Source organism: Corynebacterium sp. HMSC062E11, assembly GCF_001811845.1.
Taxonomy (GTDB): Bacteria; Actinomycetota; Actinomycetes; order Mycobacteriales; family Mycobacteriaceae; genus Corynebacterium; species Corynebacterium hesseae.
The window spans coordinates 1-42,228 of the sequence record NZ_KV806821.1 but is presented as its reverse complement, the minus strand read 5'-3'; the positions used below and the strand labels follow the sequence as shown (position 1 = coordinate 42,228).

42 protein-coding genes and 1 pseudogene are annotated in these 42,228 nt (G+C 60.2%); 23 read left to right on the top strand and 20 right to left on the bottom strand.

What is annotated here, in order from left to right:
• From HMPREF2822_RS13520 to HMPREF2822_RS09250, 4 genes and pseudogenes are all read right to left on the bottom strand, one after another.
• Positions 1–446, bottom strand: a pseudogene (locus HMPREF2822_RS13520) (HNH endonuclease); the annotation flags it as partial.
• 187 nt (positions 447–633) lie between these two features.
• Positions 634–1,824, bottom strand: coding sequence for an MFS transporter (locus HMPREF2822_RS09260; RefSeq protein ID WP_070524013.1), 1,191 nt, complete (start codon positions 1,822–1,824; stop codon positions 634–636).
• Between the two features lie 102 nt (positions 1,825–1,926).
• Positions 1,927–3,210, bottom strand: a complete 1,284-nt coding sequence (locus HMPREF2822_RS09255) for a D-arabinono-1,4-lactone oxidase (RefSeq protein WP_070524011.1) — start codon at positions 3,208–3,210, stop codon at positions 1,927–1,929.
• On the bottom strand, positions 3,207–4,379 hold the full coding sequence (locus HMPREF2822_RS09250) for an alanine racemase (RefSeq protein ID WP_070524009.1): 1,173 nt from the start codon (positions 4,377–4,379) through the stop codon (positions 3,207–3,209). The genes HMPREF2822_RS09255 and HMPREF2822_RS09250 overlap by 4 nt, the downstream gene beginning before the upstream one ends.
• Positions 4,380–4,469: 90 nt before the next feature.
• Here HMPREF2822_RS09250 and HMPREF2822_RS09245 point away from each other — a divergent pair, with 90 nt between their 5' ends.
• The gene (locus tag HMPREF2822_RS09245; RefSeq protein ID WP_070524007.1) at positions 4,470–6,017 is read left to right on the top strand and encodes a succinic semialdehyde dehydrogenase; all 1,548 of its coding nucleotides are present in this window, start codon (positions 4,470–4,472) and stop codon (positions 6,015–6,017) included.
• An 11-nt stretch (positions 6,018–6,028) separates the two neighbouring features.
• Positions 6,029–6,991: a winged helix DNA-binding domain-containing protein gene (locus HMPREF2822_RS09240; protein WP_070524005.1), complete on the top strand. Its 963-nt coding sequence runs from the start codon at positions 6,029–6,031 to the stop codon at positions 6,989–6,991.
• On the opposite strand, the gene HMPREF2822_RS09235 is transcribed toward HMPREF2822_RS09240, so the two are convergent.
• Positions 6,977–7,885 (bottom strand): cation diffusion facilitator family transporter, encoded by a 909-nt coding sequence (locus HMPREF2822_RS09235; protein ID WP_070524003.1) that lies wholly within the window; start codon positions 7,883–7,885, stop codon positions 6,977–6,979. The genes HMPREF2822_RS09240 and HMPREF2822_RS09235 overlap by 15 nt on opposite strands.
• A gap of 144 nt (positions 7,886–8,029) precedes the next feature.
• Here HMPREF2822_RS09235 and HMPREF2822_RS09230 point away from each other — a divergent pair, with 144 nt between their 5' ends.
• The 6 genes from HMPREF2822_RS09230 to HMPREF2822_RS09205 are packed head-to-tail and all read left to right on the top strand — an operon-like array spanning position 8,030 to position 12,976.
• The gene (locus HMPREF2822_RS09230; RefSeq protein WP_070524001.1) at positions 8,030–8,683 is read left to right on the top strand and encodes an HAD family hydrolase; all 654 of its coding nucleotides are present in this window, start codon (positions 8,030–8,032) and stop codon (positions 8,681–8,683) included.
• A 32-nt stretch (positions 8,684–8,715) separates the two neighbouring features.
• Positions 8,716–9,702: a phosphate/phosphite/phosphonate ABC transporter substrate-binding protein gene (locus HMPREF2822_RS09225; protein WP_070523999.1), complete on the top strand. Its 987-nt coding sequence runs from the start codon at positions 8,716–8,718 to the stop codon at positions 9,700–9,702.
• A gap of 31 nt (positions 9,703–9,733) precedes the next feature.
• A complete protein-coding gene (gene phnC, locus HMPREF2822_RS09220) occupies positions 9,734–10,534 on the top strand; it encodes a phosphonate ABC transporter ATP-binding protein (protein WP_049155476.1) in 801 nt (266 codons plus the stop codon).
• Entirely contained in the window at positions 10,531–11,325 is a 795-nt protein-coding gene (phnE, locus tag HMPREF2822_RS09215; RefSeq protein WP_070523997.1) for a phosphonate ABC transporter, permease protein PhnE, read from the top strand. Before phnC ends, phnE (HMPREF2822_RS09215) begins: the two co-directional genes overlap by 4 nt.
• On the top strand, positions 11,322–12,122 hold the full coding sequence (gene phnE, locus HMPREF2822_RS09210; protein WP_070523995.1) for a phosphonate ABC transporter, permease protein PhnE: 801 nt from the start codon (positions 11,322–11,324) through the stop codon (positions 12,120–12,122). The genes phnE (HMPREF2822_RS09215) and phnE (HMPREF2822_RS09210) overlap by 4 nt, the downstream gene beginning before the upstream one ends.
• An 11-nt stretch (positions 12,123–12,133) precedes the next feature.
• A complete protein-coding gene (locus tag HMPREF2822_RS09205) occupies positions 12,134–12,976 on the top strand; it encodes a MurR/RpiR family transcriptional regulator (RefSeq protein ID WP_070523993.1) in 843 nt (280 codons plus the stop codon).
• Here HMPREF2822_RS09205 and HMPREF2822_RS09200 read toward each other — a convergent pair.
• Both HMPREF2822_RS09200 and ychF read right to left on the bottom strand, forming a co-directional pair.
• Positions 12,973–14,163: an amidohydrolase gene (locus HMPREF2822_RS09200; RefSeq protein ID WP_070523991.1), complete on the bottom strand. Its 1,191-nt coding sequence runs from the start codon at positions 14,161–14,163 to the stop codon at positions 12,973–12,975. The genes HMPREF2822_RS09205 and HMPREF2822_RS09200 overlap by 4 nt on opposite strands.
• A gap of 31 nt (positions 14,164–14,194) precedes the next feature.
• Positions 14,195–15,280 (bottom strand): redox-regulated ATPase YchF, encoded by a 1,086-nt coding sequence (gene ychF, locus HMPREF2822_RS09195; protein ID WP_070523989.1) that lies wholly within the window; start codon positions 15,278–15,280, stop codon positions 14,195–14,197.
• Positions 15,281–15,327: 47 nt separating this feature from the next.
• Between ychF and HMPREF2822_RS09190 the strand changes: the two genes are divergently transcribed.
• From HMPREF2822_RS09190 to HMPREF2822_RS09180, 3 genes are read left to right on the top strand one after another with little or no spacing between them, the layout of a single operon-like run.
• The gene (locus tag HMPREF2822_RS09190; RefSeq protein ID WP_070523987.1) at positions 15,328–16,815 is read left to right on the top strand and encodes an AI-2E family transporter; all 1,488 of its coding nucleotides are present in this window, start codon (positions 15,328–15,330) and stop codon (positions 16,813–16,815) included.
• A 36-nt stretch (positions 16,816–16,851) separates the two neighbouring features.
• Complete coding sequence (locus HMPREF2822_RS09185) at positions 16,852–17,922, top strand: DNA recombination protein RmuC (RefSeq protein WP_070524019.1); 1,071 nt, start codon at positions 16,852–16,854, stop codon at positions 17,920–17,922.
• A 35-nt stretch (positions 17,923–17,957) separates the two neighbouring features.
• A complete protein-coding gene (locus tag HMPREF2822_RS09180; protein WP_232755659.1) occupies positions 17,958–18,701 on the top strand; it encodes a DUF6542 domain-containing protein in 744 nt (247 codons plus the stop codon).
• Here HMPREF2822_RS09180 and HMPREF2822_RS09175 read toward each other — a convergent pair.
• Entirely contained in the window at positions 18,698–19,657 is a 960-nt protein-coding gene (locus HMPREF2822_RS09175) for a 4-hydroxy-3-methylbut-2-enyl diphosphate reductase (protein WP_180952102.1), read from the bottom strand. The two genes, HMPREF2822_RS09180 and HMPREF2822_RS09175, sit on opposite strands and share 4 nt — an antisense overlap.
• Before the next feature lie 142 nt (positions 19,658–19,799).
• On the opposite strand from HMPREF2822_RS09175, the gene xseA reads away from it, so the two are divergent.
• From xseA to HMPREF2822_RS09160, 3 genes are read left to right on the top strand one after another with little or no spacing between them, the layout of a single operon-like run.
• Positions 19,800–21,041 carry an exodeoxyribonuclease VII large subunit gene (xseA, locus tag HMPREF2822_RS09170; protein WP_070523981.1) on the top strand — a complete coding sequence of 414 codons (1,242 nt, stop codon included), beginning with the start codon at positions 19,800–19,802 and terminating at the stop codon, positions 21,039–21,041.
• A 39-nt stretch (positions 21,042–21,080) separates the two neighbouring features.
• On the top strand, positions 21,081–21,368 hold the full coding sequence (locus HMPREF2822_RS09165) for an exodeoxyribonuclease VII small subunit (protein ID WP_070523979.1): 288 nt from the start codon (positions 21,081–21,083) through the stop codon (positions 21,366–21,368).
• The gene (locus HMPREF2822_RS09160; RefSeq protein WP_070523977.1) at positions 21,369–21,722 is read left to right on the top strand and encodes a hypothetical protein; all 354 of its coding nucleotides are present in this window, start codon (positions 21,369–21,371) and stop codon (positions 21,720–21,722) included. It begins immediately after the preceding gene.
• Between the two features lie 4 nt (positions 21,723–21,726).
• Here HMPREF2822_RS09160 and HMPREF2822_RS09155 read toward each other — a convergent pair whose 3' ends face one another.
• Positions 21,727–22,317 carry a DUF4245 domain-containing protein gene (locus HMPREF2822_RS09155; RefSeq protein WP_070523975.1) on the bottom strand — a complete coding sequence of 197 codons (591 nt, stop codon included), beginning with the start codon at positions 22,315–22,317 and terminating at the stop codon, positions 21,727–21,729.
• Positions 22,318–22,518: 201 nt separating this feature from the next.
• On the opposite strand from HMPREF2822_RS09155, the gene glpX reads away from it, so the two are divergent.
• The 4 genes from glpX (at position 22,519) to HMPREF2822_RS09135 (ending at position 27,397) form a co-directional block, all read left to right on the top strand.
• A complete protein-coding gene (gene glpX, locus HMPREF2822_RS09150; protein WP_070523973.1) occupies positions 22,519–23,538 on the top strand; it encodes a class II fructose-bisphosphatase in 1,020 nt (339 codons plus the stop codon).
• Positions 23,539–23,636: 98 nt separating this feature from the next.
• Positions 23,637–25,037, top strand: coding sequence for a class II fumarate hydratase (locus tag HMPREF2822_RS09145; protein WP_070523971.1), 1,401 nt, complete (start codon positions 23,637–23,639; stop codon positions 25,035–25,037).
• A 180-nt stretch (positions 25,038–25,217) separates the two neighbouring features.
• Complete coding sequence (locus tag HMPREF2822_RS09140) at positions 25,218–25,829, top strand: TetR/AcrR family transcriptional regulator (protein WP_154762179.1); 612 nt, start codon at positions 25,218–25,220, stop codon at positions 25,827–25,829.
• On the top strand, positions 25,823–27,397 hold the full coding sequence (locus HMPREF2822_RS09135) for an MDR family MFS transporter (protein ID WP_070523967.1): 1,575 nt from the start codon (positions 25,823–25,825) through the stop codon (positions 27,395–27,397). Before HMPREF2822_RS09140 ends, HMPREF2822_RS09135 begins: the two co-directional genes overlap by 7 nt.
• Before the next feature lie 150 nt (positions 27,398–27,547).
• On the opposite strand, the gene HMPREF2822_RS09130 is transcribed toward HMPREF2822_RS09135, so the two are convergent.
• The 5 genes from HMPREF2822_RS09130 to HMPREF2822_RS09110 all read right to left on the bottom strand — a co-directional run bounded on the left by HMPREF2822_RS09130 (position 27,548) and on the right by HMPREF2822_RS09110 (position 32,634).
• A complete protein-coding gene (locus HMPREF2822_RS09130) occupies positions 27,548–28,684 on the bottom strand; it encodes a hypothetical protein (protein ID WP_070523965.1) in 1,137 nt (378 codons plus the stop codon).
• 82 nt (positions 28,685–28,766) lie between these two features.
• The gene (locus HMPREF2822_RS09125; RefSeq protein ID WP_070523963.1) at positions 28,767–29,342 is read right to left on the bottom strand and encodes a GNAT family N-acetyltransferase; all 576 of its coding nucleotides are present in this window, start codon (positions 29,340–29,342) and stop codon (positions 28,767–28,769) included.
• 71 nt (positions 29,343–29,413) lie between these two features.
• Positions 29,414–30,772 (bottom strand): PhoH family protein, encoded by a 1,359-nt coding sequence (locus tag HMPREF2822_RS09120; protein WP_070523961.1) that lies wholly within the window; start codon positions 30,770–30,772, stop codon positions 29,414–29,416.
• Between the two features lie 370 nt (positions 30,773–31,142).
• Positions 31,143–31,805 carry an LGFP repeat-containing protein gene (locus tag HMPREF2822_RS09115; protein WP_070523959.1) on the bottom strand — a complete coding sequence of 221 codons (663 nt, stop codon included), beginning with the start codon at positions 31,803–31,805 and terminating at the stop codon, positions 31,143–31,145.
• A 127-nt stretch (positions 31,806–31,932) separates the two neighbouring features.
• Positions 31,933–32,634 carry a LysR family transcriptional regulator substrate-binding protein gene (locus HMPREF2822_RS09110; protein WP_070523957.1) on the bottom strand — a complete coding sequence of 234 codons (702 nt, stop codon included), beginning with the start codon at positions 32,632–32,634 and terminating at the stop codon, positions 31,933–31,935.
• 98 nt (positions 32,635–32,732) lie between these two features.
• Between HMPREF2822_RS09110 and HMPREF2822_RS09105 the strand changes: the two genes are divergently transcribed.
• Positions 32,733–33,053, top strand: coding sequence for a DUF5997 family protein (locus HMPREF2822_RS09105; protein WP_083299207.1), 321 nt, complete (start codon positions 32,733–32,735; stop codon positions 33,051–33,053).
• Here the strand turns inward: HMPREF2822_RS09105 and glyA are convergent.
• A complete protein-coding gene (gene glyA / locus HMPREF2822_RS09100; protein ID WP_070523952.1) occupies positions 33,050–34,351 on the bottom strand; it encodes a serine hydroxymethyltransferase in 1,302 nt (433 codons plus the stop codon). The two genes, HMPREF2822_RS09105 and glyA, sit on opposite strands and share 4 nt — an antisense overlap.
• Before the next feature lie 195 nt (positions 34,352–34,546).
• On the opposite strand from glyA, the gene coaA reads away from it, so the two are divergent.
• Complete coding sequence (coaA, locus tag HMPREF2822_RS09095; RefSeq protein WP_070523949.1) at positions 34,547–35,473, top strand: type I pantothenate kinase; 927 nt, start codon at positions 34,547–34,549, stop codon at positions 35,471–35,473.
• Positions 35,474–35,487: 14 nt separating this feature from the next.
• On the opposite strand, the gene HMPREF2822_RS09090 is transcribed toward coaA, so the two are convergent.
• The 3 genes from HMPREF2822_RS09090 to mca are packed head-to-tail and all read right to left on the bottom strand — an operon-like array spanning position 35,488 to position 37,466.
• Positions 35,488–36,258, bottom strand: a complete 771-nt coding sequence (locus HMPREF2822_RS09090; RefSeq protein ID WP_070523948.1) for an isoprenyl transferase — start codon at positions 36,256–36,258, stop codon at positions 35,488–35,490.
• Positions 36,259–36,278: 20 nt separating this feature from the next.
• Positions 36,279–36,572 carry a hypothetical protein gene (locus HMPREF2822_RS09085; protein ID WP_070523946.1) on the bottom strand — a complete coding sequence of 98 codons (294 nt, stop codon included), beginning with the start codon at positions 36,570–36,572 and terminating at the stop codon, positions 36,279–36,281.
• Between the two features lie 3 nt (positions 36,573–36,575).
• Positions 36,576–37,466, bottom strand: coding sequence for a mycothiol conjugate amidase Mca (mca, locus tag HMPREF2822_RS09080; protein WP_070524017.1), 891 nt, complete (start codon positions 37,464–37,466; stop codon positions 36,576–36,578).
• A 117-nt stretch (positions 37,467–37,583) separates the two neighbouring features.
• Between mca and HMPREF2822_RS09075 the strand changes: the two genes are divergently transcribed.
• From HMPREF2822_RS09075 to HMPREF2822_RS09065, 3 genes are all read left to right on the top strand, one after another.
• Positions 37,584–38,075, top strand: a complete 492-nt coding sequence (locus HMPREF2822_RS09075) for a DUF4307 domain-containing protein (RefSeq protein WP_070523944.1) — start codon at positions 37,584–37,586, stop codon at positions 38,073–38,075.
• A 117-nt stretch (positions 38,076–38,192) separates the two neighbouring features.
• The gene (gene greA / locus HMPREF2822_RS09070; protein WP_010187368.1) at positions 38,193–38,714 is read left to right on the top strand and encodes a transcription elongation factor GreA; all 522 of its coding nucleotides are present in this window, start codon (positions 38,193–38,195) and stop codon (positions 38,712–38,714) included.
• Between the two features lie 48 nt (positions 38,715–38,762).
• Positions 38,763–39,023 (top strand): hypothetical protein, encoded by a 261-nt coding sequence (locus HMPREF2822_RS09065; RefSeq protein ID WP_070523942.1) that lies wholly within the window; start codon positions 38,763–38,765, stop codon positions 39,021–39,023.
• An 80-nt stretch (positions 39,024–39,103) separates the two neighbouring features.
• On the opposite strand, the gene HMPREF2822_RS09060 is transcribed toward HMPREF2822_RS09065, so the two are convergent.
• Both HMPREF2822_RS09060 and HMPREF2822_RS13355 read right to left on the bottom strand, forming a co-directional pair.
• Positions 39,104–40,609: a hypothetical protein gene (locus tag HMPREF2822_RS09060; RefSeq protein ID WP_070524015.1), complete on the bottom strand. Its 1,506-nt coding sequence runs from the start codon at positions 40,607–40,609 to the stop codon at positions 39,104–39,106.
• A gap of 347 nt (positions 40,610–40,956) precedes the next feature.
• Positions 40,957–41,628 carry a hypothetical protein gene (locus HMPREF2822_RS13355; protein ID WP_141746443.1) on the bottom strand — a complete coding sequence of 224 codons (672 nt, stop codon included), beginning with the start codon at positions 41,626–41,628 and terminating at the stop codon, positions 40,957–40,959.
• Positions 41,629–42,228 lie beyond the last annotated feature (600 nt).

The window sequence follows — 42,228 nt, the reverse complement described above, 5'->3', positions numbered from 1 at the left end:
CAGATGTCGCGGACTTTACGCCTGATTTGGCTGCGGGTAGGAAAAGCCTGATTGGGTTTCGAAGGGGTGAAAAAGTCAGCCAGGATGGTGTCGATAAAATCCAGGGTTTCCGTAGTCAAGGCGGTTAGTGCCGACATGGGCTGGTCAATAGCGATGAGGGACTCGATGTCGAGCAGGCAGTAGGTGTCTTGTATGGCTTTGACTTTCGGCAGGCTATCAAGCCGGTGGATGGCACGCAGTCCGGATTTGATGTGACCTTCCGGAAGTGACCAGGCCGCCACTAAAGATAGGGCGGTGGTGTTGATATCGGCTTGTAGGCTGGGCATGGCAGCCTGCCAAGTGTCATAGATGGCACGGCGGGCTTTAGCGCGAGCAACCGCGTGTGGGTTATTAGGGTTGGTCGTTGAGAAGAAAAAGGTAGGCGGGCGTGTAGCGGTGGTGGTCATGGGTATCTCCCCCGAGATAAACCTGCATTAGAAGAAATGTTCTAAACATAATCCTAGCGGCCACCGCCACACATCGCTATAGCCAGTGGTAAATTCCCGTCAAATCATTACTATAAACGGGGGTAGACACCATGGGTTAGCCAGGACATTCGACGCCAACCAACGAAAAATCCCACCAACGTGGAATCTATTCGTAGCGCACGTCACCACGTGCAACGTCCTTGCGCCCATGAACAATGAAGTAGACCACCGAGGCCACCAGCATCAAGGCAGCCAACATCCAGTACATGACGGAATAGCCCGCCGCGGAGATGATCTGCCCCAGCAGAATCGGTCCAAAGCCAATACCTAGGTCCAGCAGCAAAAAGAAGGTCGAGATTCCCGCCCCCATCTCATGCATGGGAACCAAGCGCACGGCGATAGCCTGGCCCGCCGGCAAAATTGAGCCGTAACCAAAGCCCACCAAGGCACCCGCAACAATGATCTGCCAATCAGCTGCAGCCAAAGCAAGGACTACCAGGCCAGCAATAAAGAAGACGAGCGAGGAATAGATGATGATGTTGTCACCGCGACGATCTTGCAGCTTGCCCAGCACAAAGCGCAGAATGAGGCTCACCACCGCATAGGCCAGGAAGAAGTAGCTAGCGCCCTTCTCCAGGCCCGCATGGGAGGAGTAGCCGTTAAGAAACGTAATAATGCCCGTGTACGCAACGCCAACCAAAAGGATAAAGACGCCAAAAGGCGCCACCGCTGGGTGCACGATATTCCCCAAAGAGAACGACACGCTGGGCCGCTCCTGTGTCGGGGCCTTCACAACGAGACCCAGCCCCAACGCCACCACCGTCAGCGTCAGCGCCACCATAAACACGGTGTTATAGCCAGCTTGGTGGACAATCGCCAAACCAGCCGCTGGACCAAAGGCAGTGGCTAGGGTCGTCCCCAAGGCGAAGTAGCCGGTCCCCTCGGCACGACGGTGGTCCGGAATCACCGATTGCGCCACTGCCATCACAGCAGTCGAGGCCACCGCATAACCGAAGCCGTGCAAAATACGGACGGCAAAAAGCATCGGCAACGAGTGCGCTGGCATGTACAGCGCCATGGCTACAGCCACCACAATGAGCGAGGCCACCAACGAGCGTTTTCGCCCAGCCGCGTCAACGATGTAACCGGAGAAGAGACGAGCAATCGTCGCCCCCACCACAAAGGCACTGGACGCAAACCCGCCCGCCGTATCCGAAGCCTGAAACTGCTCCACGGCATAGAGCGCCATGATGGTCACAAGCAGATAGAAGACCGTAAACTGGGCGAAATTTACCAACCACGCAAACACGAATGTCGGCGTAATGAGGGACTGGGATTCAGAGGACGTTTGAGACACCTTCTTCGATAGCGTTATGGAATTAAGACTTCCACACGCTACCAAAGATCAGAGATACTTTCGAATCCAATTCACGGATTGCACTGCGCTTGACGACGCCCTCTACCCGAACAGTTTCCGCAGGTAGGGCGAACCGAACTTCCACTCCGGATCCATCTTTTCGCGCAGTTCGCAGAACTCATCAAATCTTGTATAAAGTTGAGCAAAGTCATTCCGGGACAGGGAGTTCATCTTGCCCCAGTGCGGGCGCCCACCTGCTGCACGGAAAATAGGTTCCAGCTTCGGCATGTAGTCCTGCGGATTCAGCGCACGCGGAATGTGGAAGGCAATGTACATCGATTCACGGCCCGACGCCGTCGAAAGAGCAACGTCATCCGCGGCCGTCGTACGCAGCTCCATCGGGAATCCGATGCGCCAGTCCTGTTCATCGATGAAGCGACGGATTTCGCGGACGGTGGCGGGGCCGTCGGCAAGCGGCACGGCGTACTCCATCTCGTGGAAACGAACCCGGCGCGGGCTGACAAACACGTCGTGGGCGGCGGAACGGTAGCGATTATGAGAAATGACCGAGGTGGCGAACTTATTAAGGGTCGGAATCGTTCCCGGAATCAGGCGCCCCAACGCCAAGGCGGCGGCAAAGGCGCCGTTGCCGATGAGCTCGTCGTCGATAAGCTGCTTAAGCCGTGAGCGGCGCTCCCCATTCGGTTCGAGGCGCGTGTTGGCCTTGACCATGGCGCGGTCGGTATGCGGGAACCAATAGGACTCGAAGTGATCGACGCTGCGGGAGAGCTCCTCCCAATTATCCATCAGCTCATCGAAGTCAATGCCAGACTCCTCAGCCAGCAGGTCGAAGGCATCCACGCACTGCATTTCAACTTCGACGACCACGCCGAGCGCGCCCACGCTGACGACTACGAGGCGCAGGAGCTCCGGGTCCTCGTCGATGGAATAGGTGCGGACGTTGCCGTCGGCGTCGATGAGCGTCAGGCCCGTGACCGTCCCCGCAAATCCCGTGTAATTGATGCCGGTGCCGTGGGTCGAGGTCGAAATCGCGCCCGCCAGCGATTGCGGGTCCACATCGCCTTGATTCGCCAGGGCAAGCCCGAATGGGCGCAGCAGTTTGGGTACGTCTCGCAGGCGAGTGCCGGCTAGGAACCGGACGCGTTTGCGCTGCTTATCGACGCTCACCAGCCCACTCACGTGGTCTAGGTTGAGCATCGTCTCCTCCCCTGCCGCGATGGGAGTGAAGGAGTGGCCGGCGCCCACCGCACGCACGCTGCGGGAGCGGCTAATAATTCCGGGGATCTCGTCTATGCGGGAGGGCTGTACAAACTCCTGCGGTTTCGTGGTGACCGATCCTGCCCAATTGCTAAATGTGGTTGTCATCGGAGTGTCCATCCTTGTCCTCTATAGGTGTCCCATACATCAACGCCGTCGTGCCCGACGGCGAGGAGGCGGTCGACGTTTTCCGTCATTTCGCCGGCCTTGGCGTGGCGGAACCACACCAGGTCCTCGACTTCTAAGTCAGCCCCGCGCAGCGGGGTCTGCACCTCACCGGCGCCCTCCGTACTGGAGTAGCTCAGCCCTGCTGGCCACACCGGAACCGGAACGCGATCCTTCGCGGGAGGGCCGGAGGCGATCCAGCCGCCGGAGTTGACCGTGGCCCAGCCCGGCGCGGGCACACGGGATACTTGGCAGACGAAGAACGCTGCCGCCTTGTGGTTGATGCCAGTGAAATCATCGAAGATCGCTGGCGTATAGAAGCCGGAGCCAGCGGCGAGCTCGGTCAAGGTTCCCTCGGCCGCGGATTCCTGGAGGCTGCCCGTGCCGCCACCGTTGACGAACTCGATGTCCGCTACCTCCCGCGCAGCCGCCACGCAGGCTCGGCGCCGCGGGGCAAGGTCGGCCATGGACTTCGAACGCAACCAACGCTTGACCGCTCCCACTGGACCTGGCAGGCCATCCGCTACGGACGCCACCTGCCCCTCATAGGCCATGAGCCCCACCAACCGGTGACCGCGCCGAAGAATTTCACGCGCCAGCGCTGAGACCTGTTCCGGAGTGCGCACGGGCGAGCGCCGCGGGCCGATGACCGCACCCGGCAAGTGGAGGGTGCAGTCAATATCGATGGCCACGCGTACAGAACCCTCGAGCAGGCTCAACAGCTCCACGCTATCCACCATGACGGTGATGGACTCGCGCGCCGTGTCATCTGCGGCGATCTCACGCAGGGCCTTCCGATTAACACTCGGGTAGGCCACCACGATGTCGCGGAAACCCTCCCCGACCAGATGCAGCGCCTCCGGAACGGAATACGAGAGGATGCCTCGGTAGCCCTCATGCTCGAGGGCACGGCGTAGTGCCGCCACGCTGCGTATTGACTTCGAGGCCACGCGGATGGGCAGACCCCCGGCGCGGGTGGGCATCTGTGCAGCGTTGTAGTCGAATGCATCGAGGTCGATAACGCCGACGGGCGCTGGGCTTTCACCAGACCTGACGAGCGGCTCAACGGCCGAACGCACCTGGGCCTGTGGAGTGGTCGCGAGGATTGGCATAGCGTCATCCTAACCACAACTAGTTTAGTTTGTGAGACAAATCTCGAAAAACTCATAGCGGCATCCCATATTTTTGGGACAATAGACCGCATGAAAACCTTCACTCAGACACGCCTGCCCCAGCGAGTGCACAATTTCTTGGATACGGACCCCGCCCGCGATGTTCGCGGCACGGGTGAGCAGAACCAAGCTCACGCGCCGTTTAGCGGTGACAAGCTCTTTAGCTTCCCCGTCGCCACCGCCGGGGACGTCGAGAAGGCAGTCACCTATGCGCGCACCGGCGTCGGGCAAGGTGACCGCGCCGCTATCCTGCTGCGCCTGCACGACCTCGTTCACGAGAACGAGGAGCTCATCCTCGACCTGATCCAAGCCGAAAACGGCAAGTCCCGCTCCCACGCCTATGACGAGCTGATGGATCTGTATAACTGTGCTCGGTTCTATGCCGTCAACATCCGCAAAGCTTTCGGAAACGACCGCCGCCCCGGCGCGCTTCCCGTGCTGACCAAGACACGCACGCAGTACTACCCACTCGGCGTGGTGGGGCTCATCTCCCCGTGGAATTACCCACTGTCCTTGGGCGTGGGCGACGTCCTGGCAGCACTCTCCGCCGGCAATGCCGTGGTACACAAGCCGGACTCCCAGACCACGTTGACGGCAATTCTGCTGCGACGCCTAGCCATTGAGGCGGGCCTTCCGGAGGCCGCCTGGCAGCTGGTTCCCGGCCTGGGTGCCGAGGTGGGTGACGCCCTGGTTCCTCTGGTGGATGGGCTCTCCTTTACCGGTTCCACCCAGGCTGGCAAGTCGATTGCCACCCAGGCCGCGGGGCGCCTCATCCCCACCATGCTGGAGTTGGGCGGCAAGAACCCGATGCTCGTGCTTGACGACGCCCCCCTTAAACCCACCGCCCAAGGTGCCGTACGCACCGCCTTCTCCTCCTCCGGGCAGCTGTGCATGTCCGCCGAGCGCGCCTATGTCCACGAGAGCGTCTTTGAGGAGTTCCTCGCAGAACTCAAGAACGCCCTGGACCAGCAAGTGCTCGGGGCAGCATTCTCCGATGCTGCCACCATCGGCTCGCTGACCTCGCAGCGCCAGCTCGATGCAGTAGTTTCCCACGTCGAGGACGCCCTGTCCAAGGGCGCCACCGTGGTATATGGCGGAAAGGCTCGGCCGGATCTTGGGCCCTTCTTCTATGAGCCCACCGTGCTCACCGGCGTGACCCCAAAGATGGATCTCTATGCCACCGAGACTTTCGGCCCAGTGTTGGCGGTATACCCGGTGAGCTCCGATGCCGAGGCCATCCAGCGCGCCAATGACACCACCTACGGTCTTTCTGCCTCAGTATGGTCCGGAAATTCCCGCCGCGCGTGGAAGGTTGCCTCCCAGCTAGAGGCCGGCATGGTCAACATCAACGAAGGCTTCGCCGCCGCCTACGGTTCTATCGCCGCGCCAGGTGGAGGCGTCAAGGAATCTGGCCTGAACCACCGCCACGGTATTACCGGCATGCGCCTGTGGGCCAACGAGCGCACCGTGGCCGAGCAGCGCCTGCACCCGCTTGCGCCGTCGGAGTACGTCTCACCGGAACGCTTCCGCCAGCTGGTTTCGACGGGCATGCAGCTGATGAAGACCTTCCGGCTCTAATGTAGACAGCCATGAAGGAACTTAACCGCGACGAACTTCTAGCCCGCCGGCTCATTGCTCAAGGCCTCGCCCCATCGGCCGCGAGGCCATCGCTCGCCTCGGCGCTGGACGTCGCTGAGCATCTCCTCGCTCTGCAGGGGCAGACCTACGATGCCGGCATCACAGCACTAGCCCTTCGCGCCGGCTGCACTGATCAAGAGGTGCTCGGTGAAGTTGGACACTATCGCGTGGTGCGCTGTTGGCCACAGCGCGGCACGCTGCACTTCATGCCGGCTGCCGACGTCCGCTGGATGTCCCGCTTGCTCTATCCGCGCGTGGCCTCCAGCCAGAAATCCCGGCGACCGAGCTTGGGGCTCAGCGAAGACATGATGGCAGCAGCTTCGGAAGCACTACATGGCGCAGCCACCGAGCCTCTCACTCGCACGGAGGTCTACGAGATTTTCGCTGAGGTTGGAGTGGACCCCACAGAAGGCAGGGGCTCCCACCTACTCCGCGCATTCGGCGGTGCCGGTGACTTGGTACAGGGCCCAAAAGCTGGCAACCAAGAGACCTTCCTCCATGTCGATGCGCTACCTACCGTCCAGCGTGAACCGGACCAACCGCTCTCAGAGCTAGCCCAGCGCTATGTCGAAGGCCACGGCCCCGTATCCGTAGCCGACCTCCAAACATGGTCCAAGCTCAGCAAATCCCAGGCTGCCAAGGCTCTTGCGAGCACGGAGGCCACGATCGTTAGCCATGATGGGCAGACACTGTGGATGGCGGGCTGGCAGGAGGATGTCACCGCGAGCGAAATCGACGGTGCCTTAAAAATCCGGCTCGAACTCCCCGCCTTCGACGAATACCTGCTGGGCTATGCCAACAAGGATTGGATCGTGCCCGATGAGATCCGAGCAAACGTCCTCACTCGAAATGGCCTCAGTTGGCCGTGGGTCATGGAAGGCGGGCGCGGCGTAGCCAGCCTACGGCATCCGTAGGATGCGGCGATGAACCGTTCCTTCGGGCTCGACATGGATAAACACTTCCGCACCGGGAAAAAGCTCATCGATGGCGTCTTCGATGCGGTCGGCGATTGTGTGCGAGTGCAGCACCGTCCACTCGCCGGGAACATCCATGGTGAGGTAAACAAGGCGCTGGCGCCCTGCCGCGACCGTGCGGCGTGAGGTGAAGGAAACATCGTGACGGCCCTCCAGCTCATTGAGAAGCGCGTCCAGCTGGGCGTGCTCTTCCTTCGGTAGAGACTCCGACAACAGGGAGCTCAAGGATTCCTTGAGCAGCTTGTACCCAGTCCACAAGATGTTAATGCCCACTGCCAGCGCGATGACGGGATCCAACCACAGCCAGCCAGTCAGTGCGACCGCACCAATGCCGAGGAGGACGCCGACGGACGTCCAGACGTCGGTAAGCAAGTGCTTTCCGTCCGCCTGCAAGGTAGCTGAGCGGTGTTGCTTGCCTGCACGCACAAGCAGGAGGCCCACGCCCAAGTTCAGCAAAGAGGCGATGAGTGACAGTAAGAGGCCGAGCCCAGGTTGCTCCAGCGGCTGCGGAACCAGAAATCGGCGGATGGCCGTGTAGATGATCATCGCGGCGGCCACGAAAATCATCGCGCCCTCTACCAACGCGGAAACATACTCGGCCTTGCCGTGGCCGAACTGGTGGTTTGCGTCTGCCGGCTTCGCCGCAATTTTGATAGCCACAAACCCCACGACGGCGGCTACGAGGTTCACACCGGATTCGAGGGCGTCGGAAAGAAAGCCCACCGATCCCGTCGCCGCAGCAGCGACGACTTTGAGCGCGATCGTGGCCACTGCGGTGGCAATGGAGAGCTTCATGAAGCGTTCGAGCAGCAGTTGCTCGGTTGGAAGAGACATGTGCGTCTTTCTATATGTCCTTCGCTGAGGAAAATTTCTATTTACCGTGAGTCAGGGTACCAAGGGCGAGTGTGCACGTACTGTTCACGCATTGTTTACCGCGTGTGGTCGTAAAGTACATACACCGTCGTTAGTTTGTACTTCATGTCCAAAGACATATCTCCCCCAGTTCTCCTCTTCGATTTCGACGGCACCGTTAGCCTGGGCCACGGGCCCGTGCTGGCCTATGCCCGCCACATCGGGGAGGCAACCGGAAACCACTCCATCCCCCACACCGCCGAACGCATGCTCTCAACGAACGACGCCTCCCTAGTGCACTATTGCGACGGCTACGACCTCGTCCGCAGCCTCGCCGCGGATTGCGATGTCCCGGAGGACTCCTGCCAACAGGCCTACATGGCCTCCCGACTAAACCTTGCGGACACCGGAATCAAAGCGCCCGAAGGCCTCGCCGAGTTTCTAGGCTCGTATCCCGGCCGCGCGGTTCTCGCCACCAACTCCCCCGAAACTGGCCTCGCAGAGGCGCTAAAGGTTTTGGGGCTGAGCAACTCCTTCGACGCCATCTACACGAGGGTGGGCAAGCCCGACGGCTTGACTCGAATCCTCGAATCTGATTTCCCCGATAGCCCCATCATCGCTTTCGGCGATATCTGGGATTTCGATCTCGCTCCCGTGACTGCCCGTGGCGGGCGCACCGTTTTATTGGAAACACCGTTCGCCACCCCCGCAGACGCCAACCCCACGTGGCGCGCTCAGCGCGTCACCGACATCTTTTCTGAACTATCTTCCGCCTTCTAGCACTCCACCCCTCGACACAGAAAGACATTCTCATGCGCCGTTTCACCGCCCTCGCTGCCTCCGCCCTTGCACTGTCGCTCTCCCTGACCGCTTGCTCCTCTGATTCCTCCTCAACCGATGACTCGAACTCCCCCGACAAGCTCACCCTCGCGCTCATCCCGAACGAGAAGGTCAACGATCTCGTCACCACCGCAAAGCCGCTGACTGACTACCTTTCCGAGGAGCTCGGCATCGAGGTCGAGGGAGTCGTGACCAAGGACTACCAGGCCGCCGTCGAGGCCATCGGCTCCGGCCAGGCAGATATCGCCATCGCCTCCGCCGCGCAGCTGGCCTCTGCAGAAGACATGTACGGCGCTCACGCCGTACTGCAGGACGAGCGCTTCGGCGCGGATTCCTACGCCGGCCAGTTCGTCACCAACAACCCCGACAAGTACTGCGAGGACGAGCCGGTGGCCTCCACCTATGCTGCCAGCGGTGCCGACTACCTGTACTGCAACGGCACCGCCACCCCGGAGGAGAACAAGGGCCAGGGTCCGAAGGGCCTCGAGGCGCTCAAGAAGATCGATGGGGAGACCACCGTCGCCATGCTGGGTGCTACCTCCCCCGCCGGATACCAGCTGCCGGTCATGGCCATGGAATCCCAGGGCATCGACGTCGACAGCCTCAAAAAGGTGCCAGTGACCTCCAACGATGCCTCCATCATGGCGGTCTACAACGGCGATGCCGAGGTGGGCTTCAGCTTCTGGGATGCGCGTTCCACCATCGACGCGTCGGAGGCCCCAGGTCTGGCCGAGAAGCTCGTGGTCTTCGGCTACACCGACATGTACCCCAACGGTGGCGTCGTGATTTCTGATGAGGTGCCGGAGGATCTGCGCGGCCAGATCACCGACCTCATGGACGGCTTCTCCGAGGTTGATCCGGACACCATGTCCGCCATCTTCGACATCACCGACTGGGTTCCCGCCAAGCAGGAATCCATCGATATGGCGCGCAAGGTCAACGAGCGCTTCGCCCAGTAGCCTGACGCCCCTACTCAGAAAGGCTTCACCCATGACGGAGGAGAAAGCGTGGGGAATCCGCTTCGAGAATGTCTCGGTGCGCTACCCCAACGGAACGCTGGCGCTCGACGACGTCTCCGTGGACATCGCTCCCGGCGAATTCGTCGCCATCGTCGGCCTGTCCGGCTCTGGCAAATCCACGTTCATCCGCAGCATCAACGGCCTCGTGCAACCGACATCCGGCAAGATTTTCGTCGGCGACCACGAGATTTCCGCAGCGAAAGGAGCACAGCTGCGGAAGCTACGCGGCCGCATCGGCATGATCTTCCAGGAGTTCAACCTAGCCGACCGCGCGAGCGTCTTCTCCAATGTCCTCGTCGGGCGCTTTTCTCACAATCCCAGCTGGCGCACCCTGTTGGGAATCTCTACCGCCGAGGACAAAGCAATCATCGCCGAGGCCCTCGACTCCGTAGGGATCCTCGACAAGGCGTGGAATAAGGCCGGCGCCTTGTCGGGCGGCCAGAAGCAGCGCGTGGCCATCGCCCGCGCCCTGTCCCAGAAGCCGGCGATCATGCTGGCCGATGAACCCGTCGCCTCCCTCGACCCGCCCACTGCCCACTCCGTGATGAAGGATCTGCGCCGCATCAATACCGAGCGGGACCTGACCACCCTGGTGAACTTGCACCTGGTGGATCTGGCGCAAGACTACGCCACGCGCATCATCGGCATTCGCCACGGCAAGATAGTTTTCGATGGGCCCGCCGCAGGCTCCACCGTGGAGGATTTCGAAGCCATCTACGGCCGCCGCATCCGCGAGGAAGACCAGCTGGGAAGTCAGGAGAGCCGGGCATGACGGCGGTACTTCCCCCACGGCAGCGCAACTGGCCCGGCATCCTTGGCGGGCTGGCTGCTTTTCTCGCGCTCACCATCGCCACCTGCGTCCCCGCCTGGGGCGGAATCGAGATCGACTTTGGGCAGATCGCTCGCAACTGGCGCAACGGCGCCGACCGCTTGGCCCTGATGTTCAGCCCCGACTGGTCCATCCTCCCGCGCACGTGGGAGCCGATGCTTGAAACCCTCGCCATGGCTGTCGTCGGTGCCGCCATCTCCGCGGTCATCGCTCTGCCCTTATCCCTGTGGGCGGCGCGGCCCACCAACCCATCGACACCGTGGCGCTCGCTAGTGCGCGGCATCGTCAACGTTGTCCGCGCGGAGCCCGACTTGGTCTACGCCACCATCCTCGTGGCCATGCTCGGAGTCGGTGCCCTGCCCGGCATCATCACGCTGGTGCTTTTCGACGTCGGCATCGTGGTCAAGCTCGTCTCCGAAGCCATCGACTCCGCGGATGATTCTTACATGGAGGTCGGCCGGGCCGCCGGCGGCACGCAAACCCAGATCAACCGGGTTACTGCCCTGCCGCAGACCTGGCCGGTATTTGCCAGCCAGGTGATCTACTCCCTCGAGCTCAACGTCCGCATCTCCGCGGTCCTCGGCCTCGTGGGCGCTGGTGGCATTGGCCTGCTGATCGACGAAGTCCGTGGCTTCTACCGCTATGACGCGCTCTCCGCCATCGTGCTCGAGCTGCTCGTCGTGGTCATCGCCCTAGAGATCGTGTCCGTCAACCTGCGAAAGAGGCTGCGATGAGCACTGCACATGTACTTCCCTCCCGCTCCCGCAGCTGGGGAGTCTTCGCTGCGTGGGCCGGATTCCTTATTATTTTGGCGCTGTCCTTTGGCTACATTCGCGTTGATCTGACGGCTCTTAAAGATTTGCCCTCGAACATCTGGCACTACCTCGTGCTCATGTTCTCCAACCCGGACTGGTCCAAGCTGGGTGAGGCCCTCCTGCAGACCTGGCGCTCCGTGGCCATGGCCTGGATCGGCGCGCTGCTCGGCGTGTTCCTCTCCACCATCCTCGGTGTCCTAGCTGCCAATACGGTCTCCCCGGGGTGGGTATGCCTACCACTGCGCGCGCTGTTTGCCATCATCCGCGCGGTACCGGAGATCATCATCGCCATCATTATCCTCACCGTCACCGGGTTAACCCCGTTTACGGGCGCGCTAGCTCTAGCCATCGGCGGCATCGGCACGCATGCGAAGTGGACCTATGAGGCCATTGAAACCGCGCCGACTGGCCCAGCCGAAGCGGTCAAGGCAGCCGGCGGCAGCCTGGCAGAAATGGTACGCTGGGGAACCTGGCCCATTGTCCAACCCGAGTTGGCTTCGCTCGCGCTCTACCGTTTTGAGATCAACGTGCGCACCTCCGCGGTCCTCGGCCTCATCGGCGTGGGTGGCATCGGTGACATGCTCACCGGCTATACGCAGTACCGCCAGTGGGACGTCGTCGGCGTCCTGCTCATCGTGGTCATCGTCATCACCATGTCCATCGACGCCATCTCCGGCGCTATCCGCCGCCGCATCGTGGCCGCCAAATTCACCTGATAGTTACCCCTATGACTGATTCCGCCCCGCTCTCCGCGCACATCACCACGCGCATGCCGAGCCTGCAGCCCATCGAACAACGCGTGGCCCAGGCAATCCTCGAAGACATGGACTTCGTCCTGCACGCCACTGCGGACCAGCTGGCAGCCAAGGTAGGCACGTCCCGTACCTCCGTCATCCGCACCGCGAAAGCGCTGGGCTACGACGGGTACCAGCAGTTGCGTGTGGCGCTCACGCAGGAGATTGCGCAGCGCCCCACCCCGCCGGCGGGTGCCGATTCCACCCACGTCGGCCGCATGAGTGCCGAGATTGCCTCCTTCAGCAACTACCTGCATGGGCTTACTGCCCTGCTCAACGAGGATGAGCTAGCCGCGACAGTGGAGGCAGTAGCACAGGCCAAGCGGGTTCTCCTCGTGGGCAATGGCCTCTCTGCTCCCTTGGCGCAGACCATGGCGCTGCGCCTCACAAGCATCGGGCGCCCCGCCGAGTTCGTGGCGGAGGCCATGGGCCAGCACATCGCGGCGACGCAACTAGACGCAGAGTGCGTGTGCCTCGTCGTTTCCGGTTCAGGGTCGACCACGCTCACGCTCAAAGCCGCGACCGCATCCTTCGAGGCGGGCGCGAAGCTCATCGCGCTGACTTCGTTTACCTCCTCGCCCTTGGCGGAGCTCGCCTCCTACACGCTGGTCATCCCCTCCCCGGATGGGACATTTCGTGCAGAGCTGCAGGATGCCTCGCGCGTTGCTTTTCTGCTGGTGCTTGAAGCACTCGTGACGCTGGTGGATTCCCACCTCGATGATTCCGCGGCACGGCGCACGGTGCTCTCCGTGCTCCATTCGGCGATGGAAGATTAATTTCCCAGGTAGGCGTAGGCCGCGGCGATGAGCGCCTGCGTCGCGGTGCTGAGCGTCGGCTGCAGCTCCGGTGCAAAGCGCGGATTGTGGTTCGGGACGGAAACGCCGTCCGTGCGGCCACCGAAGCCCCAAAAGCAATAGGGAGCGCCGAAGGCATCGGGGAGTCTCGAGAAATCTTCCGATGCGGTCCACGGTTCCATGTCGAGGACGTTGTCGCTTCCGAGGACGTCGACAAGCTGCGCGCGCACCTTGTTCGTGACTTCCTCATCGTTGACAGTGAGCGGGTAATTATCGCTTTCGGTGATCTCCGGCTCACGTGGGGACATCGCTGCCTGGCACTCGGCGTTGACAATCCGGTGGATGGCCACAACGATTTGCTCTCGAATCTCCTCGCTATAGGCGCGGACATTGATGCGCAGGGTGGCCGAATCCGGGATGATATTGGCCTTCGACCCCGCTTGCAGCGCGCCGACGGTCAGTACGGCGAACTGGTGAGGATCGACTTCGCGGGACACGACGGTCTGCAGCCGCAACACGATGGAGCTGGCCAAGACGACTGGATCGACACTGAGGTGTGGCATCGAACCATGGGAACCGTGGCCATAGACGGTGACGGTGAGTGAGGTCGCTGTCGACAAGACCGGGCCGGGCGCAATCAGTACGCTGCCGGCCGGGGCGTTTTTATCAATAAAGATGTGTTGACCAAAGGACACGTCAGGTGTGGGGACTTTGCCGGTAAGTCCCGCGTCCACCATGGATTGCGCGCCCTCAGCGGTTTCCTCGCCCGGTTGAAAGAGCGCGATGAAAGTACCGGACCACGCGTCAGTGGCCTTCGCCATCGCTTCCGTGGCGCCAAGCAAGGCGGTCACGTGGGTGTCGTGGCCGCAGGCGTGCATAACCTCGCCCGTGGCCGAGTAGTCCAAGCCAGTGTCTTCAGTGACCGGCAGGCCGTCGAAGTCAGCGCGCTCTAAGACCGTCGAACCCTCACCGTTGCGGAGGATGCCGACGACTCCCCCGCCGAATTCAAGCACCTCAACCCCTGGAAACTCCCGGAGCTTGCCCGCGATGACGCCGCGGGTGCGCTCCTCTTCCATGCTGAGCTCAGGATGCTGGTGAAGGTCCTTGTACAGGGCTTCTTGCCACTGCGTGGCATGTGCTGCTCGGTCTAGGATGTGGGCGATACTCATGCCCACAGCCTACGCGCTATGAGCGCACGAGCTAGCCGCCGATCTTGAAATCGCAGACGTCGCCATCCTGCATGATGTATTCCTTACCCTCCTGGCGCACCTTGCCAGCGTTGCGGGCTTCCGCCATGGAGCCAGCAGCGTCTAGGTCGTCGAAGGAAACGATTTCTGCCTTGATGAACTTCTTCTCAAAGTCGGTGTGGATAACGCCAGCAGCCTGCGGTGCCGCAGAGCCCTGCCTGATGGTCCACGCGCGGGCTTCCTTCGGGCCAGCGGTCAGGTAGGTCTGCAGGCCGAGGGTGGCGAAGCCGGCCTTGGCCAACGTCGCCAAGCCTGGCTCTTCCTGGCCGACAGACTCCAGCAATTCCAGAGCCTCTGCCTCGTCGAGCTCAAGGAGCTCGGTTTCAGTCTGGGCATCGAGGAAGACGCACTCCGCCGGGGCGACAAGCTGGCGCAGCTCCTCCTTCTTGGCCTCATCGGTGAGGACGGCCTCGTCCGAGTTGAAGACATAAAGGAAAGGCTTCGCGGTCATGAGGTGCAGCTCGCGCAGCAAAGACAAATCAATCTCATTGTTCTTGGACGCCGCGAAGAGGGTACGGTCATCCTCCAAGATGGCCTGGGCCTTCTTGGTCTCCTCCACGGTTTCTGCCAGATCCTTGTTCTTGCGCGCTTCCTTTTCCAAGCGCGGCAAAGCCTTCTCGATGGTCTGGAGGTCCGCAAGGATGAGCTCGGTGTTGATGACCGAAATATCGTGCGCCGGGTTAACCTCGCCGTCGACGTGGATAACGTTCTCATCAGCGAAGGCACGCACCACCTGGCAGATGGCATCGGCTTCACGGATGTTGGCAAGGAAGGCGTTGCCCATTCCCTCACCCTTGGAAGCGCCCTCGACAATGCCGGCGATGTCCACGAAGGACACGGTGGCCGGAAGGATGCGCTCGGAGCTGAAGATTTCCGCGAGGCGGTTCAGGCGGGAATCGGGAAGCTCCACTAGTCCGACATTGGGCTCGATGGTGGCAAACGGATAGTTCGCTGCCAAGATATCGGAACGGGTCAGGGCATTAAACAAAGTGGACTTGCCCACATTGGGCAGGCCGACGATTCCAAGTGTAAGACTCACGGGGCCAATCCTAACGCACCCCGGATCTTTTAAGGCAAGATGGTGGGGTGAGTTCTGATCAGCCATCCCCCAATGCATCCTCGCCTGAGCTCGCCGCCGCTGAGGCAGCGCTTGGCGGACGCTTCGATGATTCTGTCGACGCCGCTTCGCTGAACGCAGTCTCACCGCACCCGCCAGGCAACCAAGTGGATCGCTCCGTGGTGGTCGGCGAGGTCATCAAGTCCGCATCGCTGTGGGCACTGCGCCTGACCATTATTGGGCTATTCCTCTATGCCTCATTCCGCATGTTGGGCAACTTCTGGCGTGGCATTTTGCCGGTTCTCATTGCTCTCATCATCTGCACTGTGCTTGCCCCTGTTGCGAGCGCCATGCGGCGCAAGGGGTTGCCGTCGGCCCTGGCTGCGGCGGTAACCATCCTCGTGTCCTTTACCGCGGTGGGCTCGCTTTTCATGTTCATTGCTCCGGACTTTGCGCGGCAATCCCAAACGCTGTACCTGCAAACTGCGGAAGGCATTCAGCGCCTGCAGCTATGGGCACAAGGGCCGCCGCTCAACCTCGATCCGGATGAGATCGGCCAATACATCGATGAGATCGCCCTGTGGCTGCAGCGCCAGGCCGGCTCTATTGCGGGTTCCGTGTTCACGGGAATTGGCACGGCGACCTCCATCGTGGTCACGCTCTTCATCATCGTGGTGCTGACCTTCTTCTTCCTTAAAGATGGCCACAACTTCCTCCCCTGGTTGCGCCAGGCCACGGGCCGCCGGACCGGCTGGCACCTCACCGAGTTGCTCACCCGTGTGTGGACCACGCTGGGCGGTTTCGTGCGGGCGCAGGCGGTGGTCTCGCTTGTCGACGCCATCTTCATCGGCCTCGGCCTCGCACTCATCGGGGTGCCTTTGGCCATGGCGCTGGCCATCATCACCTTCATCGCCGGCTTTATCCCCTTTGTGGGCGCGATTGTAGCTGGTGCGCTATCCGTGACCATCGCGCTGGTCTCCTTGGGCTTTACCAAAGCACTGCTCGTTCTTGGCTTGGTCCTTTTAGTTCAGCAGCTTGAGGGCAACGTACTCTCCCCGTGGCTGCAATCGAAGGCCATGAACCTGCACCCGGTCATCGTGTTGATTTCTGTGACTGTAGGTTCCGCGCTCTTCGGCCTCGTCGGCGGCTTCCTCGCCGTTCCGGCGGCGGCGACCATCGCGGTGGTCTACCGCTACTTCCAAGACATGATGATGCTCCAATCCGGCGAAAGGACCGCCGAAGACTTGGAATTCTCAACGGTCGCCGGCTTCCTCATCGGGCGCTACACACAGCAGCAGGGTGACCGGAAGCGCGAACAATGGCTGTCCATCCCGGACCACGCCGCACCCGAGGGCGCAGCAGAGGACGTAGCCCACGACGGCACCAGCCCGCTGGACCAAAAGATCGATGTCGACGTTGACGCAGACTTCAGCGAACGAGATAGCGGTGCCCGAGCGGGAATCAAGCGAGCGATTGGCGCTCTCGAACAGATTTTGCAATCAAAAGACAAGAGCTAAGCCTCCGTGTCCGGGGAGCGTGCCATGATGACAGGCATGACGTCTTCCCTTCCCGTAGTGCTCTTGTTCCTCGGCCTCATCATCGGGGCCGCTCTGGGCTGGCTGGCCCGCGCCTATTCCGCACAGTCCGCCCAGCCATCAGAGGAACACCGTGCACTTCAAGAGTCTCAACGCCGCCAAGCAGAACTCGCCCCTCTAGAGAAGGCCATGGACCGTTTGGGCCTCCAGCTCCAAGAAATCGAGGAGGATCGGGCGACATCGCTCGCAGCACTCAGCAGCCAAGTACAAGCGGTGACCCGCACGTCGACACGCCTGTCTGACCGCACGGACAAGCTGGTCGGCGCACTGCGTTCCCCGAATGTTCGGGGACGCTGGGGCGAAGTGCAGCTCGAGCGCGTCGTCGAGCTCGGCGGTATGCGCAAACACGTGGATTTTGATTCACAGGTGAACGCCCGCATCAATGGCTCGCTCGTCCGCCCCGATCTTGTCGTTCACTTGGCCGGCGGGCGCAGCATTATCGTGGACGCCAAGGTACCGCTCAGCGCCTACCTCGATGCGATGGAGACTGAAGACCCGGAGGAGCGGGCTGGATACCTACGCCGCCATGCGCACCTCATGCGTTCCCACGTGCAGGCACTGGCGTCGAAGGACTATATCGAGGCCTTCTCCCCCACACCACAATTTGTGATCCTCTTTGTCCCCGCTGACACCTTCGTGGACGCGGCCTTGTCTATCGACGCTGAATTGCTCGAGTTCGCCTTCGAGCGCAACATCGTCATCGCTACCCCGAGCACCCTTTTCGCGCTCTTACGTACCGTTGCGGTGAGCTGGCAGCACGAAGAGATCTCGGATAAAGCCCGCGAGGTCCAGCGCCTGGGCCGCGAGCTTTACACCCGGCTCAACACCCTTAATGAGCACTACGACAAGGTGGGCCGCGGGCTGGAGCGCGCGGTGGAGGCTTATAACGCAAGCCTGGCTAGTTTGGATTCGCGCGTTTCGGTCACTGCACGGCGGCTCAAAGAATTGGACGTCCCCGCCCGCGTCGACCGCCTGCCCGTGGAGCCGCGCCGTGTCGGTTCTTGGCCGCGGCGCGCCCAGAATGAATAACGGTTTGGCCAACATTCCCGGTAAGCTCTCTGGGCGTGTCAGTTGCCAAAAATCGTCGCCGCCCTCCCCGCCGCGGGATGCCGCTTACCCGAGCGCTTCTCCTCGCGCTCGTCGTAACGCTCGTGGCTTTGACGGTCTCAGGAGTGCTTGGCAGCGTGGGGCTGCCGTTCGCCCTGATTTTTGGACTGGGATCGCTCGCCGTCACCTGGCTGGTGGAAACCCGCGGGCTCTACATGCTGGTAATTTCATTGCCCCTGCTCTACGCGCTGGGAACCGTGGGCGGTGGCTTCATCAGTTCCACGTCAGCCTTGCCAGAAGGCGCGTCGCCGTTTTCTAAGACCGCGCTTCTCACCACGGCCTTCCCGCTGCTGCAGCACTTCCCCGTACTTATTGTCACAGTAATTGCCTGCGCGCTACTCGCAGTCCTGCGACTGTGGCGCAGCGACAATCGCGCGAAGAGCCGTGAGGCCAAAGCCCAGGAAAAGCGCCGCACCGACGCAGCTTCCGACCTTCGAAACCGCTCCGAGCGTCTTTCCGTAGCCGAGCTCCTTGCTCGTGAAGCCACAGGCTCCGGCCGAGTCCGGGAGCGCGACCACGAAGAACGCCGCCGTATTCAGGCCGAGGAGCGCGAACAGCGCAAACAAGCCTCCCCCGACGCAGATGAGCGGGAGGAATTCCGCCGTGCCGCCGCTGAATCGGCAGAGAATGCGCGGCGCGCACGGGAGCGCTCCCAGCGGTCCTCCCAGCCGCTGGAAGAGAATCTCTACGACGAGGATTAACGCGCGGTGCGTGCCGGACGCAGATCGCGCGGCAAGGAGAATGTGATGGTCTCCGTGGAGGTCGTCACCTGCTCAACGTCGTGGTAGCCACGCTCGTCCAGGAATTCCAGTACCTCACGGACCAGCAGTTCAGGCACGGATGCGCCACACGTCACACCGACGGTGTTCACGCCCTCCAGCCAAGCTTCTTCGATCTCCGAAGCGAAGTCTACGAGGTGCGAGGCCTTAGAGCCTGCTTCTAGGGCGACCTCGACGAGACGCTTGGAGTTGGAGGAATTCTGGGACCCGACGACGATCATGAGATCACACTTCGGGGCAATGGCCTTCACCGATTCCTGACGGTTCTGAGTGGCGTAGCAGATATCATCTGATGGCGGATTCTCCAGGTGTGGAAAGCGCTCACGCAACTTATTGACGATCTGAATGGTTTCATCAACCGACAACGTGGTTTGCGACAACCAGATGAGTTTCTCATCGTGGAGGAAATCCGGCAGCTTGTCGACGCCGTCCAAGCCATCTACCAAGTGGGTAACCTCTGGGGCCTCACCGGCGGTGCCTTCGACCTCTTCGTGGCCCTCGTGGCCGACGAGCAAGATGTGATAGCCATCGCGCTCAAAGCGCTGTGCTTCCTTGTGCACCTTGGTCACCAGCGGGCACGTTGCGTCCAGCGTTAGCTGCTTGCGTTCCTCCGCTTCCTTGCGCACCGTCGGCGCAATGCCGTGTGCAGAAAATACAAGGTGAGCGCCTTCAGGGGCTTCGGAAGCCTCCTCCACAAAGATGACACCACGCTTAGCCAGGGATTCAACAACGAAGCGGTTGTGCACGATTTGCTTGCGCACGTAGATAGGGGCGCCGTATTTCTCCAACGCCTTTTCCACTGTCTCAACAGCACGGTCCACACCGGCGCAATAGCCGCGGGGAGCCGCCAGGAGCACCTTCTTTGCAGTTTCAGTCATGGCTCCCAGAGTATCGAAAGTCGCGCGCATACTGTAGTTACAGCTTGCCAGGCTTGGCCGGTAGCACCAGATGTCCGGCACGCCTCTTACACTGGACGGAACATACCCGAGAGACTAGACCACTCAAGAGAAAGGACTGCGCGTGAACCAACCGGCCAATTCTGCGGAAACGCCGTGGCCCGTCGGCAAGGTCAATGACCAAGTCAAAGGCTGGATCGAGCGCCTCGGTTTCCTCTGGGTGGAGGGGCAGATCACCCAGCTGAACATGAAGCCAACATGGAAGCTCTCCTACATCACGTTGCGTGATGTCGAACAGGAAAAATCTGTTCAGTTGACATGTAACACCTCGCTCATCCGCAATGCCCCCTCACCGCTCAAGGATGGCGACCGCGTCGTGGTCTACGGCAAGCCCGCCTTCTACGCCGGACGCGGAAGTTTTTCCCTGTGGGTCACGGAGATCCGCCACGTCGGTATTGGTGACCTTCTTGCTCGGGTAGAGATGCTGCGCCAGCGGCTGCGTCAGGAGGGCCTGTGCGACGCTTCCCGTAAGCTGCCGCTTCCCTATCTACCGAAGAAGATTGGCCTCATCACCGGCCGCGGGTCCCATGCCGAGCGCGATGTGCTCTCCGTAGCGCAGGATCGTTGGCCAGCGGTTCAGTTCGAAGTCATTAACACTGCTGTCCAGGGAGCCACTGCCGTTACCCAGGTGATTGACGCGCTCCGGACTCTCGACGCGAACCCGGAAGTCGATGTCATCATCATCGCCCGCGGCGGTGGTTCAGTGGAAGATCTGCTTCCCTTCTCCGAGGAGGCGCTCCAGCGCGCTGTGGCAGACGCCCGCACTCCGGTTGTCTCCGCCATCGGACACGAACCGGACCACCCGGTGCTCGATGATGTCGCCGATCTGCGCGCCGCCACGCCCACCGATGCGGCCAAGCGCGTCGTTCCTTCCGCCGCCGAAGAGTATGCGCTGATCTCTGAAGCCCGCTCGCGCATGGCGGCAGCGCTGCGCGGCTGGGTGGACAGGGAACGCCGCGGCCTCGAGAGCATCCGCTCCCGCCCGGTCCTCGCCGATCCCATGGTGCCGATCAACGCGCGCCGCGAGGAACTTGAGCGCAACCTCGCGCTGATTCGCCGGGTAGTTACGCACCGGTTGGATCGCGAAAGTAACCAGGTAGCCTCGTTGCGTGCTCGCGTCTCAGCCTTGGGCCCCTCGGCCACACTTGAACGGGGCTACGCCATCGTTCAGGTGCTGCCTCGCGACGGTAGCGGACCAGAGGTTGTCACCAGCTATGCGCAGTCTCCCCCGGGATCGCAGCTGCGCATCCGCGTTGGCGATGGTTCGATTACCGCCGCCGCAATGGCCTCCCAGGCCGCAGATTAAAACGATTTATTAGAGCACAAGAGAAAAGGAATTGACCCCATGACTGACACAATTGGTGCCGGCCAACCCGGCCAGGACGCGTTCCCACCGGTAGAAGAACTGAGCTATGAACAAGCCCGCGATGAACTCATTGAGACCGTAAAGATCCTCGAGCTGGGCCAGATGGGCTTGGACGAGTCTCTTAAATACTGGGAGCGTGGCGAGGCCCTAGCAAAAGCTTGCGAGGCGCACCTCGACGGCGCATCGAAGCGCGTAGAGGAAGCCCTCCGCAAGAATACTGAGGGCACCGATAGCGCAGCCACCAATGCAGAAGCAGGAGAGGATTAAATGAAAATTTACGGCTACCCGGGAGATCGCGTCGATTTCGTCTCCAAGTCGGGCGGAGCGGGATCCATGGTCTTTGGGGATTCACGCCAGCTCGTCGAGGAGTTTTTCGGCCCGCCGCACACCGTGAGCGGAGAGGAAATCAGCTATTTCTCCGGCTCCATCGTCCTGCGTTTTAGCGCTGATAAACTCGTCGAAATTGCACTCTTCCCCGGCAAGTCCCAACACGAAAAGGTCGATGTCTACCTGGGCAAGACGCGCCTGAGTGGGCTCGACCCGGAGTCTCTCACCAGTGCCGCCGGCGATGCCGTCGAGGTGGAGTGGGATGAAACGCTGCAGAGCGTGACGTTCCGCTAACTATTTACTCGCTGACGACGCTGCCATCCTCAGCAATTTGGAGCGGCTCAGCTTCCGCGAAGGCGGTGAGGGCCGTCTCATAATCAGCGTCGGAGGCAGAGCCCGTAAGAACGAGGCGGGCATCGCCCAAGTCAGTAATCCACAGTGGACGCACATCTTTGTCGTCACTGCTCAGGATTTCCACGTCGTGGCCCGCCACCTCACGCCGCTCAGAGTTGCCACGATAGTTGGAGTCGTAGGCCGAGGGGACATCGCCAAGCGCCAACTGCGTCTGCGCCGATTCCACGTAGCCTTCCTCGGCGGTAAGCCAGCTCACCACGGCACCGGATTCGCCGCCCATCTCCTTACGCCGTGCGGCCGTAGGCTGCCAGCCCTCCGGCATGACGGGCTCCCTGATGACGGCCCCGGTGCCGCGCGCCTCCATTTCCAGAAACGTAGCGGCATCCACGTTCTGCACGGGCCCCGGCTTTTCCGGGTTGATCGAGCACAGTCCCGTTGCTCCAACCACCAGGAACATCATGATGAGGATGACGCCCACCGTCAGGGTGATATCACGCGCGTCCTCAAAAATCTTAGGTTTATCTTCAGATGCCACCCGCCCAGTATGTCACGCCGCCTCCCGCGCTCGCGACAGCGACCTCCCACCTGCCCTTTTGGTGGCCAACTTGACTGAGACCCTCTTCTGGGGGAGGCATTCGGGCTTGGATACGAGGGAAAAGTGGAAGAATGGAATATGTATTCCGGGTTGTCCCCCACCCCGGGCCGAGCCACCTGAAAAGAAAGGGACTAATCACACATGTCTGATAACACGTCTTATATCCCCGATCGCAACCTAGCCATGGAGCTGGTGCGTGTCACTGAGGCAGCAGCACTCGCCTCGGGTCGCTGGGTTGGCCGTGGACAGAAGAATGAAGGTGACGGCGCCGCGGTGGATGCTATGCGCAAGCTCATCAACTCCGTAGAGATGAACGGCATCGTCGTCATCGGTGAGGGCGAAAAGGATGAAGCCCCCATGCTGTTCAACGGAGAAAAAGTCGGCACCGGCCAGGGTGCAGAGATGGACATCGCCGTCGACCCGGTTGACGGCACCCGTCTTATGGCAGAAGGCCGCCCGAACGCTATTTCCGTCATCGCTGCTGCTGAGCGCGGCACCATGTATGACCCATCCGCAGTGTTCTATATGAAGAAGATTGCTGTCGGCCCAGAGGCTGTTGGCTCAATCGATCTCAATGAGTCCGTGGAGTGGAACATCAAATCCGTGGCCAAGGCCAAGGGCATCAAGCCAGCTGACCTGACCGTCGTCGTACTCGACCGCCCGCGCCACGATGACCTTATCCGCCAGATCCGTGAGGCAGGCGCCAAGGTTCGCCTCATCATGGATGGTGACGTCGCCGGCGCCATCGCCACCTGCCAGGACACCAACTCCATCGATATGATGATGGGTATCGGTGGCACCCCAGAGGGCATCATCACCGCATGTGCCATGAAGTGTATGGGTGGTGAAATCCAAGGCAAGCTGTGGCCTAAAGATGAAGCAGAGGCAGAGAAGGCACGCAAGGCCGGACACGACCTTGATCGCGTCCTCACCACCAACGATCTGGTCTCTTCTGAAAACTGCTACTTCGCCGCAACCGGCGTTACCAATGGCGACATGCTCCGCGGCGTGTCCTACCGCCCCAACGGCGCCACGACCCGTTCTCTGGTCATGCGCTCCAAGTCCGGCACGATCCGCTACGTCGATTCCATCCATAAGCTGGCTAAGCTGCAAGAATACTCCGTGGTGGACTACACCAACCCCCACGATAAGGAAAGCTAATCCACTTTCCTGCGAAGAGTGCTACGGTGGCCATCAATGCCGTGCCACGGCACACATAAAGAACTCTACAATTCTCATCTCACAGAAAAGGTGACTTCATGACTGAATACCGCATCGAACACGACACTATGGGCGAAGTCAAGGTTCCGGTCGACGCCCTGTGGCGTGCCCAAACCCAGCGCGCTGTGGAAAACTTCCCCATTTCTGGCCGTGGCCTTGAAGCTGCCCAGATCCGCGCACTCGGTCTTCTCAAGGCCGCCTGCGCTCAGGTGAATAAGGGTTCCGGCAAGCTGGATGCGGAGAAGGCCGACGCTATCATTGCGGCAGCCACCGAGATTGCAGAAGGCAAGCACAACGATGCCTTCCCGATCGATGTCTTCCAGACCGGCTCCGGTACCTCTTCCAACATGAACACGAACGAGGTCATCGCTTCCATCGCCCACAACAATGGCGTGGAGATTCACCCGAATGACCACGTGAACATGGGCCAGTCCTCCAACGACACCTTCCCCACCGCAACCCATGTTGCGGCGACCGAGGCTGCCGTCAACGACCTCATCCCGGGCCTCAAGGTCCTCCACGAATCCCTCGTGGCTAAGGCCAAGGAATTCGCCGACATGGTCAAGTCCGGACGCACCCACCTGATGGACGCCACCCCGATCACCTTGGGCCAGGAGTTTGGCGGCTACGCTCGCCAGATCGAGCTCGGCATTGAGCGCATTGAGGCAACCCTGCCGCGCTTGGGTGAGCTGGCCATCGGCGGCACCGCAACCGGTACCGGCCTGAACACTTCCGCTGACTTCGGCGGCAAGGTTACCGAGGAGCTCAAGAAGCTCACCGGCGTCAAGGAGCTGTCTGAGGCTAAGAACCACTTTGAGGCCCAGGCCGCTCGCGACGCCTTGGTGGAGTTCTCCGGCGCTATGCGCACCGTGGCTGTCTCCCTCAACAAGATTGCCAACGACATCCGTCTCATGGGCTCCGGCCCGTTGACCGGTTTGTCCGAGATCCACTTGAAGGACCTGCAACCGGGCTCCTCCATCATGCCGGGCAAGGTCAACCCGGTTCTGTGTGAGGCCGCCACCATGGTCGCTGGCCAGGTTATCGGTAACGACGCAGCCGTTGCCTTCGGCGGCTCCAACGGCCACTTCGAGCTCAATGTCTACATCCCGATGATGGCTCGCAACGTTCTCGAGTCGGCCCGCCTGCTGGCCAACGTCTCCCGCGTTTTCGCTGAGAAGTGCGTTGACGGCATCGAGGCCAACGAGGAGCGCATGAAGAAGTTTGCGGAGTCCTCCACCTCCATCGTGACCCCGCTGAACTCCAAGATTGGCTACGAGAACGCAGCCAAGGCAGCTAAGCACGCACTGCACGAGAAGATCACTGTCCGCGAGGCAGTCATCGACTTGGGCTTCGTCGACGGAGAGAACCTCACTGAGGAGGAGCTCGATGAGCGCCTCAACGTTCTCACCATGACCAACCGCGACCGCGACAACTTCTAAGCTCGCTTTCGCGAACGCCGCCGCTCTCCTTCGGGAGGGCGGCCTTCGTCGTTTTCAACGCCCACGCTCAGCGTCATAGTAACCACCGTCATATTTTTAGATCTCCCTTTCAAAAATCACTCGAATTGCACTTGGTGCAAATTTGCACTGAGTGTACTGTTGCACTCTGTGCAAGAAGAAATGTCATTACGCGAGCAGAAGCGCCTCAAGACGCGCCTGCGAATCGAAGACGCCGCCACCCGTCTCGTGGATGAGCGTGGATTCGCCGACGTTACCGTCGAGGAAATCTGCGACGCAGCGGGGATTTCTCGGCGCACCTTTTTTAATTATTTTGATTCCAAAGACACTGCTGTGCTCGGTGCGCCGAGTCACGACTTCACAGAGGAACAGAAGAAGGCTTTCCTTAGCGCCCCTACGGATAGCGTTTTCAGGCTGGCGGTCGACCTAGTTAAAGGACACCTCGTTGGCCAGCATGTCAACGAGGTCATCGCTGAACGTCGCCGTCGGATCTCTGGGGACAGCGATGCCGCGGCGGCGGCACTCAGCCGTAAGCGGGCCAAGTCGAACGAGATCCTGGGGCTCATCACCGAGCGCCTTGACCAGGATCCCTCCTTGCGGCAGATGCCCGAGGTCACGGCTGAGACTGAGGCGATACTCATTGCCTTTGCTATCAGGGAAGCATTCTGGATAGCCACTGCGTCGCCAGATTTCAGCTGCGACATCCCCTTTGAGGAACGCTTCGAATCTGCGCTCACACTCATTAACAAATTTTCGAAAGGACTGACATGGTAGATACCGCGGCTAAGCCGGCCTCTCAGGCCGGCAGCGGCAAGCCGGATAACAACCTTGCCCTCGTATTCTCCGCCCTCGTGCTCACCATGCTGATGAGCTCTTTGGGCCAGATGATTTTTGCCACCGCTCTACCCACCATCGTCGGCGAGCTCGGCGGCGTGGACCACATGAGCTGGGTCATCTCCGCCTTCTTGGTCATGATGACAATCGCCATGCCTATCTCCGGCAAGCTCGGTGACATGATGGGCCGCAAGTGGCTCTACATTGGCGGCATCGGCGTCTTCGTCATCGGTTCCACGCTCGGCGGCTTCGCCGACTCGATGAACCTGCTCATCATTGGCCGCGCCGTGCAGGGTTTCGGCGCTGGTTTCATGATGATTTCCTCCCAATCCATCATCGCGGAGGTCACCACCTCCCGTGAGCGCGGCAAGTTCATGGGCATCATGGGCGGCGTCTTTGGACTCTCCTCCGTCCTCGGCCCAGTCCTCGGTGGCTGGTTCACTGACGGCCCGGGCTGGCGCTGGGGCATGTGGATGAACATCCCGCTGGGTCTGCTCGCTATCATCGTATGCACCCTGGTCCTCCACCTACGCGTCGGCGATACCGACCTGCGCAAGTTTGACCTCCTCGGCGCCATCTTCATCTCCATCACCACCGCCTCCCTGATCCTTATGACGACCTGGGGCGGAACCCAATACGAGTGGTCCGACCCGATCATCATCGGCCTGGGCATCACCGTCATCATCGGCGCCATCATCACCGTCTTCGTCGAATCCAAGGCCAAGGAGCCGCTCATCCCGGTGCAGCTGTTCAAGAACCGCAACATGGTTCTCACCACCGCAGCCGGCATGGTGCTGGGCCTGGCGATGTTCGGCGTGCTGGGCTACATGCCAACCTACCTGCAGATGGTTCACACTCTGACCCCGACCAAGGCGGGTCTCATGATGATCCCGATGATGGTCGGCATGATCGGAACCTCCACAGCCGTCGGTTTCATCATCGCCCGCACCGGTCACTACAAGCGCTACCCCATCATCGGCCTAGCAATCACTGCTGGCGCGCTGTTCTGGATGTCCAAGCTGACTGCAGACACCTCTCTGACCCAGCTCGGTGCAGAATTCCTCGTCTTCGGCATCGGCCTTGGCTTCGTCATGCAGGTTCTGGTCCTCATTGTCCAGAACTCCTTCCCCATCGCCCTCGTCGGAACCGCGACTGCCGCAAATAACTTCTTCCGCCAGATCGGTTCCGCCATCGGCGCGTCCCTCGTCGGCTCCCTCTTCATCCACAACATGAAGGATGAAATGGCCGCCAACATGCCCGCTGCCATCAAGTCCATGGGTGAGGCAGGCAAGCCCTTCGCGGAGAAGTTTGCCAGCGCCAATGGTGGTTCCTCCAGCCTTACCCCGGCACTGGTTGCTCAGCTGCCGGACCCCATCAAGGACGTTATCCTCAACGCTTACAACGACGGCCTAACCCCCGTCATCTTGCTGATGGTTCCTATGGCCATCATCGCGCTCCTCCTCATCCTCCCCGTCCGCGAGGAGCACCTCAAGGAGACGATTGATTAGAAGCCACTGCTTCGAGACAAGCTGGCGCTTGACGACGTGCAACGGTGGTCTGGGAGCTGAGATATCCCCTCGGCGTAGAAACCGGGTGAAGTAAGCACAAATCCTCGCTACGAGCATTCACGTAGCGAGGATTTCTTATTGTCACGATGCTTAGCGCAAGATTCCCAACTGGCGTGCTACCTGGGCAGCCACGCCGATGAGCGCGAGCACGCCGGCGAGGATGCCCACGATGGCACCAATATTCGTGCCGCCGGAGCTCAAGTCCCCGCCGAGGGACTTCTTGGTCACCTTCACGGTCTTGGTGATTTGGTTATCCGAGACCTTTGCCTGGCCATTGCGCAGAACATAGGTGTTAAAGGTGACGGTCGCGGTGCCCTCAGACTTTGCTGTGTAGGTTCCGTCCTCGTTGACTTCAAGGACCTCTGGGTCGCTACTGCTGGGCGCCGCCACCGGAACCCCCAGCTTCGCTCCCCAGAATCCATCGATGCGCAAACCCAGGCTTCCTTGGCTTCCGACCGAGGTTCCTCCCGTGGTCATCAGTTCAGCACGGTTTATAGCGCTTTCCGGCACGGCGATGGGGAATGCATGGCGACCGGCCGCCAACCGCGCCGGTTCGGATGGCTTATCATCGGCCGAATAGAGACCAGCTGTCACTTCTCCGATTTGAGCCTGCGCAAACTTCACGTATTCAGGATTAAGAATCGTGTACAGGTGGCCATTATTTGTTGACCATTGGCCGTTCTCTCGGACAAGGTAGTCCCACTCGCTGGGACCGCTGCTTCTGCTTGTAGACCACGATTCAACGGCATGTTCCATGTCCGTCGTGGTCAGGTTGTCCAAGGTATTGTAGTTGTCCAAGATTTCAGGAGTACGTGTGCCAACTGCGCGGCGATGATCAAACAAGAAGTTTCCCTCAGCAGCACGCTGCAAAACCGCGTGCTCGAGACCGCGGTCCCAGGAGATTGAATTCACATATGCCTCGCGGGTGCGGTAGCCAGCGGCACTAGCGGCCTGTCGCAGGGTTCCGCCGTTGAAGGGCAGGTTGGTGTCCCAGGCTTTGCCGCGCAACTCGCGAACTTGGCGGGTAACCAAGTCGATGTCGGACTGCATCACTGGCTCGGCAAAGACATAGGCCAGAGCGCCGTTAGGCTGATTAACGTCGAGCTCGGCCACAGGAACGGAACCAGCCGACGGATAGGTTGCTGCCGTGGCAACAGGTGCGGAGAAAGCACCGGTTGCCACGGCTGCGGCTGTAGTAAGGGCAAGGACAGAAGTGCGCAAGGACATGCTTCACCTTCTAAGCGAGAGGGAATAAGAACAGCTTTAATTCTATCCCCACTCATGCCCTTCCATTAGAAAAGCAGGATAATTACTTTCTCTTCTGGTTGGCTGCTGCCTTCTTCTCCTCGGGCTTCGGCAGAAGAAGCTCATACACGTCCGTATCGCGCCACTGGCCGGCGAGCTCACCGTAGGTCATCTTTGCCATGTGGGAGTACGTGCCCACCTTGACGAAGCCACGGGACTTATGGAGGCCGGCGGAACCTTCGTTCTCCGGGAAGATCCACGAGTGGATAGCCCACTTATGCAGGTCGCGGCAGACCTCGATGAGCTGATCCAGCAAGGCGCCACCGATGCCCCTTCCCTGGGCTTCCTTGCTCAGGTAGATGGAATCCTCGACGACGCCGTGGAACACGGTGCGGGTAGACGCCTGCGCGGCGCACACCCAGCCGAGAACCTTTGAATCATCCTCCGCCTCAACAGCGACGAAAACTGACGCCATGATTTTGACGTTTTTGAACTCTTCAAAGGTCAACGAGCGGGTCTCGTAGGTAGCGTGGCCAGTGTTGAGGCCCTGCTCATAGATTTCTCGCATCTGCGGATAGTCCGCCGCATTGAAGGGACGGATGCGGAAATCCTTCTTCTTGTCTTTCGCGTTGTCGCTCATGGAACAATTATTACTGAGCACACGGCGTCAATGCCAAGCTGAGGGCAGAGAGATCGCCGCGCGCGAACGCGTTAGCTTTCGCCTTCCAGCAGATCGGTGACCAGCTCTGCAATGGCAGAGCGCTCAGAGCGTTGCAGCGTGACGTGTGCAAAGAGCTCACGCCCTTTAAGTTTTTCAATGACTGCCTGCACGCCGTCGTGGCGGCCAACGCGCAGGTTATCGCGCTGAGCAACATCATGCGTCAGTACAACTCGGGAGCCACGCCCCAAGCGCGACAAAACAGTCAACAGCACATTGCGCTCAAGCGATTGGGCCTCATCAACGATGACGAAAGAATCATGCAGGCTGCGGCCGCGAATATGGGTCAACGGGAGAACCTCCAGCAATCCGCGGTCCTGGACTTCGTCCATGACGTTTTCGGATACCAGACCTTCCAGAGTGTCATAGACGGCCTGCGCCCATGGATTCATCTTCTCGCTTTCAGAGCCCGGCAGATATCCCAGGGACTGCCCGCCCACCGCATACATGGGGCGAAACACCACGATACGACGGTGTTCGCCGCGCTCCAGCACTGCCTCCAAGCCAGCACACAACGCCAGCGCGGACTTACCAGTGCCCGCCCTGCCTCCGATGGACATGATTCCAACGGAGGGATCCAAGAGAAGGTCCAGGGCAACGCGCTGCTCAGCAGAGCGGCCTTGCAGACCAAAGACATTCGCATCGCCGCGCACCAAGCGAACGGTGCCCTCAGCCGTCATCCGGCCCAGAGCGGACTGCCCGCCCGCCTGCAGCGTAATGCCACAGTGCACCGGCAGGTCCTCGACGCGGGTGCCGGCGGTGGTCACGGATCCGTCGATAAGCACCTCGCCCTCCCCGTAGAGCTCATCGATGACCTCAGCGCTGGTGGGCACCGTAGCCATGCCGGTGTAACCGGTGAGCACGACGTCCTGCGCATGGTATTCATCCGCCTGCAGGCCTACAGCACCAGCCTTGACACGCAATGGGACGTCCTTAGTCACCAGGACGGTGTCCTTGCCCTCATGCTGGAGATTCAGCGCGCAGGCCAGAATCCGGTGATCTCCCTCCGGCCCGCGAAAGGCCGCTGGCAACAAGGATTGATCCTGGTGGTTGAGTTCCACGCGCAAAGTCCCGCCCGCTGCATTTACGGGCAGGGGCTGGTCCAACGCCTCATAGGTAGCGCGAAGGTCCTCCAAAAAGCGAAGAGCTTGGCGGGCGAACCAGCCAAGCTCCGGGTGATGACGTTTTCCTTCCAACTCAGAAATAACGACGATGGGCAGTACCACATCGTGTTCAGCGAACTTACGCAACGCCCAGGGATCTGAGAGAAGGACGGACGTATCGATGACATAGGTCTTGGTCAAAACAGAGGCCTCATGCGGCTGCTCGGTGAGGACGGAAGGATTGGTCATAGCGGCAGGGTTCTCCCTTGTTATGCCCGCCCCAACTCATCGACCTGGGACGGCATGGTGAAGCTGGTGGTTTTCGAACTGTCCGGAGCCTGTTCTTAGCTTCCGGACACCGTCCACGCTAGAGAGCAAAGGTTGAAATTACATGGGTGCAAGATGAACAGTATTAAAACGACAATCACCAGCGTCACACCATTCCCATCAGGCTCTACGAGCCTGTCGTCTCTCCCCCACTCCCCCAACACTGCAGCTACATTCTTCGGCCCTGCACTTTCACGCGTTGACCGTGAAAAACGAAGAAGCTCCGCACCGTGTTATCAGTGCGGAGCTTTGTCGCTTTAGCTCACAAGGCAGCGAGCCGTTTTATGAGCGCTTAGTTGATGGTGGCCTCGTACTCACCGGACTCACCCTGCATCCAGGAGATGGTGCCATTGGTGAACTCCTGTACCCAGCCGTTGCCCTCGGCCTGCTCCGGGCCAGTCGGCAGGCCAACCTTGCTCTCTAGGCCGCCTTCCTCGGTCCAGGTCTCTGCGATCTTGCCGATGATCGGCTGGGTGCCGTCACCCTCACCGAATGCCAGCAGCTTGTCCTTGGCAAAGGTAGCAACGCTTCCCTTGTCGGTGTTTTCAATGGATTCCGGATCGCCCCACTCAGCAGCCTTCTCCTTGATGGCCTGAGCGAAATCAGAAGGAACCTCTACGTCACCATTGGCGGTGGACACGCTCTCCTTGTCGCCCTCAGCGCCGGAACCATCCTTCGACTCGGCGGAGTCCGACTCAGAAGAATCGGCACCTTCGCTGCCTTCGGCTCCCTCAGAGCCCTCGGCCTCGGAAGAATCGGCGGACTCGGAGTCCTTCATGGAATCCTTTGCGTCCTTAGCGGCAGAACCGGCAGCATCGGTAGCGTCGGACGCAGCGGACTGAGCAGCGTCGCCAGCATCCTTAGCGGCATCCTCAGCATCGGAACAAGCAACGACACCCAGGGACAGGGTGGCGGCGGCGATACCTGCGGCGAAACGACGAGTCATCTTCTTCATATTCTTAAGCCTTTCTGTCTAGTTGAGCACTGTTCTAAGTACTTTTGTTGAGAACGATGCCCACCGTAGGCATGGCCAGCACTTCCTGCCACCACAGAACCTATGATTTGACAACAAAGACGTTGCTTTATCTCCGTTTCCGCTGTTGAGAACCCCTATATCTTTTTGATAACGGTTTGGAAGCCGAGCCTCTTTGAGGCTTTTCTTGGGACCTTCTGCGCGCTTGCTTAGCTTTTGCTTTGTCGCGTGCGCTGCGTTTCGGAGCGGCATTGCGGGATGAATTCCGCGTCCTTCCCTTTGCGACCCCGACGAAGTCTTGGATCTCATCGCCGTCATCAGCCCGGCGCCACACCAGTGCAATCACTGTGCGAGCCACAGTGGGGTCCTCCAAGCCCAGTGCCACGACCTGCTTCTTGCTCAGCACCTTCAACAAAGGCCGCGGCGCGATGGCTACGCCCACGTTGGCTGCCACGACCTGCAAAGCGGTGCGCAGCGCCGGAACATCGACGCTGCCGTCCTGCGCAATCCGGTAATTCACTATTTCTTCGGCAACATCCTCCTGCGTGACGTCCTCCCCAACCTCCGCGTAGACAGAATCTTTCGGAACGGCGATGCCGGGTGCTTCCTCGTAGAGCTGGACGACGTGGAAGCTGTCATCAACCCGCGAATCCGGCAAGCGGGTCAGCGCTAGATCTGCCTCATGAGTAAGAAGAACGTCCATCGCGTCATCGGCGTCGACGGTTACCAGGGACTCTGGAGAGTGATAATCACGGTAGCGACGAAACCATTTGCCGGGTTCTGTGCCAGTGGAAAAGACGAGGCGGAGCATGCACCTCATACTACGGTGCTGCTAGCGTTGTGAGCGTGACTGATACCCCGAATAGTGAAACCCCAGCCAACGAAACCCAGCAGCCTTCCGGCACCGCCATGCGTGCGCAAACCGCAGCGAAGAAGTTGGGCATCTACCTGCCGGCCGCCCCGGAGGAGTTTCAAGCCAACGCGGTAACCCATGCGCAGCTGCGCGACTTACAGGAGAACCCACCGGAGTGGCTCGCTACCCTACGCCGCGAGGGTCCGCACCCGCGCCCGGTCGTGGCACAAAAACTGGGAATCTCCGTGACCGCGCTGAAGAAGAACGAGATGGACCGCCCTCTCACCACCGCGGAAATTAAAGAGCTCCTCAGCGCAATGCCCGAATGGCTCGAAGCCGCCCGGAAAGCCCACGCTGAGGAGCGCAAGGAAGCTTAGACCAGCTTCCAGTCCTCAAGGCCGTCGTAGAGCGGGAAGTCCGCGGCGACCTTCTCAACGCGGGCGCGCAGCTTGGCGACGTCCGCGTTCTTACCGTTTGCCAGTGCAGTACCGATAACGTCGGCAACCTCGGTGAAGGCCGCCGTGTCGAGGCCGCGGGTAGCCAGGGCCGGGGTACCAATGCGCAGGCCGGAGGTGACCATCGGCGGGCGCGGATCGTTCGGCACCGCATTGCGGTTCACGGTGATGCCGACCTCGTGGAGGAGGTCCTCCGCCTGCTGGCCATCGAGCTCGGAGTTGCGCAGGTCTGCTAGGACAAGATGCACGTCGGTGCCGCCAGTGAGGACGTCGACGCCCGCCTTGGTGCAATCCTCGGCGGTCAGGCGCTCAGCCAGAATGCGAGCACCTTCCAGGGTGCGCTCCTGGCGCTCCTTGAACTCCTCGGTGGCCGCGATCTTCAGCGCGATAGCCTTCGCCGCGATGACGTGCATGAGCGGTCCGCCCTGCTGCCCCGGGAAGACGTTGGAGTTGATCTTCTTGGCAAAATCCTGCTTGGCCAGGATGAGACCGGAACGAGGGCCGCCCAGCGTCTTGTGCACGGTGGAAGACACGACATCGGAGTGCGGCACCGGGGAGGGGTGCAGCCCAGCTGCCACGAGGCCCGCGAAGTGCGCCATATCCGTCCACAGGTACGCGCCGACCTCATCCGCGATGGAACGGAAAGCCTCGAAATCAATGGTGCGCGGGTAAGCGGACCAACCAGCGATGATCACCTGGGGCTTTTCTGCCAGCGCCTGCTCGCGCACCTTATCCATGTCAAGGCGCATGGTCTCCGGGTCAACCTCGTACGCGGCAACGTCGTAAAGCTTGCCGGAGAAGTTCAGCTTCATGCCGTGGGTCAGGTGCCCACCATGAGCCAAGGACAGGCCCATGATCTTGTCACCCGGCTGGATCAGCGACGCCAGCACAGCAGCATTGGCCTGGGCGCCGGAGTGGGGCTGGACGTTGGCAAAATCAGCGCCGAAAAGCGCCTTGGCACGATCACGAGCCAGATCTTCTACGATGTCAACGTGCTCGCAGCCGCCGTAATAGCGGCGCCCCGGGTAGCCCTCGGCATACTTGTTGGTCAGAACAGAGCCCTGCGCCTGCAGAACCGCGCGGGGGACGAAGTTTTCCGACGCGATCATCTCGAGGGTATCGCGCTGACGAGCAATCTCACCGTTAATAGCAGCAAAGACCTCGGGGTCGAGATCGCGCATCTCCTGGTAGCGCACGTCTGAATTGTTCGTAGTGGTCATGAAAGCGTGATGTCCCTTCGTAGAGGTGGTCAATGAAGCCCGCGGCGCCCGCCCGCGGCACGACACCACCGGCTCTGCAATCGCGGAAGCTAGTTCTACATCCTAACGCCCGCATCCCCCGCGTGGGGGCCTCCTCGAATCTTTTCATTCGGGGCGATTGCCACAGGCGCTCTGTTGAGTGGAACAATAGTCGGCATGGCGCGAATGACCGATGCGAGCCCGTACCTCGATTTTGACCGCGATACGTGGCGTGCCCTGCGTAAATCCATGCCACAGGTGCTAACGGCGACCGAGGTGGAAAAACTTCGTGGCATCGGTGACCGCATCGACCTCACTGAGGTGGCTGAGGTCTATCTGCCGTTATCCCGTCTTATTCACATGCAGGTTGAGGCCCGCCAAAAACTCACCACCGCTACCGAGGCATTCTTAGGAAACCCACCCACGCACGTTCCTTTCGTCATCGGCGTTGCCGGCTCCGTCGCGGTGGGCAAGTCAACGACCGCGCGCTTGCTCCAAGTTCTTCTACAGCGCTGGGATTCCCACCCGAAGGTTGATCTGGTCACCACCGACGGGTTCCTCTACCCCACCGCGTATCTTAAAGAGCACGGGCTTATGCAGCGCAAGGGCTACCCGGAGTCTTATGACCGTCGCGCGCTCATGCGTTTTGTTACCGACGTTAAGTCCGGCAAGCCGCTGGTAACCGCACCGTTGTACTCGCATGTGTCTTATGACATTGTTCCTGGTGAGTTTCAGGAGGTTCGCCAGCCGGACATCCTCATTTTGGAAGGCCTCAACGTCTTACAAACCGGGCCGACCCTCATGGTTTCGGACCTGTTCGACTTCTCTGTTTACGTGGACGCCCGAGTCGACGACATCGAAAAGTGGTACATTGATCGCTTCCTCAAGCTCCGCCACACTGCCTTCCGCGAACCAGGGGCGCACTTCGCGTCCTTCGCGGACATGACGGACGAGGAGGCCTACGTGCAGGCCCGTGAAATCTGGCAGTCCATCAACCTGCCCAACCTCATCGAGAACATTTTGCCCACCCGGGTACGCGCCTCCCTGGTTCTGTGCAAGGGCTCGCACCACCTGGTTGACCGGGTGAGGATGCGTAAGCTCTAGCCCGATCGCCAGAGCTAGCGGCCGAAGCGGCGCGAGCGCTGTGAATAGTCACGCAAGGCGCGCAGGAAATCCACCCGGCGGAATGCGGGCCAATAGGTATCCGTGAACCAGATCTCCGAGTAAGCGGCCTGCCACAGCAGAAAGCCGGACAGCCTCTGCTCGCCGGAGGTACGAATGACGAGATCGGGGTCAGGCAAACCCTTGGTATAGAGGTTGCCCGTAATGGCCTCCGCCGTCACGTTGTCCGCAATTTCCTCAGCGCTCAACCCCTTGCGGGCTTCGCCACGAATGAAACTCTGCACGGCGTCCACAATCTCCTGGCGCCCACCATAACCGACCGCAATGTTGACGATGACGCCCTGGTGATCCTCCGTAGCCTCAGCCGCGCTTTGCATCTTGGCCGTGACCTGTTCAGGGAGCAGATCTAGGTGCCCAACGAGCCGGATCTGGCAATCCAAGTCCCCTTGGGAGAGGTGCGTGACGACATCCGAGATGATGTCGAAGAGCAGCTGCACCTCCTGCTCGCTGCGCTTCAGGTTCTCCGTCGAGAGCAGGTAGATAGTGACAACCTCGATGTCGGTGCCCTGGCACCAGGAGATCATCTCGCTGATCTTCCGCGCGCCCTGCCGGTGGCCGTGGCTGATATCCGTAAATCCAGCCTCGCGCGCCCAGCGGCGGTTGCCATCAGCCATGATTGCCACGTGGCGTGGTTGCGGCTTGTTCTTGATTTCACGTGTCAGACGCGCTTCGTACAGGGGGTACAGGAGCTGGCTTAGGAACTTCACGGTGGGAATCGTCCTCTACCTTAAAAGATGGACTTCTTGCTGTTATCGAGGATGCCGGCTTCCTTCATTGCTGAATCGATCGCCTCATCATTGAACGGATCGATGCCGTGATCCTGCGCAAACATGGTTCGACGACGGAAGCGCGAATAGCGGCGGTGAAAATTCCAGCCTGCAAAAAGGACAGCAACACCCATCAGTGCGAGGATGAGCAGACCAATAGGCGAAGCCTTACCAAACTCCGGTCCAACCGGCCCGCTTTGGCTTCCTTGGGCGAGCAGGGCGACGTCGTGCGCTGCGAGGTAGAAAGCGTTCATGCTTTAAGACTCCCCTACTTCTGGAATTCCCGCAAATAAATCATCTTCCGGCAGTGCAGTAGAAACGCGAGTTTTGGCCAACTCGAATTCCTCCGTGGGCCAGTGCTCCTGCTGTACGGACACGGGCGTGGCTAGGAAGGCACCGGCTGGATCAATTTGGGTTGCGTGCGCACGGAGCGCATCCTCACGATTCTGGAAGTAATCCGCGCATTCGACCTGTGTGGTTACCCGCGCCATGATGTCTCCGAACGTCGTATCCCAGCGCGCCAGCATCGGCTCATATGGACTGATCTTGCCTTCCTCCAGAAGAAGATCATGGAAGATCTTCATCCTTTGGTATACGAAGCCATGCGTGTAGTACAGCTTCTGCGGCTCCCACGGCTCACCCAATTCTGGGTGGTATGCCGCGTCACCCGCGTTTTCCCACGCCAGCATGGACGCGCGGTACACCATGAGGTGATCCGGGTGCGGATAGCCGCCGTTCTCGTCGTAGGTAATAATGACGTGGGGCCGGAACTCACGGATGATTTCAACCAGCTCTTGGGCTACGTCATCATCTTCCTTAAGCGCAAAGCAGCCCTCAGGTAGTAAGTCCTTGATATTGGGCGCGAGCGGGTTACCAGGAAGGCCCGAATCAATGTGCCCAAGCCAGCGATGTTGCACGCCCAAGGCGGCGGCTGCTTTCGCCATTTCCTCACGGCGAATGCTGCCCATATTCTCAAGGACACCGGGGCGATCCATGGCCGGGTTGATAATATCTCCCCTCTCGCCACCGGTGCAGGTCACGACGAGGACTTCCGCCCCCTCCGCGGCATATTTTGCTGTCGTCGCAGCACCCTTCGAGGACTCATCGTCAGGGTGCGCGTGGATAGCCAAAAGGCGCTTCGTGCTCACTGGGTGATACATCTCCCTACATCGTCCCTACTTCGCCTCATTAATACAGAGGCATTAAACAGAGGCCTAGTCTAGTGGATAGTTTCTTCGCGGCGACTGTTGGATAGAATCAGACTCATGTCTGACGCCCAACCTGCTTCTCAACCCGCACGCTCGCAGTCCCGCTACGGTTCTTCCTCTCAGTCCACTCGCACAAAAGGTTCATGGACCAACCGGGCACTGGTGCTGGTATTCCTGGCTATGTTGATTGCGGCCATTGTCTACGGCGTTCAGTATTTCCGCAGCCAGCAAAAGGTCAACGCAGATATCTCCTACGTCACCCACGAGATTCTGTCTGATGACACAGCGCGCGTGTGGGTAGACATCACCCGCAACCGCGTGGAAGAACCTGCATACTGCATTGTCCAGGCCTTCGACTACTCCAAGGCTGAGGTGGGGCGCCGCGAGGTCGCCGTGCCTGCTGGCGGTGAGTCCGCTCAACGCATCGCGGTGGATATCCCCACCAACCACAGAGCCGTCGCCGGTGGCGCCTACGGTTGCTCCGGAAGCATCCCGTCCTATTTGGACACCAGCACGATGGATACAGCGGGTGAGGCTACCGGCGAGTAAAAGCCCAGCTGTGCTAGTATGTTGAGCGTTCTGAATGGGCCGCGCCACCTGCGCTTTCTGGCCCATCCAATGAGAAGTAGACCCGTTCATTAGGAACCGTAAACGGAAGGTTGCACTATGGCTGAGCAGCAGAAGCAGTACATTACCCCGGAAACCAAGGCCAAGCTCGAGGCCGAGCTGCAGGCCCTCATCGACCACCGCCCGGTCGTCGCCGCGGAGATTAATGAGCGCCGCGAGGAAGGTGACCTCAAGGAGAACGCGGGTTACGACGCAGCCCGTGAGATGCAGGACCAGGAAGAGGCCCGCATCAAGCAGATCTCCGAGGTTCTGGCGAACTCCACCACCGAGCGCACCGCCGTCCAGGAGGGTGTTGCCCACATCGGTTCCGTTGTGCACGTGTACTACAACGGCGACGAGGAGGACCGCGAGACCTTCCTCATCGGTACCCGCGCCGCTGCTTCCGATAACAAGGACTTGGAGACCTACTCCGAGCAGTCCCCGCTGGGCGCTGCACTCCTGGGTGCTGCTGAGGGCGAGACCCGCGAGTACACGGCGCCGAATGGCAAGACCTTGTCGGTCACCGTGGTCTCTGCGGCACCTTATGATTCCGCAAAGGCTGCCACTCCGCGCAAGTCCTAATTTATACTGCTCTTAGGTCATCGTTTTTCCGAGAAAGAGTTTTAACCCATGAAGAAGTTCACTCGTTTCGCTGCCGCTGGTTTGGTTTTCTCCGCTGGCCTCACCCTCGCTGCCTGCCACCCTCCGAACCAACAGGATTCCTCTGAGAAGGTTGACACCGGCGCTTCCTTTGCCGGTGAGGCTCCCGGCGCAGGTGCAGCCGCCCCCTCCGAGGCTGCGGCTGAGTCCGAAGCAGCCACTGAGTCCGAAGCCGTTGCTGCAACCGAGGTTGCTCCGGCTGAATACACCACTGCTCCGGTTCAGCAGTAGGTTCAACGGCAACTGGCAAAGAAGCGGCGTCCCGATAGTTGGGGCGCCGCTTTTAGCTTTCTGGGGTCCGTCGTCTTTTTCTACTTTGCCTCCCGGACCCAATCCCCGATAACCCCTGGCAGTACTGCGGGTGCTTCGCCGAGTAGATCACGGCGGTTGGGGTCGCGTTCTACTTGAGTCGTGACGGACTTGACCCGCCTTTCGCCTTCGCCGCCGCGTGCCATGCCACCCATCATGGGCATCATGCGCATCCCCGCACCGCGGGCACTGCCGACGCCCTGCCTCGCACTACCCGCTCCGCCCGGGGCTCCCAGGACACCACCAGCGCCACCAGCGTTGCCGACGCCCCCGGAACCTCCCGTACTGATGGCACCACCTCCGACGAGGCCGCCTCCGCTTAGCGACGTCCGCCCTTCCCTCTGTTGTCCAGTTCCCGTTACGGCCCCAGGAAGGCCTCCTAATACCGGATGCGTTCCGGTCTGCGGCCCACCGAATGAAGCGCCCGCGCCTCCGAACCCCGCTGCGTTTGTCGTTGGATTCGCCGACATTTCCGGCAAGCGACCGCTGTGGCCTGCCACGCCTCCGGGAAGCTTGTTCCCACGGCCATCAGCAAGACCGATGGCTCCCAATCCCTGGCCTACAGCGCCGCTGCCTAGACCTCCGAGCCCGTTTACACCAGCTGGCATGTTTGCCGCTCCGCTGGTAGCTGCCAACGATCCTGGCGCTCCTCCCCGAACGGGATCAAGGGCGCTCAAGCCTGCGTTGGCAGCCGAGGTATTCACCTCGCCTGCATTGATCGGCGCTAATGCGTCTCCGAAACCAAGCTCGCTGAGGATGCTGCGCCCACGATTGTGTAGCTCATTGTGAAAGCGCGCGATATCGTCAGCCCCCATCCCCACGCTTTCCAGACCTTGGATGTGGCCATCCGCAACGCCAAAGGAGCCTGGGCCCATGGTGCCGTTTTCTATCGCTTCGGCTATTGGCTTCGGCCATGTGACTCCATCGGTGTTGTAGCGATTTCCGTCGCCCATGACTGCCCCAAAGTGGGTACTGGTGTCTCCGCCGCCGCTGGGCGGCGCTGCGTCCATAAGCGCATGCTGATACGGCATAGCGGAAATCACTTGCTGCTGAAGGACGCCCTGCATATAGACCAAGGCTGCTTGTTCAGCGGCTTGACGCGTAGCAGGCTCTGGGATTGCCGCCACCTCAAAGGCCAAGGCAATGGCTTCCGGCTGAACATTCATCAGCTGCGCTTGGAAGCCGAACAGCTTCTGTTGCATGACGCTCGCATTGGCAATGAAGTGTGTACCCGCCTGCGCAACTTCACGAATCTTCTGCGCTGCGCGTGTGGTGGCTTCACTGTCGTTCTCGGCTTCCAAAGACGCGGCCGAGTTTTCAAGACCCGCAACGATTTCTGCGACTTCCCCACTCAAAGCGCCCCACCGCGCATTCGCTTCCGACACATCCCAGAAGCGCGTGCTAAACAGATTCGATGCTAAGCCCATGATGGAAGCACCGGTGTCCACGATCGGGATGGTAAACCCAAACGGGCTGTATCCCGGGTCTGGTTGCGACACGATCGGCATCGATACCGCCCCGCCTCCCCCACCAGCGTCAGCGACATCCAACCCCCGACTCGTAAGCTCATCCTGCGATTCGAAGCTTGCTAGCTCAGTTTTGAGTGTCTCCCCGAGCCAAGAAACCTGTCCCCTAAACCCCTCTAAAGAATTTCGCGCCGACCCCGGATCCGTTGCCAGCACACGCTGGTGGATTGTGCCGACCTCACTTAGGCCGGTGATGGTGGAGAATCCACCATCGAGTGGACTGTGCGCGCCACTCGAGGCATGTTGAAGTCTCTTCCCAAGTTCAGATACACGCGATACTTCTTGCGATAGCGCATTTTGGTTAATGATCATTTCCCGAGCCCCTCTATTTAGACAAGTTCTAAAAGTAAGTTTCTTGATTGTTCACATTTTTCCTTCATTGAAACCTCGGCAGCTAGTTCCGTCCATGCAACTGAAACGACACCACGAATAGTTTCAACGTAAGACGTGCAACTCGTGCCCCTCACAAATGTGTCTTCTACGGTGTAGATATCTTCGTTCACTTCTTCCATAAATGGAAAAGCCTGAGGATAAAGCTCACGAATGCTATCCATTTTCTCATGCTGTGCTCCAAGGGCTACAGCAGCTTCTCTGCCATTACCCAAATCTTTTGAGAAATAGCAAGTTCGGTACCCACTCTCTCTTTCAGGAGTCGAAGTCATCTCTAAGCTCAACTCCGAGAATTTTTCATTGGGTATTTCTGAACAAGGATCAAACACCTGGAATCCAGGCACTGTCCGGTCAAATTCACCGAGCGGCGGAAGTAACCCACCGCCTGCACGAGACTGCTCACTTGGAGCTAAAGACTCTCGCGCCGTCGTGGCGGTGGCATCAGCGACCCCCGAGTCCACTGAGCCACCGCCGGCTTTCATGTCAGGAGAATTGCGAAAGTCCCCCGCGTTACTACCATCGCCACGAACACTGAGGCCGAGCGGTGACGCGCAGTTTGACAGCACCCCGATACAAACCGCCATCATCACAAGGCCCCCGATTCGCTTCATGGTGTCCCTTCAACTAACTTTCCTGACCGTTAGAAGCCCCTCCCTTGAGCTTTAAGCTCCGAGCGACTTCTGCGACCAGAATGCACGAGAAGGAACAAGAAGTCGCGCCAGTGCCAAATTAGTCATTTTCTATATACAAATTTATTGTAACTATTCGACCATTCTAATAGAATCATCCGTCAATAACAGCTGGTCGCAGCCTGTATAGAGCTTGAGTACGCACCGTGAACTACATGTGTCTTGGCTACCGATTATAACCAATTGGGGGTACCCGAATTACAACACTGTCAATTTTCGGGGTGTCGTTTTTCGTCGATTGAGCAAGAATCTTGCCCCTTTGTTGCACGCCCCTTAGAGCATCGCGCCTGTGGGAAACATGAGAAACCCAATCCGCCGGCATGATCACTGCAAGCTCAGAGCTAAGCGCAGAAACAGATGCTTACCGGTGTCGTTGCCGAGCTTCCGACGGACGGCGCCCATTTGCAGCAAGGCCAAGACTCACCCATCCAAGAATTCGAACATTTCACCCACAAGAACCGTACAGCACCCCATCTTTGCAACCATAGCTTGGGCCTGACCCCCGGAAAGTAGACACGTCGG

Excerpts from the sequence above, each read along its gene's own strand:
- HMPREF2822_RS09255 (WP_070524011.1), bottom strand. The coding sequence starts at position 3,210 with ATGACAACCACATTTAGCAATTGGGCAGGATCGGTCACCACGAAACCG.
- HMPREF2822_RS09250 (WP_070524009.1), bottom strand. The coding sequence starts at position 4,379 with ATGCCAATCCTCGCGACCACTCCACAGGCCCAGGTGCGTTCGGCCGTT.
- HMPREF2822_RS09245 (WP_070524007.1), top strand. The coding sequence starts at position 4,470 with ATGAAAACCTTCACTCAGACACGCCTGCCCCAGCGAGTGCACAATTTC.
- HMPREF2822_RS09240 (WP_070524005.1), top strand. The coding sequence starts at position 6,029 with ATGAAGGAACTTAACCGCGACGAACTTCTAGCCCGCCGGCTCATTGCT.
- HMPREF2822_RS09235 (WP_070524003.1), bottom strand. The coding sequence starts at position 7,885 with ATGTCTCTTCCAACCGAGCAACTGCTGCTCGAACGCTTCATGAAGCTC.
- HMPREF2822_RS09230 (WP_070524001.1), top strand. The coding sequence starts at position 8,030 with ATGTCCAAAGACATATCTCCCCCAGTTCTCCTCTTCGATTTCGACGGC.
- HMPREF2822_RS09225 (WP_070523999.1), top strand. The coding sequence starts at position 8,716 with ATGCGCCGTTTCACCGCCCTCGCTGCCTCCGCCCTTGCACTGTCGCTC.
- phnC (WP_049155476.1), top strand. The coding sequence starts at position 9,734 with ATGACGGAGGAGAAAGCGTGGGGAATCCGCTTCGAGAATGTCTCGGTG.
- phnE (WP_070523997.1), top strand. The coding sequence starts at position 10,531 with ATGACGGCGGTACTTCCCCCACGGCAGCGCAACTGGCCCGGCATCCTT.
- phnE (WP_070523995.1), top strand. The coding sequence starts at position 11,322 with ATGAGCACTGCACATGTACTTCCCTCCCGCTCCCGCAGCTGGGGAGTC.
- HMPREF2822_RS09205 (WP_070523993.1), top strand. The coding sequence starts at position 12,134 with ATGACTGATTCCGCCCCGCTCTCCGCGCACATCACCACGCGCATGCCG.
- HMPREF2822_RS09200 (WP_070523991.1), bottom strand. The coding sequence starts at position 14,163 with ATGAGTATCGCCCACATCCTAGACCGAGCAGCACATGCCACGCAGTGG.
- HMPREF2822_RS09185 (WP_070524019.1), top strand. The coding sequence starts at position 16,852 with ATGACGTCTTCCCTTCCCGTAGTGCTCTTGTTCCTCGGCCTCATCATC.
- HMPREF2822_RS09175 (WP_180952102.1), bottom strand. The coding sequence starts at position 19,657 with ATGACTGAAACTGCAAAGAAGGTGCTCCTGGCGGCTCCCCGCGGCTAT.
- HMPREF2822_RS09165 (WP_070523979.1), top strand. The coding sequence starts at position 21,081 with ATGACTGACACAATTGGTGCCGGCCAACCCGGCCAGGACGCGTTCCCA.
- HMPREF2822_RS09160 (WP_070523977.1), top strand. The coding sequence starts at position 21,369 with ATGAAAATTTACGGCTACCCGGGAGATCGCGTCGATTTCGTCTCCAAG.
- glpX (WP_070523973.1), top strand. The coding sequence starts at position 22,519 with ATGTCTGATAACACGTCTTATATCCCCGATCGCAACCTAGCCATGGAG.
- HMPREF2822_RS09145 (WP_070523971.1), top strand. The coding sequence starts at position 23,637 with ATGACTGAATACCGCATCGAACACGACACTATGGGCGAAGTCAAGGTT.
- HMPREF2822_RS09140 (WP_154762179.1), top strand. The coding sequence starts at position 25,218 with ATGTCATTACGCGAGCAGAAGCGCCTCAAGACGCGCCTGCGAATCGAA.
- HMPREF2822_RS09135 (WP_070523967.1), top strand. The coding sequence starts at position 25,823 with ATGGTAGATACCGCGGCTAAGCCGGCCTCTCAGGCCGGCAGCGGCAAG.
- HMPREF2822_RS09130 (WP_070523965.1), bottom strand. The coding sequence starts at position 28,684 with ATGTCCTTGCGCACTTCTGTCCTTGCCCTTACTACAGCCGCAGCCGTG.
- HMPREF2822_RS09125 (WP_070523963.1), bottom strand. The coding sequence starts at position 29,342 with ATGAGCGACAACGCGAAAGACAAGAAGAAGGATTTCCGCATCCGTCCC.
- HMPREF2822_RS09120 (WP_070523961.1), bottom strand. The coding sequence starts at position 30,772 with ATGACCAATCCTTCCGTCCTCACCGAGCAGCCGCATGAGGCCTCTGTT.
- HMPREF2822_RS09115 (WP_070523959.1), bottom strand. The coding sequence starts at position 31,805 with ATGAAGAAGATGACTCGTCGTTTCGCCGCAGGTATCGCCGCCGCCACC.
- HMPREF2822_RS09110 (WP_070523957.1), bottom strand. The coding sequence starts at position 32,634 with ATGCTCCGCCTCGTCTTTTCCACTGGCACAGAACCCGGCAAATGGTTT.
- HMPREF2822_RS09105 (WP_083299207.1), top strand. The coding sequence starts at position 32,733 with ATGCGTGCGCAAACCGCAGCGAAGAAGTTGGGCATCTACCTGCCGGCC.
- glyA (WP_070523952.1), bottom strand. The coding sequence starts at position 34,351 with ATGACCACTACGAACAATTCAGACGTGCGCTACCAGGAGATGCGCGAT.
- coaA (WP_070523949.1), top strand. The coding sequence starts at position 34,547 with ATGGCGCGAATGACCGATGCGAGCCCGTACCTCGATTTTGACCGCGAT.
- HMPREF2822_RS09085 (WP_070523946.1), bottom strand. The coding sequence starts at position 36,572 with ATGAACGCTTTCTACCTCGCAGCGCACGACGTCGCCCTGCTCGCCCAA.
- HMPREF2822_RS09075 (WP_070523944.1), top strand. The coding sequence starts at position 37,584 with ATGTCTGACGCCCAACCTGCTTCTCAACCCGCACGCTCGCAGTCCCGC.
- greA (WP_010187368.1), top strand. The coding sequence starts at position 38,193 with ATGGCTGAGCAGCAGAAGCAGTACATTACCCCGGAAACCAAGGCCAAG.
- HMPREF2822_RS09065 (WP_070523942.1), top strand. The coding sequence starts at position 38,763 with ATGAAGAAGTTCACTCGTTTCGCTGCCGCTGGTTTGGTTTTCTCCGCT.
- HMPREF2822_RS09060 (WP_070524015.1), bottom strand. The coding sequence starts at position 40,609 with ATGCCGATCGTGTCGCAACCAGACCCGGGATACAGCCCGTTTGGGTTT.
- HMPREF2822_RS13355 (WP_141746443.1), bottom strand. The coding sequence starts at position 41,628 with ATGAAGCGAATCGGGGGCCTTGTGATGATGGCGGTTTGTATCGGGGTG.